Below are 56372 nucleotides of genomic sequence, written 5' to 3' on the forward strand. Positions count from 1 at the left end.
GCCGGCACCGGCACGCCCGCATTCACCGCCGCCACCACCACCTCGCGCAACGCAGCCTGGTAGTTCTTCGCGATGTCGCGGAAGTACGGATCGAGCAGCAGATTGGCGATCGCCTTGTCCTTCGTGTAGGCGTCCGTGATCTTCTGCAGGAAGCGGGCGCGGATGATACAGCCGGCGCGGAAAATCTTCGCGATCGTGCCGTAATCCAGATCCCACTTGTACTCTTCCGACGCAGCGCGCAGTTGCGCGAAGCCCTGCGCGTACGAGATCACCTTGCTGAAATACAGCGCACGGCGCACCGATTCGATGAAAGCGTCGCGCTCGGCGCCGAGCGGCTTGGCCTGCGGCCCTTCGAGCACCTTGCTTGCGGCCGCGCGCTGCGTTTTCAGCGACGACAGCACACGCGCGAACACCGCTTCCGTGATCAGCGGCAGCGGCGCGCCGAGGTCGAGCGCGTTCTGGCTGGTCCATTTGCCGGTGCCCTTCTGCGCCGCGCGATCGAGAATCACGTCGACCAGATCCTTGCCGGTTTCATCGTCTTTCTTGCCGAAAATCTTCGAGGTGATTTCGATCAGATAGCTGTCGAGTTCGCCCTGATTCCACTCGGTATAGACCTTGCCGAGTTCTTCGTTGGACAGCCCCACCACCTGCTTGAGCACTGCGTAGCTTTCGGCGATCAACTGCATGTCGCCGTATTCGATGCCGTTGTGCACCATCTTCACGAAGTGGCCGGCGCCGTCCGGTCCCATGTAGGCGACGCACGGTTCGCCGTCCGGCGCCTTGGCGGCGATCTCGGTGAGGATCGGCGCGACCAGGTCGTACGCGTCGCGCTGGCCGCCCGGCATGATCGACGGGCCTTTCAACGCGCCTTCCTCGCCGCCCGACACGCCCGTGCCGATAAAGTGCAGGCCGGACTTCGCGAGGTCCTGGTTGCGGCGGATCGTGTCGGTGAAATGCGTGTTGCCGCCGTCGATCAGGATGTCGCCCTTTTCCAGCAGCGGCTTCAACTGATTGATGGTGGCGTCGGTGCCTTCGCCGGCCTTGACCATCAGCAGAATACGGCGCGGTTTTTCCAGCGACTCCACGAATTCTTCCAGCGTGAAGGCCGGCACCAGTTTCTTGTCCGGATATTCGGCGATGAGTTCGTCGGTTTTCTCGCGGCTACGGTTGTACACCGACACCGCGTGGCCGCGGCTCTCGATGTTGAGCGCCAGATTGCGGCCCATGACCGCCAGCCCCACCACGCCGATTGCCTGTTTGCCCATGTGAATTCTCCAGAGTCCAATAAATGACGGGACGTCGCGCCGGATAGAAACGTGGGCGGGACGTCGAGGGTGAAAGAATAAAAGAAATGCCAACTCGCCGCTCGGTGGCGCGCAGCGTGCGTCCCAACCGGCCTGCTTCTCGACCTGCTACGCGGCCTGTTTCCTGAATACCAGGCTGAAGTTATTGGCCGGCATCGCGACCGGCTCCTCGCAGACCAGCCCGGCCGAAGCGCCCAGCGCGATCACCGTCTCCATGTCGCGCACGCCCCATGCCGGGTCGCGGCTGCGCAGTTGCTGATCGAACGCTTCGTTGCTCGGCGCGGTATGCAGGCCGCCGCGCCGGTATGGGCCGTACAGATACAGCACACCGCCATCGTGAAGACGCCGGGCCGCGCCCGCGAACAGCGCCTCGGTCGCGCTCCACGGCGAGATGTGAACCATGTTGATGCAGATGACCGCGTCGAGCACGTCCACGCCCCAATCCGTTCGATGCACGTCGAGCGCCAGCGGTGCGCGCAGATTCGGCAAGCCGCTGTGCGCGATCCATGCGGCGATCGACGCGCGCGCATCCGCGTCGGCGTCGCTCGGTTGCCAGTCGAGACCGGGCAGCGCGCCGGCGAAGCAGACCGCGTGCTGGCCGGTGCCGCTCGCGATTTCGAGCACGCGGCCGACGGCCGGCAAGGCCTCGCGCAACACGGCCAGGATCGGCTCGCGATTGCGTTCGGCGGAGGGCGAGCGTTGCCGCAGCGCGAAGTGAGGGTCGGTCATGATCGTTCAGTAAAGCGTGGTATGCACCCGCTCGGCGAGCTCGCGGTCGTAGCTCGCCGCATCGAAATGCGCGCCGTTGATGCGCTGATGCATCTGCCCTGCGCTTGGCAGGCGCGAACGCTCGACATGACGCGACGGATCCCACAGTTTCGAACGCACCAGCGCTTTCGAACAATGAAAATAGACCGCTTCGACGTCGATCAGCAGCACGGTGCGCGGCAGTTTACCTTCGACGGCGAAACTGTCCAGCCATTTGTCTTCGTTGGTGATGCGCCCGCGGCCATTCACCCGCAGACTTTCGCCGACACCCGGGATCACGAACAGCAACGCCAGTTGCGGTTGCACGATCACATTGCGCAGACTGTCGATGCGATTGTTGCCCGGGCGATCCGGCAGCGCGAGCGTATGCTCGTCGATCACGCGCACGAAACCGGGCGTATCGCCGCGCGGCGAACAGTCGAGCCCTTCGGGCCCGGCCGTGGCGAGCACGACGAACGGCGCGACTTCGATGAACGCGCGGTAGTCTTCGTTGATGTACGGAATCTCCTTGCGTACCGCGCGTTCCTGCGGCTGGCCATAGATGGCTTCGAGTTGTTCGATCGTCGTCAACATCGGCGTTCCCTTCGGTTTATCGAATTACGGCTCCAGCGCGAGCCGCCCGGCCAGCGCGGTCAGCGTGTCGGCGCACGGCGCCGCGAGTTTCAGCGACAGCAGCGGATCGGCGCGCGTGCGTCCGAGATTGATCGCGGCAATCGGCTTGCCCAGCTTCTGCGCCCACACGCAGAAGCGGTAGCCTGAATAGACCATCAGCGAGGAACCGGCTACCAGGACCGCGTCCGCGGCGTCGAGCGCATGCGAGGCCGCCTCCACGCGCTCGCGCGGCACGCTCTCGCCGAAGAACACCACGGCGGGTTTCAGCAGGCCGCCGCAGTTCGAACAGGCCGGCACGCGAAACGTATCGAGCGCGTGCCATTCGAGATGCGCATCGCCATCCGCCGCGGTTTCCGCGCTGACGTTCAGCAGCGCGGGATTGTCGGCTTCGAGCGTCTGCTGGATCGACGCGCGCGAATGCTGCATCCCGCAATCGAGACACGTCACGCCGTCGATGCCGCCGTGCAGCTCGATCACGTTGCGGCTACCCGCGCGCTGATGCAAACCGTCGACGTTCTGCGTGACCAGCGTCGGCACATGACCGGCCGCTTCGAGCCGTGCGAGCGCGACGTGCGCGGCATTCGGCTGCGCGTTCGCGACCACCGGCCAGCCGACCATGCTGCGCGCCCAGTAACGCTGACGCATCGCTTGCGTGCCGAGAAATTCCTGCACGGTGATGGGCGGCGAGCGCTTCCATTCGCCGTTGTCGTCGCGATAGCCGGGAATGCCCGAGTCGGTGCTGATGCCCGCGCCGGTCAACACGAAAAGGCGCGGATGACGCTGCACGAAACGATGCAGGTCGTCGAGCGTGTGCGGGTCGCTCTGGAGATCGGAAGACGCGGCTTGAGGGTCGGTCATGACGAAAGCGGTGGAGTCTGGGCCTGTGGGTGGAAGCCGGTGCGGGCAATCTATCCGGACTTGCGGCGCGGATGCGTGCCGGCGCGAGCCTTGCGGGACACGGGCGGCGACGCGTCGGCAAGCTGTCTCGCCTGTCGCGCCTTCCACTGCGCCAGCGCGGCTGCGTAGCGTTCGAGCGCTTCGTCGTAGAGATCGAATACGCAAGGGTTGCAGCCGCTGTGACAACAATCGTCGAGATCGGGTTGCACGGGTGGGACTGGCTGCGGGTCGTCGCTGGGTGGGGCGCTTGACACGGCGAATCGCTGTCCGTCGAGGAAAGTGCCCAGTATAGGTTGAAGTCCTGTGTGAAGGTGTGACAGCAGGCGGGCGACGCCGCAAGTCTCGCCCGCTACCGTCTTCGCCGCGCCAACGCGTCAGCCGCGTCCCACGAACGGCATCTTGCTCGCCATGATCGTCATGAACTGCACGTTCGCCGACAGCGGCAATCCGGCCATGTGCAGCAGCGCGTCGGCAACGTGCTGCACATCCATCAGCGGTTCGGCGGCGATCTCGCCGTTCGCCTGCGGCACGCCACGCGCCATCCGTTCGGCCATTTCCGTTGCCGCGTTGCCGATGTCGATCTGCCCGCACACGATGTCGTGCTTGCGGCCATCGAGCGACACGGCCTTGGTGAGCCCGGTGATCGCATGCTTGGTGGCCGTGTACGCGATGCTGTTGGGCCGCGGCGCGTGCGCCGAGATCGAACCGTTGTTGATGATGCGGCCACCGCGCGGCGTCTGCGTTTTCATCAGACCGAAGGCCGCGCGCGTGCACAGGAACACGCCGGTCAGATTGGTATCCACCACCGAGCGCCATTCGTCGACATCGAGTTCGTCGATCTCCACGGGCGAGCCGTTGCGACCCGCGTTGTTGAACAGCAGATCGAGCCGGCCGTATCGTGCGCGGATCGTGTCGAACAGGGCGGCGACGCTGGTGGCATCGGTGACGTCGCAGGCTACCGCAAGCGCGTCGCCATTGAAACGCTGGGCTTCGGCCGCGAGCGCATCGAGCGGCGCCTGACGGCGGCCCGCCAGTACGACGCTGTAGCCATGTTCCAGCAGCTTGAGCGCGCACGCACGGCCGATGCCGCTGCCCGCGCCGGTCACCAACGCGACTTTCCTGTCTTGTGTTGAAGTTACCGCTTTAGTTTCAGTTGCCGTCTTATTTACCGCTTCGTTTACCGTCACGACTCATCTCCTCGGTATATATCGCCATCCCATTGCCACGATTCGGACAATCAGTCCACACCACCGTCTTTCATCACGCTTTCACGCCCACGGATCCCGCCTATAACCTGTGTCGCTTCATGCATCGATGGTATCGTTCGCTGTTCCGCGCCGCACGCGCGACTCAAGCCCTTCCCTGGACGGAGGAAGGCAGACCGGAAGTACGCTTTATGACTGAACATCCCTCGCCGCCCAACGCCGCGGCTCACGCTGTGTCCACGCCGACGCGCTGGCCGCGCACCGGCTATCCCGCGATGCTCACGGCCACCGCCGTCTGGCACGTCGTCGTGCTGGCCGGCTGGCTGGCGAAGCCGGCCGCGTGGCCGTGGTGGCTGGCCGCGATCTTCGCGAATCACGCCGTCTTCACGATAGCCGGCCTGCTGCCGCGCACCTCGCTGCTCGGCCCGAACTGGACGCGCCTGCCCGACAGCGCGCGCAATGCCGACGCGATTGCGCTGACCATCGACGACGGTCCCGATCCGCGCGTCACGCCGTTCGTGCTCGATCTGCTCGACACGCTCGGCATCCGCGCGACGTTCTTCTGTATCGGTTCGAAAGCGCAGCGCTATCCGGACCTCGCACGCGAAATCGTGGCGCGTGGTCATGCGCTCGAAAATCACTCGCAGGTCCATGTGCATACGTTTTCGGTGTCGTTCCCGGGCACGCTCGCGCGCGAGATCGGCGCCGCGCAACGCACGCTCGAAACCTTGAGCGGCGAACGGCCGCTGTTTTTCCGCGCGCCGGCCGGCTTGCGCAACATTTTTCTCGAACCGGTGCTGCGCAAACTCGATCTGCGTCTGGCTGCATGGACACGGCGCGGCTACGACACGCGCGAGCGCGATCCGGACGCGGTGACGCGGCGCCTGCTCGACGGCCTCGCCGCGCGCGACATTCTGCTGCTGCACGACGGCAACGCCGCGCTCACGCGCGATGGCCTGCCGCTCATTCTCGCGGTGCTGCCGCGCCTCGCCGAAGCGGCGCGTGCGCAGCAGCTGCGTTTCGTGACGCTGCGCGACGCGCGCGATACGTGATGCCATGCGTGATGCCATGCGTGACGCGATGCGTGATGCAATACAAGCGGCGGCCGTGAAGCGCACGACGCGCACGACACGCACGCCGCCCGACGCTGAAAGCCTGAAGCCGCGTCCCCCCATCCTCATCCGCTACACGCGGAAATCCGCCGCCATATCCTCTTCGGTACGCGCATCGAGCTCGCCGTTACGGCAGGCCTTGAGAAACACGTCGTAATCGCGCTCGACCTGATCCGCGTAAGCCATCGCGTACCCGGTCAGCGCCTCCGCGAACTGATCGCCGCGCCCGATATACGCGCCGATCTCGATCGCCTGACCGCTCGCCTTCGCATGCGCGCGCGCCATGATCCAGCCGCACAGGCGCGCGTAACCTTCGAGCAGATCGGTATCGAACAATTCGATGTTCGCCGACAGCTTCATGTCGCGCAGCTGGCGGAAATAGAAATGACGTCCCGACGGCCCCGTCGCCCAGCCGAGAAAAATATCGCTGGCGGCCTGCAATAAGCGCTGGCCTGCCACCACGCGTTGCCCTTCATGCTTCTGCGCCGGCGCCTTGTGATACTGCGCGATCACCGACTTGCGCGCTTCCTTGATCTGGATGAACAGCGGCTTGCCCATGTGATCGACATTGAGCAACACGAGGCAACGCGTGCCGACGCTGCCCACGCCCACGACCTTGAACACGAGATCCTGCGCGGTGAAATGACCGAGCAGTTCGCGCCGGTCGTGCGACAACGTGCCCAGATAACCGGTCCACATGCGTTCGATCAGCGTGCGCCAGTTGCCGATGGTGAACCAGTCGTCTTCCTCGGCGAACAGCGTGTTCGCGCCGTGCACGTGAAACAGCGCCGGCGGCGCGTCGCGAATCGTCCACGTCTCGCCGTCGAACTCGGCCATTTTTTCGAGCAGACTTTCGTGCGTGCGGCCCGCCGCTTTCTCCATGCCACGACGCACCGCGCGGCGGCGCTCCGGCGTCAACGCGGTTTCCGCCATCAGGTCGAAGGTAATGCGGTCGTACCAGAGTTCGAGCGCGCCGCATTGCGCGTATTGCGCCATGCGATCGCGGTAGGTCGTCACGGCCGTCATCACCAGATTTTCCGCCGTACCGCGGCTCAAGCGCATATGACGCGCGGCCACCACGAAGCTCGCCGTCAAGCGCTTCAGATCCCATTCGAAAGGACCGGTCGCCACTTCGTCGAAGTCGTTCAGGTCGAACACGAGCTGCCGCTCGGGCGTGGCGAAGCCGCCGAAGTTCATCAGATGCCCGTCGCCGCAGATCGTCATGGTGAGGCCGGTGTCCTGCACCTTGCTGAGATCGTGCGCCTGCAGGATCGCGGTGCCGCGAAAGAAGGTGAACGGCGAGACGGCCATGCGCCCGTAGCGCAGCGGCACGAGATTCTCGACCCGCCCCTCGCTGCTTTGCCGAAGTAACGCCACCGGGTCGCGGTGCAGGTCGCCGACCGCTTTATGGCTCGATCGTTTCGAGTGTTCGCGGGCGGCACGGCCACGGGCCTCCCGTTCGGCGATGGTGCTGGCTTTCATGCTCTTCTCCGGTTGTGTGAGTCTTCACGATCATCGGTTACAGAGACTGCTGCTGCGGGCACGGCAAGGCGGAACGTCCGGCGGGCGAAGCGGCCAGGAAAGGCCGTCGTCACGAAGCGGTAGCCATGCTAGCAGACCGATCGGTAAAAAGGTGGCGCTACGCGTTTTGCATGCCGCTTTGCTTCCTGTTTTGCTTCCTGCTAAGCATGCCGCGACAGGACCGGTTGCGGCCGCAACCATCGTCCGCACGCGGGCATATTTACCGGAAACACATGAACAAACTAACTATCTGGTGAATTTTCGTTATTTGATGGAAACCCGCACTTCAGCAAGAGGGATTCGAGCCGTTTACCAGTACATGCAAAACTTTTCGTGACGTGCGAAAAACCCCTTTAAATAGGGCCTGTTCTGAGCGAGTGTGTTCGCTCCGCGGCACGCGAAACCATCGGAGAAAGTATGTTTGTTGCAATCGGCTGGGTGCTGGTCCTGGGTTCCGTGATCGGCAGTTTCGTCGGCGTGGGTGGGCATCTGCCGGCACTCGTACAGCCGTTCGAACTGCTGTGTATTTTCGGCGCGGCAATCGGTGCGTTCGTGGTGAGCAACCCGACCTCGACACTGAAGAAAACCATCAAGGCGCTGCCCTCCTGCTTCAAGGGCGGCGGCTACACGAAAGAGAAATATCTCGAACTGATCGCGTTGCTGTACGAGCTGCTGCAGAAGGCCCGCAAGGAAGGGATGATGTCGCTCGAAGCCGACGTCGCCGCCCCCGAGGAAAGCGTGATCTTCCAGAAGTACTCGCACGTGCTGGAGGATCATCATCTGCTCGACTTCATCGTCGACTATCTGCGCATGATGTCCGGCGGCAACGTCAACGTGCTCGAAGTGCAGGACCTGATGGATGAAGAGCTGGCCACGCATCACGCGGAAAGCTCGGTCGCGGCCAACGCGATCCAGAAGATGGCCGACGGCCTGCCTGCCTTCGGTATCGTCGCCGCGGTGATGGGTGTGGTCCACACGATGGGTTCGGTCGGCGCGCCGCCCGCCGTGCTCGGCGAGATGATCGCCGGCGCGCTGGTCGGCACCTTCCTCGGCATTCTGCTCGCGTACGGTTTCATCGGCCCGGTCGCCGATCTGCTGAACGCGAAGGGCCGCGCCGAAGCGAAGCCGTATCAATGCGTGAAGGCGGTGCTGCTCGCGTCGCTGTCCGGCTACGCGCCGCCGATCGCCGTCGAGTTCGGCCGCAAGGTGCTGTTCACCGCGGATCGTCCGAGCTTCCAGGAACTCGACGACGCCGTGCGCGCCACCAAGATGCCGAAGCCGGCATCGGCCACCTGACGCGGAGCGGCATCATGAGCGAAAGAAGATCGCGCGCGTCGCAACAGGTGGAGACGCCTGCGCCGGTCATCGTGCGCCGCTCGCGCAAGGGCGACGATCACGGCGCGCATCACGGAGGCGCCTGGAAGATCGCGTATGCCGACTTCGTCACGGCGATGATGGCGTTCTTCCTGCTGATGTGGCTGCTCGGCTCCACCTCCAAATACGACAAGCAGGGCATCGAAGATTACTTCAACACGCCGCTGTCGAGCCTGCTCGGCGGCAACGAAGGCAGCGCGGCGGCGCGGCCGAGCGTGGTGCAAGGCGGCGGCCGCGACATTTCCGACACGCGTCCGGGCGACGGCAAGAAAACCCAGACGCAGCCGACGCCGCCCGCCACTGTCGCGCCGACCGTGGCGCCCGCGGACGCGGCCCGTCTCGAACAACTGAAGGCGAAGCTCACCGCGCTGATCGAACAGAGCCCGACGTTGAAGGCCTTCAAGGATCAGATCCGTATTTCGATCACCAACGAAGGGCTGCGCATCGAGATCGTCGATTCGCAGAACCGGCCGATGTTCGCGTCCGGCAGTTCGAAGCTGCAGCCCTACGCCGTGACGATTCTCACGCAGATCGGCGCGGCGCTGAACGACGTCGACAATCGCATTTCGATTGCCGGTCATACCGATGCGGTGCCGTACACCGCCGGACCGGAAGGCTATTCGAACTGGGAGCTGTCGTCCGAACGCGCGAACGCCGCGCGCCGCGCGCTGGTGGCGGGCGGCATGCACGGCGAGAAGCTGCTGCAGGTGCGCGGTCTCGCGGACGTGCTGCCGCTGAACAGCCAGGTCGCTGATGAGCCGACCAACCGGCGCATCAGCATTCTGGTGCTGAACAAGGCGGCGGAACTGGCGTTCTTCCACGACGGCGGCCGCACCTCGATCGACGAAGCGACGCCGGCGAGTTCGGCGATTCCGGCGGTCGTGCAGCGTCTGCAACCGGTGACCGGCTCGCATAGCACGCCGTAATACCGGCAGGGGTCGCGTATGCCGCGACTTGAGGGCGAGCGATCGATAACGCACACTTCGCGGCCACGGTGGCGCGTATAAAATCGATCGCATGCGCCCTGCTCTTCATTCGCAACGGGAGCCCGATCTTCCGCTGCATACGCCCAGTGTTTCGTCGGTGACGTTAGCGGCGATCATTGCGTTCATCGCGTGGATCGCGATTGTCGCGCTCGCCGAAGCGACGTTGTACCGCACACTCGCGCGCGGTCTGAGCGTGCTCGACGGGCTGGCCCGGATGAGCAGCTATCTCACGAATCTGACGGTGCTCGCCTGCGCGGTCTGTTTTACCTGCGTGGCGCTGCGCACGCGCGGTTCGCCGCTCGCGCGCTTCTTCCGGCAGCCGACCGTGATCACCGCCGTGGTCGGCTACATGGTGTTCGTCGGCATTGCGTACAACGTGCTGCTGCGCGGCTGGTGGACGCCGACCGGCTTCCGGATGCTGCTCAACGAATCGCTGCACAGCATCCTGCCGATGCTCTGCGCGCTCTACTGGATCCTGTTCGTGCCGCGCTTCCAGTTGAAATGGCGGCATTGCCTGCTATGGCTGGTGTATCCGCTCGCCTATCTCGCGGTGACGTTTCTGCGCGGCAGTCTGTCCGCTTTCTACCCGTACTACTTTCTCAACGTCGACCGTCTCGGCGTCGCGCATGCGGCGCTCAATTCCGCGCTACTGTTCGGCGGCTTCCTGATGCTGATGGCGGTGTTCGCCGGCATCAATTCGCGGCGAAGGCGCTGAGATGGGCATCGAGGTTCGAGACATGCATTCAGGTGTGTCTCGAATCCGACGCCGCCTCGACGCCATGACGCCTCGACGCCATGACTCTCTGACGCGCGCAACTCCACGCACGCTCCACGTCCCCAATTCCCAGGCTCGCTTCTTGCGCCCCACCAGGTGGACGCGCGCCGCCCATCGCGGGACGGTTCGCGCGAAAGCCTGCGTGACGGCGTTGCCTCGGCAAACGCATCGCGCGTAAATATGACAACGGGAGCAAATACGTATGGACACCAATTCGGCAGCGACCGCGGCAGAAGGCGCGGTCAACGAAGTCGCGGGCAAGGTTCAGGGCGCGGTCGGTGACGTGCTGGGCGACACCGGCACGCAACTGGCCGGCAAGGCGCGCGAACTCACCGGCAAGGCGCAGCAGCTTTGCGCGAACACCACCAGCCTCGTGCGCGAGACCACGGCGGAAAGTCCGTTCACGGCGATGGCGGTCGTCGCGCTGGCCGGCTTCGTCGCCGGCGCATTGTGGGCGCATGGCGGGTCCGATCGCGATTCGCGTCGTTAAGAAATCGCATCGTCACAGAACGCGAGTCGCCAGGCGACCGACGTGACCCGGCCCTCGCCGAATTTATCCCTTCGGCGCAGGGCCATTCAAACTCGAATCGCACCACTCGACCGCCCACGACATCGCACACGCAATGGCATCGCCCTCGCTCGCGAACCCGTCGATGTCACCGGAGTCGTGCGACTGCGCATGTTCGCTTCTGCGCGGCGCACGCGTGATCTTCGCCCTTGCGTAAAAGAGGCCGTCCTCCGCGTGCCGCGCGCGGCAGTCGATATGGAAATGCCGGTAATCGAACTGCATGAACCCTCCTTTGACAAGCGCTTTTCCCCAGGCTTACACGCTGCCTCCGTCGACTCGCCCCGAATCAGCACAGTCCATACCCGCCGATTCAAAGCCGAATCCGCAAAACTGTACTGTGCGAACCGATAGGCATGCCGGACAGACTCGCCCCGGCGTTCGATGCCACGGACCCCGGCCGCCTCGCCAGCGCATCATCAAGTCAGCGCCAGGTTAACGCCGCCAAGATTCGCTTTGCCGTTCGCGTACTTTTTGAATAACGTTGTAGCCACAACGGCATCCAAATTGCTGTGTGAAATCCGTTGGAGCGCGACGCTTCGGATCTCGACGCTTCGCCAGCCTGCATTGACCTTTCAATGGAGTCAACAGAACGTCATGTCCACGCATACCGAACGTCCCGATTCGAGCGACGCGTCCACCTCCACGCCCGAACATCCCGAGCATCCGTCGCGGCGCCGCTTTCTGCAGTCGGCCGGCGCGGTGGCGGCGCTCGGCGCCACCCCGCATCTGCGCGCGCAGACCCAGACACCTGCCGCGCCGCCCGTGCAAACGCGGCAAGCGGTGCCGCCACGTCCGGTCACGCTGACCGTGAATGGCCGCGCCTACACGCTGCAACTCGAACCGCGCGTCACCCTGCTCGACGCGCTGCGCGAATACGCGGGCCTGATGGGCACGAAGAAAGGCTGCGATCGCGGGCAATGCGGCGCGTGCACCGTCCTTGTCGACGGACGCCGCATCAACGCCTGTCTGACGCTCGCGGTGATGCACGAGGGCGCACAGATCACGACGGTCGAGGGGCTCGCCAGCAACGACATGCTGAGCCCGATGCAACGCGCGTTCATCGAGCACGACGCGTTTCAGTGCGGCTACTGTACGCCCGGGCAGTTGTGCTCCGCGACTGCCCTGCTGAACGAATTCCGCAACGGCACGGCGAGCGCGGTCACCGCCGACGTGCGCAGCCGTCCCGCGCAACTCTCCGACGCCGAGATCCGCGAGCGCATGAGCGGCAACATCTGCCGCTGCGGTGCGTACGTGAACATCGTCGCCGCCGTGCACGCGGTACAGAACGGCACGGTGGGCCAGAGTGCCAATGCGGCGGCCGCAGCGGTCGCGGTTACGGTTGCGGTTTCAGCGGATACGGCTTCGATTGCGGCGGCCAGCGTCGCCCACCCGGCGCCAGAAGACCACTCACCCACCCACCGCCACGCCTGACGGAGCGACCAGCATGGATGCGATCTCATACGAACGCGCCGGCGACGTCGCCGGTGCAGTGCGCGCGGCGCAGCAGCCGGGCGCGGTATTCATCGGCGGCGGCACCAATCTGCTCGACCTGATGAAAGGCGGCGTCGCACGGCCGCTACGGCTGATCGATATCACGCACATCGGCGGGCTCGACAGCATTACCACGCAAGCCGACGGCGGCATCCGCATCGGCGCGCTGATGCGCAATAGCGATGCGGCCAATCACGCCCTGGTGCGCGAGCAATATCCGCTGCTGTCGCAAGCGTTGCTCGCGGGGGCGTCGGCGCAACTGCGCAATATGGCGACTGTGGGTGGCAATCTGTTGCAGCGGACCCGCTGCGGCTATTTCTACGACACCGCGTTCACCCAATGCAACAAGCGCATGCCCGGCAGCGGCTGCGCGGCGCTCGACGGCCTGAACCGCACCCATGCGATTCTCGGCGCGAGTCAGCAGTGCATCGCCGTGAATCCGTCGGATATGAGTGTGGCGCTGGCGGCGCTCGATGCCGTGGTGCGCGTGAGCGGGCCCGGCGGCGAACGCAGCATTCCGTTCGCGGAATTTCACCGCCTGCCCGGTGACCGGCCCGACGTCGATACGACCCTGCAGCCCGGTGAACTGATCACGGCGGTCGATCTGCCGCCGCCGCGCTTCAGCACCAACGCGCATTACCTGAAGGTGCGTGACCGCGCCAGCTACGCGTTCGCGCTGGTGTCGGTGGCGGCAGCGTTGCAGATGGACGGCGAGCGCATCGGCGCCGCGCGTATCGCGCTGGGCGGCGTCGCGCATAAACCGTGGCGCGCAAGCGTGGCCGAACAGATGCTCGCGGGGCAGACGCTCACGCAGGCCACGTTGCGCGACGCGGCGGCCGCGGCATTGAGCGACGCGCGTCCGCAACGCGACAATCGCTACAAGGTGCAGCTCGCGCAACGCGCGATCGTGCGTGCAGTGAATCAGGCCGCCGGGCGCGCGGGAGGTGTCGCATGAATCTGATCGGACAGCCGGTCGACCGTATCGACGGTCTGCTCAAAGTCACCGGCGAAGCACGCTATGCCGCCGAATTTCCCGAGGCCCGGCTCGCGCACGCCGTGCTCGTCACCAGCACGATCGCGCGCGGCACGATTGCCTCGATCGACGCGAGCCGCGCGCAGTCGCTGCCCGGCGTGCTGCTGGTGATGACCTACCAGAACGCGCCGCGCCTGCCGAACGGCGGCCGGCCCGCGCTCGCGCCGCCGGCGGGCCGGCGCCTGTCGCTGCTGCAGGACAACGAGGTGCACTACAGCAACGAACCGGTCGCGGTGGTGGTCGCCGACACGCTCGAACACGCGACCGATGCGGCGCGCCAGTTGCGCATCGCGTACCGGGCGAGCGCCGCGACGGTGGATTTCACGCAGGCGAAGCCGACAGCGCACGCACCGATCAGCCCGCAGGGCCGCCAGACCGACACGCAGCGCGGCAGTTTCGACGACGGCATGCAGAGCGGCCCCGTGCAGGTCGACGCGACCTACACCACGCCGATCGAACATCACAATCCGATGGAACCGCACGCGACGATGGCGCGTTGGGACGGTCCGCAACTCACGCTGTACGACTCGACGCAGGGCGTGAGCGGCGCGGCCACGGCGGTCGCCAAGACTTTCGGCCTCGCGCCCGGCGACGTGCGCGTGATTTCGCCGTTCATCGGCGGCGGGTTCGGTTGCAAGGGCTCGTCGTGGTCGCATGTGTCGCTGTGCGCGATGGCGGCGCGGCAAACCGGCCGGCCGGTGCGGCTTGCGCTCGAACGGCCGCAGATGTTCGGCCCGGTCGGCGCGCGGCCGCATACCGAACAGCGCTTCGTGCTGGCCGCGCGCCACGACGGCACGCTGACCGCGATGCGTCACGACAGCATGTCGAATACCTCCGTGATCGAAGACTGGACCGAGACCTGCTGCATGGTCACGCGCATGCTGTACGCGGTGCCGAATCAGGTCACGACGCACCGGATCGTGCCGCTCAATCTCGGCACGCCGACCTTCATGCGCGCGCCTGGCGAAACCACCGGCTCGTTCGGCCTCGAATCGGCAATGGACGAACTGGCGGTCGCGTTGCGCATGGACCCGCTCGCGCTGCGTCTGAAGAATTACGCGGAGCTCGATCCGCAGGAGAACAAGCCATGGTCCGGCAAGTCGTTGCGCGAGTGCTATCAGATCGGCGCGCAAAAATTCGGCTGGTCGCGGCGCACGCCGGCGCCGCGTTCGATGCGCGACGGCAATACGCTGATCGGCCTCGGCATGGCGAGCGCGACGTACCCGGCCAATCGCAGCGAGGCGGCGGCCATCGCGCGCATCCTGCCGGACGGCACGGCGATGGTCGCGTCGGGCACGCAGGATCTCGGCACCGGCACCTACACGGTGATGACCCAGGTCGCCGCCGATGCGCTCGGCTTCGCGCCCGAGAACATTCACTTCGCGCTCGGTGATTCGTCGCTGCCGAAGGCGCCGGGCTCGGGCGGCTCGCAATCGGCGGCCAGCGTGTCGCCCGCCGTGCGCGACGCGGCGAACCAGGCGCGCAGCCAGTTGATCGCGCTGGCGCTGGCGGACGAGGCATCGCCGGTGTTCGGCATCCCGCTGGAGGACATCACGGTGGTCAACGGCTGGGTGACGAGCCGCTCGCAACCCAGCAAGCGCGATCCGGCGGCGGCGATCATCGCGCGCTCGGGCGGCAAGCCGGTCGAGGCGACCTCGACGGTCAAGCCCGGCGACGAGAAGCAGAAGTACTCGTTCCACTCGTTCGGCGCGGTGTTCGTGGAGGTGCATGTGGATGCCGATCTCGGCACGATCCGCGTGCCGCGCGTGGTGGCCGTGTACGACGTGGGCCGCGTGCTGAACCTGAAGACCGCGCGCAGCCAGTTGATGGGCGGGATCGTGTGGGGCATCGGCGCGGCGCTGCAGGAAGAGACGCTGCTCGACACGCGTTACGGGCGCTTCACCAACGCCAATCTCGCCGAGTATCACGTCCCCGTGAACGCGGACATCGATTCGCTCGATATCACCTTTCTCGACCGGCCCGATCCGCATATCAATTCGCTCGGCGTGCGCGGGATCGGCGAGATCGGCATTACGGGCGTGCCGGCGGCGATCGCGAATGCGGTGTATCACGCCACGGGTATCCGGGTGCGCGATCTACCCATTACGCTGGATAAGGTGATGGGGCCCATGCAGGTGTGAGCGCCACGCGCGGCATGCGCGGGCGTTTCGCCGTCCCCGCCCGACCCAAGCCGTGCAATGTTAGACGGCAAGCGCCAATCGCATGGATTGGCGCTTGCCTGTGCATGCGTTGCATCGCACAATCGGACTCATCCTTTCCTCCACCGGTGCCCGCCCCATGGCCTACGCCTCGCTCGCTACCGGCATTCTGCTCGCCGCCGGCTTCGGTTCCCGCTTCGATCCCGAGGGGCTGCACAACAAACTGCTCGCGCGCATGCCTGACGGCACGCCGGTCGCGCATGAGGCCGCGCACCGGTTGCTGCGGGTGACATCGCATGTGCTGGCGGTGGTGCGGCCCGGCTCGGACGCGCTTGCGCGGCTGCTGAACGATGCCGGCTGCCACGTGGTGTTCGCGTCCGCCGCCGAACGCGGCATGGGCGCGAGCCTCGCGGCTGCCATCGACGCGAGCGGCGATGCCGAAGGCTGGATCGTCGCGCTGGCGGACATGCCGCGCATCGACACCGCGACCATCGAAGCGGTCGCGCGCTCGCTCGACGGCGGCGCGTCGCTGGTCGCGCCGTTTTATCAGGGGCAGCGCGGGCATCCCGTCGGGTTCGGCATCGCGCATCGCGACGCGCTGCTCGCGCTCGACGGCGATGCCGGCGCGCGTGCGCTGTTCATGTCGCACGAGGTGACGCGGCTTGATGTGGACGACGCGGGGATTTTGCGCGATGTGGATACGCCGGAGGATTTGGGGAAGCTTTGAGGGATGCAAAACGGTATCGACGGCATGCCGGTCAGCACCTGCGCTACGACACGTTTCATAACGCTCCCGATTCCGGTGCAACGCGCTTCTTGCGGACACGCTGCGGTAATTGCTGGTTCATCAGCGTGAGGCCGATGTCGTCTTGCGACGTATCGAGCAACGTGCCGATCTTGTCCAGTTCGCCGAACACCTGCAGCGCCATAGCAAAGACCCCGATCGGCACGCGCCCATCTCCGTGTTCCATGCGACGCAGCGTGGAAACAGACGTCTGCATACGTTCGGCCAACGACGCCTGAGTCAGGCGGCGCCGTCGGCGTGCTAGCGAAAGATCGGCGCCCAGCTTCTGGAGCACCCGAAGGACAGGTGCTGAAACAGAGTTTTTGGATGACTTAGCGCTCACAAGTGATTGCTTATCCGGTTTTAAGGTGCTCATGTGAGTGCTTATACATCTAGCGTGACGCAAGAATCAATTCTATACAGAAGAACATCCGATACGCCAGGCATGCCGCTTGCGCCGTCAACAACGGCCGCGCAAGCCGCGCCGATTCCGCCTAAGCTGATGAGACGCCGCGATGCCCGCGCCGCGCCGCCGCCCGGAACCTGATCGGCGCCCCCGCAACCACGCCACGTCCCATGAGCGAAACCAGCCCACGCCTGTTCATCGTCTCGCCCCACTTCGACGACGCCGTGTTCAGTTGCGGCGAACTTCTCGCCGCGCATCCCGACACGGCGATCTGCACGGTCTTCGCCGCTCCGCCCGAACAGGAAATGCAGACCGAATGGGATGAGCGATCGGGTTTCGCCGGCGCGTTTCAGGCCATGCATGCACGCACGCTCGAAGACAACCGCGCGCTCGAAGTACTCGACGCGATTCCGCTACGCATGCCGTTCCGCGACGGCCAGTACCGCGATTCGCCGTCGATCGGCAAACTGGCGGCGGCACTCGAAGAGACCATCTACCGCACCACCGCGAACACCTTGCTGATGCCGCTCGGTCTGCATCACGACGATCACGTGCGGGTCTTCGAGGCCTGCTGCGAAATCCTGCCGCGTCTGTCGCATCTGCAATGGTTCGGTTACGAGGAAGCGATCCACCGGCGCACGCCCGGCGTCGTGCAGGCGCGTCTCGCCGATCTCGTGCAGCGCGGCGTCGTCGCGACGCCGGCCCAGCCGAGCGCGGGCCATACGATCGACGCCCAGCGCCGCGCGCAACTCAAGCGGGAAGCGGTCGACGCGTATCAAAGCCAGTTGCAGGCCTTCGGCGCGGGCAATTACGACGATGTGTTCGCGGTCGAACGCTATTGGCAACTCAGCGTGGGACGTCGGGCAAAAAGATAGGGAGGCGCGGAGCGCGCGGGAAGCGCGGAGGCTGAAAAGCGCGGACCCGAAAAAGTTTCGAAGAGGTCCTGGAGAGAATGGCAGAAGACAATGACGAAGCGAAACCATCGGCGTGGGGTATAGATTGCGATACCACCCCTGCCGTTCAGCAACGAGGTCGACATCCATGAGCTACGACATGCATACCAACCCGATTCCCGATCCCAACGCGGACCCGAATCGCGATCCTGAAGCGGACCCGCTGGTGCCGCCATCGCCGGGTCATCACACCGAGGAGCCGCAGCGGCCAGAGGGACCGCCGGATAAAGACCCGGTGTGAGGTTCTACACCGCTGCGCTTACGCTCCGCAGCTCAGCGTACCCACATCAGGCTTGGCGCCGGCGCGGCGATCTCGAACCGCACCGGCACATCCATCATCTCAACGCATTAGCGCATCAGTTCGCTGAAGCTCTGCAACAGACGCTCGATATCGGGCGCGTGAATATTGCCCATCGTCGAGATCCGGAACAGTTCGGCCGACAGCCCGCCCTGCCCGGCATAGATGACGAAGCCGCGCGCCTTCAACGCGTCATGCAACTCGGGATACGCGATCCCCTGCGGCAAGCGATACGCACGCAACACCACCGACGACTGCTGCGGCGGCAACACGGTGTCCATCCCACGCTCGGCCAGCCCCGCGCGAGCCTGCTCGGCGAGCGCCGCATAACGCGCATGACGCGCGCGCCAACCGCCTTCGTCGGCGAGTTCGCGCAGCGCTTCGACGAGCGCGTAATACGCATGCACGGACGGCGTGAACGGCGTATTGCGCTGATCCTGCAAACGCGCGAGACGCCCGAGGTCGAGGTAGTACGTGCGGCTCGCCGCCTGCGCCAGCGCCGCGCGCCGCACCAGCACGAACGACGCGCCCGGCACGCCATGCAGGCATTTGTTGGCGGTCGCGGCGACCGCGTCGAGACTGCTGTCGGCGAAATCGATCGCTTCCGCGCCGAAGCTGCTGACGCCGTCCACCAGCAGACGCAGTCCGCGTTCGCGGCACAGCGCGCCGAGCGCGGCGAGATCGTTCAGGCGGCCGGTGGTCGTCTCGTGATGAATCACGGCGACGTGCGTGAACGCCTTGTCGGCATCGAGCCGTTCGGCGATCTTCGCGAGATCCGGCGCCTGCATCCAGTCGTGTTTCAGCGACTCGTGCGCAATGCCGTATTGCGTCGCGATCTGCGAAATACGCTCGCCGTACACGCCGTTTTCCACCACCAGCAGTTTGCCGTTCTGCGGCACCAGCGCGGCCGTCATGCTTTCGACGGCGGCCGTGCCGGAACCGGTCATCAGCACCGCCTGCCACTCGTTCGCGTCGAGCGCATACAGATCGACCAGACGCGTGCGCGCCTCTTCCTGCAAGTCGAAAAACTCGCTTTCGCGATGGCACAGATCCGTCTGCAACAAGCTGTTACGGACGCGTTCGGTGAGCGTCACCGGGCCGGGATTGAGCAGCAGCATGGGCGCTCCTTCGAGTACGTTGATACGTTGAGAGTGAAACCGGTCAGGCCGCGCCGATGTGGCGCATCAGTCGCGTCTTCACATCGGGCGGCGTGATGGTGGGACGCGGCAGACCGTCGGGCGTGCCGCGCCGGATCGCGAGACGCGCGAAACGCGGACCGTCGAGCGGCGCGGCGTCGAACAGTTCGTCGAGCACGCCGGCATCGTCGCTTTCCACTGCCGACGCGTAACCGCACGCCGCCGCCACCGTCGCGAACGACACCTGCGACGAGACCGTCGCCTGACCGCCGGTCGAATCGTGCGCGCCGTTATCGAGCAGCACGTGCGTGAGATTCGCGGGACCGTACGCGCCGAGCGTCGCGAATGCGCCCATGCGCATCAACGCGGCGCCGTCGCCATCGAGCGCGACGACGTGCAGGTCCGGACGCGACAACGCGAGACCCAGCGCGAACGGCGTCACGCAACCCATCGAACCGACCATGTACAACTGATTCGGACGATCGTCGATCGCGTAAAGCTCGCGTCCACAGAAACCGGTCGATGCGAGCACAACGGTCGAGTCGAGCGGTGTGCGGGCAATCACTTTGCGCAACGCGTCGTGACGCGACGGCAGTTCGTTCGCGGCGACGTTGCGGAACTGCGAGCGTGCCTGCACCGGCACGCGACGCGCGGCCGCGCCGCTGTCCTTCAACTCGTACGGCGCGACGCTGCCCTTCTGCATCACCAGCGCGTACGGGCGGCCGGTTTGATCCATATGCGCGATCGCGCGATCCAGCGCCGGGCCGATCGCGCCGGCCTCGGTCGGGAACGTCTCCCAGGGAATCTCCATCGTTTCCAGCATCTGCGGCGTGACCGGACCCATCAGCGCATGCTGCGGTTCGTCGGCGACGCCGGGCTGGCCGCGCCACGTGACGATCAGCAATTGCGGCAGACGGAACGTCCAGGTCAACGAGGTCAGCGGACTCACGGCATTGCCGAGCCCGGAGTTCTGCATCATCGTGATGCCGCGCCGGCCCTTCCGCGCGCCGAGCGTGACACCCGCGATCAACGCGACCGCGTCGCCTTCGTTGGCCGCCGACACGTAATGCAGCGACTCGTCCTGCAGCACGTAGTTGATGAACGGCGTCAGATACGAACACGGTACGCCCGCATACCAATCGAAGCCACGCTCGCGCGCCGCTTCGACGAACTGTGCCGCCTCGATCATTGCGCGGCTCCGCTCGCGGTATCCGCTGCCGCGAACGGCGCTTGCGCGTGCGCGAAATCGCCGGCGCGACGGAAGTCCTCGAGGTCGTTCACGCCACGCCAATGGCCATGCACGTATTGCACTTCGATCGATTCGCCCGCTTCGATCAGCGCGTTCAGCAGCGCGGGCATATCGAGCGACGCAAAATCCGGACGCGCCTGCAACTGGCTCAACACCGTCTGCAGACGCTCGCGTCCCGCTTCACGCACGTTCAGCAGACCGACCCAGCGGCCATGCGGCGTTTGCGACGCGATCGCCGACGAAACGTCCTGACCGCTCGACACGTGACGCAACGTCACCTTGTTGCCGAACAGCCCACGGTCGTCGCCCGCCGAGCACCACGCGAAATCGCGCACGCTGGCGTTCTCCGCATCGGTCAGCGACGAATCGACCACCACGCTGAAGTCCGCCTCGCTCTCCACCAGATCGCGCAGGATGTAGCTGCGGAACAGCAGGTCGCCGTACGAGATCACCGTGTCGCCATTCAGCTTGCCGGTCGCGCAGACCAGCGACGCAAGCTCGCCGGTTTGCGCGTGCTGTTCGTTGACGACCAGCTTGATGCCGGCCTTGTCGATCGCATCGGCGCGATAACCGCCGACCACCGTGATGTCGTTGACGTTCTGCTTCTTGAACGCGTCGACGAGCCAGCGCAACAGCGGCTTGCCGGCGATCGGCAGCATCACCTTCGGACGGTCTTCGGTGACGGCTTCGAGGCCCTTGCCGCGGCTCGCCGCGAGCACGATCGCCGAACCGGCCGCCGCGCTCGACAGATAGCGGTCTTCGGCTTCCGAGTATTCGTCGGCATCCTGCAGACGGAAGATTTCGTTGACGGCGGCAATGCTGTCTTCGACGTTGACGAGCGTTTCGCTCGAATGAATTTCCTTGGCGACCGCCTGCATCGCCGCGGTTGCCGCGCGGATCAGATGGTTCGCCCAGATCACCGTGCTGATGCCCGCTTCGCGGAACACTTCGGTCGGCGTGCTGTAGTACTTGGTCGGCACGATCACGAGCGGACCGCGGCCCGCCCATTCGCGCGCGAATTCGAGAATTTCGTCGGGGCGCGACAGCTTGCTGTGAATCAGGATCGCGTCCGCGCCGGCCTGGCGATACGCTTCCGCGCGGCGCAGCGCTTCGTCCATGCCCCAGCCCGCGATCAACGCTTCGACGCGCGCGACGATCGAGAAATTTTCGTCCGACTGCGAGTCCTTGCCGGCCTTGATCTTGCCGCAGAATTCATCGATATCGGCAAGCGGTTGCGCTTCGCCGTTGATGAAACTGTTGGTCTTCGGAAACTGCTTGTCTTCGATACAGACGCCCGCAATGCCGCGTTGTTCGAGCTTGCGCACGAGACGGCGCACGTTGTTGAAGTTGCCGTAACCGGTGTCGCCGTCGAGCAGGATCGGCAGGTCGCTGGCATCGGCCATGAATTCGAGGTTGTCGACCACCTGGGTCCAGCTTGCCTCGTTGTTGTCGCGCACGCCGAATTGCGCGGAGATCGAGAGGCCCGAACCCCAGATCGCCTTGAAACCGGCCTCGCGGACGATACGCGCGGACAGCCCGTTATGGGCTTCCATCAAGAATTCGAGTTCGTTGCTGACGAGCATCTGGCGCAGACGTGCGCTGCGGGTAGCGGGGACGAAAGCGGGTTCGCGGGCGTTCATATGAGTGGACTCCTGATTCCTGACTCTTGCTGACTCTTGATTCCTGGCAGCGGGGCTAGGCGGCGGACCGAATCCGCGCTCTTTTTTGCCCGGCTGGCGGCTGGAAAATGGCGACTATAGCGGAATTTTAATAAATTCGTCTTTTTGAAGGCGATTGCGCCGACTACTTGCCATTAAGTGGAAAATTGTGTCAATTTTTGTGATTGCGCCCCGTCAGACAAGGCTGTGCGGGGGATTGTCGTTTGTTGGCATTGTGTGTGATTTTGACGTTTTTAATTCGACGGATTTTCGTTGCGCGTAATTCGCCACCCGATTTAAGCAAAGTCCGTTCAGCCGATTTCAATCAAAAAATAAATCCGGTAATCCGCGTATAAGCAATACGTCGCTGACAGAGAAATGGCGCTTTGGTAAGACAAATGAAATCGCGTCACAGCGGGTTTCCCCTCCCTGCGGGCTCGAACCCGACAAGCCGTAAACACAGTCAGCGACAAGCGACTCGCTGAAGCCCATCAGCGAACCCCATCTGACCGACCACTTTGCAAGCCCCTGCTATGACCTTGAACAAAAAACTGGCCTCGATGGTCGCCGTCCTCTGGATCGGTTTGATCCTGATCGGCGGCTTCGGCGCATGGCAAAACCGTGCATCGATGATCTCCGATCGCCGCGATCAACTGACCTCGTTGATCGATCAGGCCAATCATGTCGTGACCCGTTATTACACGCTGGCGCAACAACATACGCTCAGCGAGGACGACGCGAAGAAGCAGGCGCTCGACACGCTCGCGGCGATGCGTTACGGCAAGGACGGCTATATCTCCGTCAACGATTCGCAGCCGGTGATGCTGATGCATCCGATCAAGAAGGAACTGAACGGCAAGAACATGGCGCAGTTCACCGATCCGGCCGGCAACCATCTGTTCGTCGATATCGTCAACGCGGGGAATCACGACGGCGGCGGTTTCGTCGACTATCTGTGGTCCAAGCCCGGCAGCGAGAAGCCAGTCCCGAAGACCAGCTACTCGTCGCATTTCGCGCCGTGGGACTGGTACATCGTCACCGGTATGTACATGGACGACGTGCAGAGTGCGTTCTACGCGAGCCTGCTGCGCTGGCTCGCGATCACCGTGACGCTCGGCGCACTGGCGACCGTCGTCATGATGCTGGTGTTGCGCAGCATTCGGCGCACGCTCGGCGGCGATCTCGAAGTGGCGGTCGAACACGCGCAGCAGATGGCGCACGGTAATCTCGCGACACGCGTGCCGGTCGACGCGAGCCACGCCGGCAGCCTGTTGCATGCGTTGCAGACGATGCAGGCCGCGCTCGTCGATACGGTTTCGCGCGTGCGGCTCGGCACGGAGAACATCAACATCGGCGCGACCGAAATTGCAGCAGGCAATACCGATCTGTCGCAACGTACCGAAGAACAGGCTGCGGCGCTGGTCGAAACCGCATCGAGCATGGACCAGATGACGGTCAACGTGAAGCAGAATGCCGACAGCGCACTGCAAGCCGCGCAACTCGCCGGCCAGGCCGCCGATGTCGCGACGCGCGGCAGCCAGGTGGTCGACGATGTGGTCCGCACGATGGGCGAGATCACCAGCAGCTCGCGGCAGATCGGCGACATCATCGGCGTGATCGACGGGATCGCGTTCCAGACCAACATTCTGGCGCTGAACGCTGCCGTGGAAGCGGCTCGCGCGGGCGAGCAGGGCCGCGGTTTCGCGGTCGTCGCCGCCGAGGTGCGCAGTCTTGCGCAGCGCTCGGCAACGGCGGCCAAGGAGATCAAGGCGTTGATCGAAACCTCCACCGGTACCGTGGAAGCGGGCGCATCGCTGGTGGCGAATGCCGGTTCGACGATGGGCGAGATCGTGCAATCGGTGCGGCGCGTGAATGAGATTCTCGAAGAGATCAGTAGTGCGTCGCGCGAGCAGAGTGCGGGAATCGAACAGGTCAATCGCGCGGTGGGCGAGATGGATCAGGTGACGCAGCAGAATGCGGCACTGGTCGAGCAGGCCGCAGCGGCGGCGCATTCGCTGAAGGATCAGGTGGGCGTGTTGCGTGAGGCGATCGCGAGTTTTGCGCTGCCGGCTTGAGGTGGTTTTTTAGCGTTTAGTGTTTAGTGTTTGGTAGGAATATGGCAGGCGGTCTTGCGAGAGACCGCCTTGCATTCAGGTTGGTTCATTCAGGTTGGTGTGAATCTGTTCTTCAAGACTTCAAGACGAAGGCGTTTCCGTTGCGATCTGCACCACATCGGCCTCGGTTGTCTTGACCGGTGTCGCGAGATCATGCCTGTCCGTCAGCGTAATCGGCACGGTCACCGAACAGTTGATCGAAAGCCGGGGCTTGTTGCCAAGCGACTGCCAGAAGTTACCCAGTCCATTCAAGCCTTCCTGGGGTGGAAGCATCCGGGTATAGGCATCCGGTAAATCCGCGAGCTGTCTGTTGTTGATCAGCGCGTCGACCACCTGACTCATTACCGTGATCGCCTGGTTATCCGGCGCCGCGCTCGGGCCGTCGGGACTGACCGTTTCGCCGGTGTCCCAATAGGTGATCAGATAGCTGCAGCAGACGTTGACATATCCCGGCATCAATTGGGATGTCTGCGGATCGAACATTCTGGACCCACCCATGCGCAGTTGAAGATCTTCGTGAATCTCATAGAGAAACACGCTGACCGTCGGCTCGGTTGGCAATGCGTCCTCGTCCGGCAGACTGAAACTGATGCTGACGCCTTCGTCGATGTATGCGCGCAACGCATCGTTCAGTGCGGTATTGACGTCGACAATCGTGTAAGGGGGCGAAAACGGTGTACTCATTGTCGTGACTCCCGTGAATGAGATTCCAGCACAAGCCGCCCTACTTTCGCCAGTTCGCGCTTTAAGGCCAACTCGATGTGCCTGAGATGGATGTGACCCGCACCGTCGGCTTCGGCGAGCCACGCCGCCAATAGGGCGATGTTGCGGATGTTGGCGCCGGTCAGTTCGGAGCGTTGCGCCAATTGAGTGAAATCGACGCTATCGTCGATCTGAAAACCCGCGGGCCAGATGGAGCGCCACATCCGTTCGCGCAACGATGCGTCCGGAAACGGGAAGCGGATCATGAAGGTGAAGCGGCGATTGAAGGCATCGTCCAGATGACTGCGGTTATTGGTCGCGAGGATCACCAGTCCCGGATAGCTTTCGAGCCGTTGCAACAGATAAGACACTTCAATATTGGCGTGACGATCCTGGGCGTCCTTGGTCTCGCTACGTTTGCCGAATAGCGCGTCGGCTTCGTCGAAGAACAGCACGCCGGCATCGCGCTCGGCCAGATCGAAGACACTCGCGAGATTCTTCTCCGTTTCGCCGATGTATTTATTGACCACGGCGGAAAGATCGATCTTGATCAGATCGACGCCGAGCTGTCCGGCGATGACCTCGGCCGCCATGGTTTTGCCTGTGCCCGAGTCGCCGTAGAACAGCGCGCTGATGCCTGTGCCGTAGCCGACCTTGGCCCCGAATCCACGTTCGAGAAGTGGTTCGCGATATTTGATGGCGCTGAGTACTTCGGTCAGTTGCTGCTGTACGGCGTCGGCGACCACCAGATCGTCGAAGGTTCTCGTTGGAGAACTGCGGCGGGCGAGTTTGCCGAAGTTCTGTTGTGCGCGCAGGCGGAGTGCCTTGCGAAGGTCGTCTTCGTCGAGGTCGGCGCGGAGATCTCGCTGCTCACGGTATAGGTCGGCTTCATGCAGGATCAGCGGAAGATCGTGCGCCGCGAAATTGAAGCGTCGACTCAGGGCCTCGCAATCGATGTTCGTTTCCGGTGGTAAGCAATCGCGCAGCAGGCGTTCTTTTTCCTGCGAATCGGTGCCAGGCATATCGAGCAACAACTGTGGAATATCCGCAAGCCTCGGCAGAGGCACGCTGGGCTCGATCAGGCAAACGATATCCAGCCCCGGCTGATTCATGAGCCGCGAGACTTCCTTCAGCAGGCCCGGATTGTCTTCTATCGCTTCGACGAAACCGCGCATGACGAGGCATGCGTTGCGTAGACGTATTTCGCGGAAGATGTGACGGAGAATTTTTAGGGTAGCGTCGCCGGGTTGGAGTACCGCGGCGCAATCCAGTTCGAAGGTTTCGCGGCCGGTTTGTCCGGCGGCGGTGCAGACTAATTGTGAGCGTCCGCTGGCCTGTGCGCCGCGCAGGATGATTAGAGGTTTGGCGCCGCGGACGCGGCCGTGGTCTTCACCCTGATCCTGATCGAAGTCCGGCCCGTCCCGGTCAAGCAGCTGCCGTAGCGTATGCGTGAATCCCGCATGTGTCGGCAAAGCAAAAGGTTCTGCGATAAGCCTGGTTATGCCTGCACGGTCAGGCCACGCGTACGATTGATCGAACAGGTAGTGGTAGACGCCGCGATCGGCAATGAAGGCACGTTGTCTCCAACCTCGCGCGGCGGACGACGACGTTTCCGGAAAGTCGATAAAGCCATTGCGCACCAGCGGCGCATTACCGAGAAAACTGCCTTCCTGATCGCGTTTTTCCGGCGATGTCGCGCAGAAGAGATTGAGTGCGAGTTCGATCGTGGGCAGTGAGCCGGGTTTTTCCTGATCCTGGATGGCGGAGAATAGCAGGTGATACCGGCTGTCGATGTGAACCATCAATCCGAGTAAGAGAACATTCCATTCGAATTCCGTTAGCCGGAACTCCGCGGCTAGCTGGCTCTCTGGCTTGCTGGATGGAAGTGGATACGCTTTTCCCTCCACGTTCCACCAATGTGGGACGCCGCGCGGGTCGGCGATCCGGTGCTCCGTTTCTTCGGGCGATAACAGGAAAGCGCCGAGTGTCGAACCCATCGCCTGCTTCCGCCGATGTAGATAACCCTGAAGCAATAAATCGACTCGCTCGATCTCTTGCAGCAGATGGGACGGCAATGCTTGCTCGGCAGGGTCGGGCGGGATGTCGTCGTGATGCGTTTGCCATTCCATCATTTGATTGCCCTCGGTTGACCGCTGCAGCGCGGGTCGACGCTACGGCGATGCTATAAGTCGCCCCATTGCACGGTGAGCGGCTTTTCCATCCATGGGAGTAGGACTGTGGTGATTGGCCATGGCCAGTTTTGTAGCAAGACGTCGCTTGCGTGGGGTTCGACTTCAAGCTCTAAAGTGCCGCCGGGTTCGGTTCCGGTGAGGATGCCGGGGCGGCGGATGAAGAGTGCGCGGATGTCTTCGATGGTGAGTTGGTGCCAAGGGCGGATTTTGGCGGGGAGGTCGGTTAGCCAGGCCTGGAGCAGTTGGTGTTGGCTTTTGTCGGCAGTCAGCCAGCGGATGTCGGCGTCTTGCGATACGCCGCATAGCACGTTGGACAAGGCGGTCGGGTACACGTATGGGACTTCGTCACTTGAAGCAATCCGACTCAACCATGCGGAAGCCTCTACTGCGCTCCGCTGCTGAACGAAATGGCCGTCTATCCACAGACCAAGTTTTCCGAACATATTGGCGAGCAAGGGCCAAATCAGAACGGTCCCCGCGTTGTCGACACTAAACGCGTCTTTCGTCAGGTCGACGAGTTCATCTGAAAAGCGGATGTCGTCACCGCGCTGCGACGTCTCAAGCTTTGGAATTCCGAACTCTCTTTCAAGGCGCAGGCACGCCGCCGCGGAAAATCGCGTCTTCAACCAGTTCCTGACTTCGGGCTGACGGTAAATGCCTTTTACTCTTTCTTTAAGCGGGGGCGACGCCGAATGAATTGCATCGCAGTCAAATAGTGCCAGCAGCCAGTGCTCGTGTTTGGTTGGCCTTATCGCCAGAACCAAAGTTCGCGCGTCATGCCGCGGGACAATCTCATGCAAGTTCAACAGAAAATATAGAAGTGCCGCGATGTAAATTGTCTGTTTGTCACAAGTTTCGCTATCCCAAGCTATGGACGTGCCTTCAACAAGACGACGAACCAAGTCGCTTCGGGTTCGTGGCTGCAACATTTTAAAAAAGTACTCCAAAGTCCGCTCCTCTACGCAACTTCGAGCCAAAATAGAGAGAGAAGCCGGCGCGTTTAGCTGTAATCTCGCGGAGACCCGCTGATCTAATTCTGTATTGCTCGGGGCAAAGTTCACCTGTGAGTGAACTTTCGCACTCAGGTCTTTAACGGGGAAATCGGCCTCGCCCGCACCAATTTCCCGAGTTTTAAAATTACAGTTTTTCGAATTCCATTCGATTGACGAAAAAGCAGAAAAAAAATTCTCACGCCACATCTCACCTGCCAACCGCCTCTCAAGCAGCGTCAACAAATCCAATTCAAAGCTCGCTTGATCAACCTCTCCCAAATCCAAAAAAATTCTATTGATTTTTTCAACCATGACCGACTCGCCAAATACATTCCCCATAACTTTTAACAATAAAAATCCAAATTCGCTCCGAAAAAAACACAAACTTCTTTCAATTAAATTGTGAGCGTACGCAAACGGGACAGAAATCGAAAATTGTACACGCGCCAACACTACCGGACAATTTTCCACGCATTTATCAATTGAATTTGACATCACCAGCCTCAAATTTACTTGCGCATTTTTTACACACACTAACCTTCAGCCCCGGCAGATGCTACAATTTCATAATATAAATTAATGAATAAAAAGGCATAGCCACGGACACGTCATGAGAATGAGGCTGAGCTGTCGCCGAATGAGTATGTCCATTGCCGTGTTGCTGATTCGTTGGCGTAACCGCAGTCCACTTGAACGTATCCCCAGACGAATCGTAATATACTGTCGGAATATGAAACATAACACTTTCCGACGAGCCAACGCCTACATCGCCGGCCAACCTCCCATTGTCCCATTTGCATATAATATCCAACTCCAAATCCGGCAACTGATCTCTTGTCAGTGCGGTACTATTTATCGCTATTGATTCCACTACGGAACCAGCACTCCCAATAAGCTCTCCGCCAACAGGCAATGTCGAGATACTGTATCTATCTGAATTGCTAGAATCTCCGACCACAAATCGCCCGACCAGATTTGGCGTATTATTATTCCCATCACAGATGGCCCAACCATCCGGAATCGCGTTTCCAGAATAAAATAAAATTATTGCTCCAGAACGAAATGCCGATGAGAAATCAAAAAATACACCATCGACGTCTACTGCCAATCCGCCGTTACTTTTTACTTTGACAGCGGCTTTCCCCGTAGCATCAAGAACAATACCTTGCCCGGGACTCCCATCCTGTGCCGGGCTTTGACCCACAGACTTACGCCCACAATCCGCAATATCGATTAGATTACTGAAATCCGTCTGCAACGGAATACTACCGGCTGCAAACTTCGCCTTTAGATCCTCCACTGCTGGGCCAACGGTCGCGCCAAGCGCGGCTTTCACCGCTTTGATACCTTTTTTGAAAATCATGCTCTCCTCCGCATCTTCGTAGCCCATCCGAACCGCTATTAGCTCGATGGAGACTCACTGCCGGAATTTTCGCCTGCGCGTCGCCATATCCCAATCATCTACGACACCACCAACTGCGGCACAAAGAAAAGACCGTTTTCAACAATGACATCCACATTCCATTCGGTGCCGTCCGCGCCAATGACTTCCGTACGCTGAACATCACTGGCAATTTTCATGGAGCCGATTCCGCTCAGCGCCAGCGGAGCGTGTCCAAGCGACAACATCCACAACAACTGGAAAGTCGAGTAACTTTGCACCGTCCGTTGATCCTGCCAAACACCATAACTGTCGGCGAAATTCCTGAAAGTCGCGTCGTCCATCCAATGGATGATCGCGCAAACATCAGCCGGAAGTTCCTGTTGCGCAGCCTGTTTTATCCACGCATCGGTGCCGTGCACGTCACCACTTTCCGGCAACATACTTTTATTGAAAATCAGACTTACGGCAAAGGAAAACCGGTCCACGCACGTCAGGTCGTACCAGTAATAGTTTGTCTCATCACCATCGGCAGGAAAGGAGCCTGTTTCGCCGTCAATTTTTTGCACCGTCAACGTTGAACCGATCGGGTCCATATCCGTTACGGTAACGTCAAACGTCGAGGAATCGTCCGCGACCGAAGCGCGTTTTCCCGCCGGCAGAATTGGGCAGATGCGCAATCTATCGTTCCCTTGAACAATAGCGGGGAACGGCCCCGACGAGAGAACGCTCAAACGCTTCGAATTGCTATCCAGTCCGCTCTGATCGTCCGCGTAACGCAGCGAATAATCGATATCCTGTAGCCAGTTCTGGCAGTTTTTCCAACACAGCGTACCGGTGCTCTGTGCATCCAGAACCATGTTTAGTTGAAGATACAACTGGGCGTTTTGCTGGAAACTCAGCGAAAATGTTCTACCTGCCGTATCGACAGAATCCACAATCAAAGCCTGGATTCGCAAGTCACCGCCGGCGGATTGATTTTTAATGACAAGGTCAATAAGTTGCCCTGTGCGTAATGCATCCAGGGACACACTCTGCTGGGAAAATATGAGACTGTTATCTGCGTCAACCGTCACGCTGTCCGGATAGAGTTCAACATCGTAATTTGAATCTGGAGAAACGGGCAGCAATACCCGATGTTCGACCAGATAGAACTCCAGCGCCGACATATCGCAGTCGGGATCGAACAAATTCGCACCCAACCCCAACCGCGCGGCAATACGCTTTTGCAAAGCCGACACCATGTCGATCCGGATGTTGTCGCGCGAATAGCCAAGCTCGGCGTGTTGCGCCAAATAGTCCTGCTGTACGGTGAGAAACTCATCGTCGCTAGTCGCGAGCATGCGTGCCGAACACTGACTACCGAAGTACCCCAGCAGATCATTGACGACCGAGACCTCCTGCTGATAATCACTCGTGCTGCCACGCATCTGCGCGATGAGTTGCGGCGAATAAGCCTGATGAACGTTATCGCCGATACTGCCTTCCTGGTAGGGCCACTGCTCGCCCCAAACCGTCGAACCCGCACGCACGAACGATAGCGATTGCGGCAACATAGCCAGTTGCGCACATTGATTCGCGACACCCTGCTCAAAGGGCAACATGAACTGATAGAGCTTCTGCTGAGCCGTATCCGGCTGCAAATGCTGCAGTCCGTAGCACGGTGGAATCTTGTCCGACGCCGGATAGTAGTGTCCGGGGTCACGCCAATTGCCGTAGGGCATGACTTGTGGCGCATTGACGATAATCGTTCCTCGCGAAAGCTTCGCTTCGACCTCTTCAGGCGAAGCGGTTACATACTCCCCACCTGCCGAAATCAGACGTACATACTGCTGACTGATCATGGTTCCGATTGGATCACTACCCCACAGTTGAGGGTAATAACCCGGCGCTTGTGCCTTCCACACCCAACTGTCGGCGGAGGCCGTGCGGATCGATTCAATGCTTTTCACGCCGTCAATCGCAAGCAAAACATTTGCAAGACCAACTAGATCGACACTGATGGAACGCGAATAGTCCACGGGTGCCGGCAAGGCTGTCATCCAGCCATGCAACAGATCCGGACCATCGTAGATCTCTTCCACGCTGAAGCCTTTCTTCACAAGCTCGTCGGTCGCATGGCGTGCAGCCATCGGCGACACGTAACGTTCCACCGCCTCATAAATCCTCGCGAGCAACGCAGCTACATCCTGAACGTCCGCATCGAGATCAATGATGATCTCGGGGTTAAGCGCTTGCGGCTGGATCCATCTGATCTGCGTGACCGCTTCACAAAGATTCCGATTGTCCGTCAGAAAGCTCGACAATCGACTTGAGGCCTCAGCATTATCTTTCTGGGTATTTCGGGTCGGCTCCAGATACAGTACATAGTTGCCCCGCAGATCGAACAGAACCGGTTCCGATCCGTCAACTGGACTCGGCTCGACGAAACTAAAAGTCCGCGAATCCGAGTCGTACCAGTACTCGTAATCGCTCGGCAGCAACGGCACCAGTTGCACGTTCCTGAAAAAGAAATCACTGCCATCCGCACCGCAAAGATCCAGCAGCGCGCGACGATAGTCATCTTCGGTAATCGGCCCGCAAGTCAGCGCCGTGTCCGGGCCAAAATCAGCCGGAAAGATTCCGCCATCAGCCAGCTGCTGATCAGGCGGTGGTGTCAACAAATCCGTCAACGGCAACGTGGATCGATAGGATAGGTCCGCGACACCGTAACAATAAGCTTCCAGCAGCGTGACGCCCGGATCGTGTTCGCCTGTATCGCTCCACGTCTGCGCCGCGTAAGCCTTGATCGCATCCAGACTCCGCTTGAGCAGTCTCTCGAACTCGATATTCGTTCGAATCAGCTTGAGTAGTCCGGTCGGCATGGTTTTCATGATCTTCCACTCCGGTCGGTCGACGGCAGCAAGGTCCCCGCTCCTGCACCGAGAATCAGTACTTCGCCATCCGATGCATGAACGCTTTGTCTGGCGCCGTCCAATGTCAGGCTGTCGACCTTCCTGACGTACGGTTGCCACTGAATGAACGCGACGATCGCGTAGTAATCGAGGCTATTGCCGAGTGTCACGCCAGCGCGCTGGTCCCAACTCCATGGCATGTACCTCGCTTCCAAAGCCTGCGTGAGCTGGCGCTGCGCATAGGCGGGGTTCACGCCCGTCTTGTAGGTCACGTCGTAGTCGAGCATCACCGTTCTATACGTCGGGTTCCTCAGAACGATATCGGCCCAAGGTGAGGCCAACTGACCGAGATAGTCGGCCATGTCCGTTAGATGTACCTCGCTCAGCGCCGGCCGCAACGGATCGCCGTTGTCCTTCATGCCACTGACCGGAATCACGACGGCAACCTGCTGTACAGGCGCAGGTAAGCTGAACGTCGTATCCACGGAAGGAATACCGATCCCAAACACCGATGGATATTTTTCCTTGAGCAACGCCTGTACATCCACCCACGTCAACGCACGATTCCGATGGTTCAGCCTGCTCGCGATTCTTTCGAAGAACGCACCGGGCAATTCTGGCGGTGCCCCGCCGAACGATGGCCACGGCTGACTCACCTGCTCGATTGCGGTCAGCGGCGTAACGGCGTTTTGTATCGTGCCGGCAGGCAGCGGTCGCGTGAAATGCTGTACATCCAGATTCTCCGCGTTGCTTAGCGTCGCGGTCATGCTGTTCGTCTCGATACCCGAGAGCGTCGGATAGACGTAGGGCGAACACACATCCGTCGAGGCGACCGGCTCGATCAAACCGCGCACCCAGTAGCGGCCAGCGGGCATCTGCCCAGCCTCGGCCGATGCATCGGCCGGCAGAATCGCCGTCCACAAACCACTGCCTAGAAGCCCTTGCGTACTGTCCACCAGGGTATCGTCGAGCGCGATCCACTGGTTGCCGGCGTTCAGGTATTGCCACGAGACGACCTGCGCAGCCGGACTCTGCAGTTGCCAATACAACGAAAGCGTATCCTCCGGCTGGTTATCCGAGAAACCCAGATAGAGGTGCAGCTTGTCGGGACTTGTCTGCGCCGGGTCGTCGTTTTGCATGACGCCGAATGGCGTCAACACGGATTGGGTAATGTCGGCCGCCGTCGCGCTGTAGGAGACCGTCATGCCATTGATCTGCGGCGTATAGGGCGGGTTGACGTCGGCCGTTCCCACGAGCTGATCGTATTCCTGGTGCAGAAAATCCATACCCGAGAGTTCCAGTCGAATCCATTGGGGCCAATCTCTCGGATCTGGACTATCGCGCTCGGCACCGGCGAGACCCGCAGGCAGCTCGATCGTCAATGTATTGCCTGCCGGCGCACTCTCCGCGCCGCTTTGGAAGAGCGACAGCGCATCCGTTCCGGACGGTTGGGCGCCAGTCGTCGTCGTACCTTCCAGCTTCATCGAACCGGTTGGCGACACACATAGCGGCTGCACCTTGAAGCTATCGTTATCTGCCGGTACACCGGGATAATTCGCGTACCACGCCGGGAAACTGACGTCCGGCAAATCGATCCATTGCGGAGTCAACGTCAGCGTCACCGGCACGCCGAGTCCGCACCATTGCGCCGCGATCAGATCGAATCCGGAACCAACTACCGGCGTTTGCCCGAATGGATAACTCAAACCATCCAGCCGGTCAGCGCCATCATCGGTGCCATACACCACATCGCTGCTACCCGTCGCGCTGACCGCTAGCGCCGTGATCTCCGGAACCGGCTGACCGTCCGAGCGTCCCAGCTTCAACAACGGTGTCGAACTCGACGGGCTATTCTCTCCCGTCGGCGGTGAAATAGCCGGTGCCATTGCAGGCACGGCGAAAGCCAGCGTGGACGGATCACCTGAGTCGGGTACGCTGCCCGACAACGCAATCCATTGGTCTCCCGCGCTGATCTGGACCACGGCAAGATCCCCGACCGCAATAGCCGAACCGAACGTCAGTGAAATCGTCCGCGTACCGGCCGGCATGGCCAGCAACGTCGAGCCCACTACTCTCCCGGTCGGCACCGTTTGCGGCTGTCTGCTGTCCGCGAATAAATGCATGCCATTTTTCGGCCACTCGATCGATTCGCTCGCGTCGAACAGCACATCCGAGATTTGCGTGCCGGCGGGCGCATCCGCTGCCGCCGGCTGACACCACCGCAAATCACTCCAGATCCCCCGATTGACCAGCAGCGAATCGTCGAGCGCATACCGAATCGGCGTTCCCTGCGTATCCTGTCCACCGTCGAACAAAGTACCGCGCGAAACCATCTGTTCGGCGACACCATCCTTCAGCGTAAAACCCAGCACGACGCTGTCGGGTTCGGCAGGCTTCTCCGACACGCCGAGCAAACCGCGGTAATAAAGCTCCCGATGCGCGGCCGGAAAGTAATTCAATATCGCCCGAGGCGTCCGCAAAAGATCGAGAAACCCGAGCATGAACGCTTGATGAGGCGGCAGCTCTCCATCGGCAACAGAAGGATCGTCAAACAACGCCGCCAGACTTGCCGGCGTGGCCCCGCCATTGAAATACACGTCGGCCCACGAGTGTTGATCGTCGAAAGGAATCAGCGCGGCATAGTCGTGAAACGATTGCAACAACTGCCCGGTCGAGCGATTGTCCAGCACGAATCGCGAAGCCGCCGTCACCCATCCGGATAGTGCGTCCTGTAAAGACGAGAGGTCGTTCATGGTCGATTCTCACAATCCTGCGTTTGGCGTTTCCTGTTTCGTCATTCGGCGCGACCGCCAACCATCGCATTGGCGCGCCCGGCTAAATGAACAATTCACAATCAACCCGCCGTCACGAACTGCTGCTGCAATTGAAACGTCCCCTTGCCCATACTGGGCGGCGTACTATCCGGCGAAAACGGCGCACCGGACATGACGGCGGGCACAGTCGGACTGAATCGCGCGATGAACTCCGTGCCTTCGACGATCAACGGCATGCCGTCACTGATACGCGGCGTTTTCTGATTCACATTGAGGCTGACGATCGTGATCACGCCCGACCCCATGCCATATCCGGGCATCATGTAGTCGGCCCGAACCCGCACGCGCCGTTCGTCGCCGAATACGCAAACCCGCTTTCCGCCGATCAGCGCGTGGCCGCTCGCCCGGATTACCGCCGGGCCCGTTACCGTGACCTGGCGCTGGCCGAACGCCGGAAGAAAGTTCAGCAGATCGCCGTCCACCACGACTAAAGCACCCATGAAATCCGGCCCCCCTGTGCATCGTCGATCGGAAAGATTCCCGCTAACTTTTCCGCTATCTGGCTGCCGCGCAATGTGTAGCGAACCTGAACTTCCAGCGAATAGGGGCTCTGCGCCGATTGTTCGACATCGATACCCGTGACGTCCGCCCGAGGTTCGTATCGCAGCACGCTGTCGAGAATGCGCGTTTCGATGTCGGACAGCAGTTCGCTATCGATATTCGCGAACATCACGTCATACAGCGCACAGCCATAGTTCTCGCGCATGATGCGCTCGCCCGGCTCGGTGCAGAACAGAATCCTCAGGCTCTGACCCACATCGATCGCGCTGTCCACCATCTCGACGCCATCCTCCACCGAGAAGGCGGGTGGAAACGCCCAACCACGTCCGTAAATCCTTGCCAGAATGGACTGATCCATATGGCCTCCTCGACACGTTCTTTTCCTGCTTCAACGCATTCATTTACCCATTCGTCAGGTCGATCCTCGGACCTTTGATCTTCACGTCCGCATCTCCCGACATCTCCAGGCTTTCCTGCGCGGCAAGACTCACGCCGCGCGCGCTGATGGACATCGGCTCGCTAGTGGTCATCGTCACGCCCTGCTTCAATGCGAATGAACTGCCATCCACGCTGGCAACCAGCGATTCCTCTTTCTTGTCGAACGACAGCATCAAATTACCGGATGTCCCCTTCACCACCAGCACCTTATTCAAGCTCTCCTTATCCGGCTGAAACGGTGCCTTATTGACCGGATTGAACATCGCGCCCACGATCACCGGATAACTCGGATTGTCGTCAAAGAACGCCACGACAACTTCATCGCCCACTTCGGGATAAAAGCAGAACCCCGCTGCGTTGGTCGCATAGGGGCTCGCAAACCTAGCCCACAGCACGGGCGCGCCGGCGCCAAGCGCGGCGAGCTTGATCCTGATCCTGCCTTGTGCCGTCGAGTCCATCTCGAACGGTGCAATCACACCGACATGCGGTCCGTTCGCCCTCGGCACCAGCGAAGCGTCCTGAACGATTTCATCCAGCCCCAGACGCAATTGCGTCCTCCATCCGCTCTCCTTGCCGATGCGGTGCCGAACGCACGTAACAATGCCTTTGCCGTCGAAACGAGAACCGTATCCGCTGGTCTGCACGGTCTGCCCCAATTCGTAATCGACGGAACCCGTGACCACGAAATCGCCTTGAACCGCGGCTGCCTGCAGATTCATCAGCAGCGCGTTGGCGAGGTTTTCCGATTCCTGGACGCTCAACGGTGCGCTGTATCCGAAAAGCCAGGTCGCCGGATTTAAAGCGCGAATCGCCGCAGGGTTCAACGCATCGCTGCCCAACGCAACCGATCGTGCTTTCGCCGACGTACATACTTGCCGGTCGACATCCCAGGTCGACACGGACAGCGCATCCGCCTGACTCTGATCGCTGAAATGCCACTCGCCTTCATCCACCGGCGAATCCTCATCGACGTCGTGCAGACTCTGATAGAGCTTGTGCGCGGCGGCTGGCGACAGAAACGGCTGCGAGATCTCCGCCCCTTCCGGCGACGGCATCAACCAGACGCCATTCACGTTGAGGCGACTGCGCAGGAAGTGCCAGTCGGAACACCTGAATTGCACCAGTTGTTCATGCGTGGTCGTGAGCCCGGTGCACTTCGTCAATGCGACATCCAGGGGTCGCAACAATTGCCTGACGATCGCCTCGTCGGTCATCTGCGCGAATACTCGCGAGCCATGGGTTGCCGCGAGACTCTGCAATCCGTGGCGCAACACGAGCGTCAACTCGGCCTGGCCACGCCGCACCTTGAGCTCCTGGCGCATCACCACGCCCGTGAAAATCCGCACGTCGTGTCCATCGACATCCACCGTCAACGTGGCGCTCGCGCCGGGCTCGCAGCGCGCCATCTCCGTGTCGCGCTCAGTCAACGTCTGCGTGGGATTACCCGGCACGGAAAGCACGACTCTCGCCGACGGAATACGATTGACCTGATGCTCGGTTTCCACCCAGATCGGCGACAGCAATAGCAAAGGCAATCCATCGACATTCACCGCGGTTTTCGGAGCGGGTTGCATCATGCCGCCCCATCGCGCCGTACAACGCGCAGCAACTGACCCGGCTCGATCGCGTCCAGACTATTCAGATCATTGGTTGAAGCGAGTGTCAGATAGTCCAGCCCACCTTCGATGCTCGCGCCTGCCTTAGCGGCAATCTGCGGCAGCGGCGTCAGGTCGGCAGCCCGGATCGCCGCCTCCGCCGGTGCCTTGAGTTGCTGCTCGGCCGCCTGCAGTAGCAGACTTTCGTCCGCGGTCAGACTGATGCTGGCTGTCGCTCTCGTCGGCGTCGCGTCACGATCGAACTGCGTGTAACGTACCGACAGCGAGTTCATCCGCCCCGAAAAATAACCCCTGCTGCTCCAGCGCATGCGCCCCCACTTCACGCGCAGAAAATGCGGTTCGCTACGTGCGGCATCCACCGCATAGCATAGCGAGCGCAATTGCGTGAGCTGCATTTCGACGGGCTTGCGATTGCCGGGCATTTCGGCATCGAACAACAGGTCGATCGACAAGCCGGTGGGGCGCGTCTGGTAGTACCGGTTGCTTTGCAGCGTCGTATTGATGAACTCGTCCGGTGTGTAGTCGGTCTGGTAATTCATCGACAGCGATTCCGGGTTGTACATCGCGACGATCGACCCCACCAGTTGCGTCATTTCCCGATCGACATAGGCGCTGATCGTCAGCCTGGATAGCGAACGCGTCAACATGCTCACCTCTCTCCCCAGCCTTGATCGCGCAGACGTTCCAATACGCGCTTGGTCACCAGCTCGACGAGACGGGCCTCCTGCATTCTATCGGCCACCGTGGTGCGGGACGCATCCTTGGTCGCACTGTCGTCGTCGACAATGCGCGCCTGAATCACCAGTTCCTTGATTTCGACAGTCATGCTCTGATCCCCAGCCAGCACAGATCCTGATAACGCAGTTCGAGGTGATTGATGAGAACGCTATTGCTGTTGGCGTCCAGATCGCCCACTCGCCACTGCACCGGCAACGCATTGCTGATCACCCAATTACATGCGGGCACGAAGAACTCGTCGAATACGACGATGATGACGTCCATGTAGCGAACCTTCGCGCCGCTCATGACCCGATTGAAGGTCCACGTCAGCGGACTGACCGGCATGACTCCGCGTTCCAGACTCAACGTGCCATGCTGAATCCGGTCGGCCAGATACAGATTGCGGGCGTTATCGCCGCCTTGCCGGTGAGGCGTCACCGTCAACTCCCTGCTCAATCCGGACACCCGCTGAAAACCGATATCCAGCGGATCGGGAATACCGTTGATCATGAATGTCACCAGAAAACGGTGCGAAACGGACGGGGCCAGCAGATCGATCGCGTTCATGTTCTGTCTACTCGGGTATCGATTGTCCAGACGACTTCATGCTGGTGTCGAATTGAACGCTGATGTCGATGAATTCCGCGGGGTACAAAACCGCAAGACCAACGTTCATGATCATCTTGCCGGCCTGCACGTCGTCGTCCGTCATCGTTTCGCCGACGCCTATCTCCACCTGAAATGCGTCTTCCTCGGTCTCTCCCGCGAGGCTGCCGCTCATCCACAGCTGCCTCAACCACGCGTACGACTGCCCCTTCAATCTCGCCCAGGTCAGCGCATTGTTCTGCTCGAATACATAGCGCCGGCCGAGTTGCGAAAGTTGCGCCTCGACGTAGGCGACGAAGCGGCGAACCTGCACGTACCGCCACGGCGATTCTGCGTCCGGCGTCAAGGTGCGGCAGCCCCAGATGCGTGTGCCGCGCCCGGCAAAGCTGCGGATCAGATTGATGGACACGCCGTTCGCATCGAATAGCGGTTCGGACTGAATCCAGCTCTGCGTCGGCTTCACGACACGTGCGAGCGCGATATTCGCGGGCGCGGTCCACGTCCCCTGCTCTTCGTCGGTAAGCTGCATCGCGGCGATGACCGCGCCTGACGCCGGCAGAACCACGGCGCTGTCGTCAGGCCAGTTGTAATCGGTGACGAGGCGAGGCCAGTAGGCGGCCGACCATTCCGGATTGGCCGGATCATTCTGCAGAAAACTCGTGGCGCAAGCGGACGCATAGTTCACGTCGTCGGGCGCATCGAGTACGCCGAACACACCGGTTCGCACTCCGCAAAGGGATAGCAGCGCCAGCCACGATTTCGGCCAATTGGCCGTGTCTTTGTCATCCAGTAGTCCCATGTCGGGAATGGCCGCGAGCGTAATGCTCAATTCAGCGGCAATCAATTGACCGATACGGGGATCGCCGAAAGCGGCGGCCATTTGCGCGCCGCTGGCATTGGCCAGATCCGCGTATGAGCCGACGGGAATGACCCAACCACCTTTCCCGCCGTTATCGAAGTGATGCTGCAACGCGTAGTAAAGCAATCCTTTCGAAGCAGGCGCGCCACCCAGCTTCTGTTCGTATTCCGCCATACTGCCGACCGGATAGAGTGCGTAAGCATCGCCCGACTCGACGTAGCCGATAAACACCGGCACCGCGCTGGCCACCGGAGAAAACCGGTTCGCCACTGCGCCTTCGGTGTAGGTCACGTCGGGTTGGCCGGGTTGCATCACGTCCCCCTGAAGTTCGTCTAGCCGCCGGTTACGCCATGTTCTGCGTGAATTCCAGAATGATGTATTCCGCGGGCCGTACCGCCGCCATGCCGACCTTGGCGATCATCTTGCCCTGCGCGATGTCGTCGGCGGTCATGGTGATGTTTTCTCCAATCTGCACGAAGTACGCTTCTTTTTCGGTCGTGCCCTTCAGCGCGCCATCGCGCCACAACTGCCAGAGATAGTTGTTGATCGCGCCGCGCACGCGCTCCCAGGTCGGCTGATTATTGGGTTGGAAAACCATCGTGTTCATCGCATTGCGGATATCACGCTCGGCGCTATTGAACAGCCGGCGCACCGACACGTAGCGCCACGACATATCGCTGTTCGCGGCGGTTCCCGCCAGCGTGCGTGCGCCCCAAACCACGATACCGCGCTCGGAGAAGCTACGAATCACATTCACGCCGGCGTCGTTCAGCGGACCTTGCTGACTGTCGGTGACCAGCGCGGTCAACCCGGTTACGCCGGAGATCGCTTCATTGGCCGGCGCCTTCCAAACGCCACGTCTGGCGTCGTTCTGGCAATAGACCGCCGCCATCGTTCCGCTGGACGGTAGCGTCAAAGTCGGGTTCGAGGCGATGTAGGCGTCGATCGCATCGCTCACTGCCTGGTACTCGGCCTGACTGGCGGTCTTCAGATCGCTTAGGCTGAGATCCTTGCCCTGATTCTCGTCGTCCTCGTAGCCTTTGACGACAATTGCAGAGTCGTCGGGGCGCGCGACTGAATAAGCGGTTTTCAGGCTGGGGTAATAAACGGCTGTCTGTTCCGCCAGTGTCGAAGGATTGCTCGCGGTGGAGCCGTCCTTGCTATCCGCGATCAAGAAGTAATCCACTTTGTTCTGCAACAAGGTATTGAGCGCGTTATAGACGCTCTTCCTCTGTGTATCGTCGTCACTCAGGCAGACCAGCAGCGTGATCACACCTTCTTTCTCGATCGCATCCGGTAACGCCGCCAGCTCCGCCGTATCGGCCGGATTGACGAGCGGCAACACATAACAGCTTCCACCGCCGTTTTCGAAATAGTGACGTAGGCCCCAAGCAGGGTTGTAGGTGTACGACACGACTGGATCGGTGTACTTCCACTCAGGGGGCGTGTTGTCATCTAACGCCGACGTAATAGCCGCCACGACAGAATACGCAAACGAAAACCGCGTGCTGAAGTCGAGCCAGCTATTGATACGAATGCATGTACTCGCGGGAAAGGCCGATCCATCAGCAGCAGTGAACTGCCCGACGAATACCGGCACAGCGGTGGCGCTCTGTGCGATCGACAATGCCACGCTCGCATCTTCTTCCACATAGACGCCTGGATAACTGACGGCGACGCTCATGACCTTCTCCTCGAATTGCGGCTGGTACGGTTGTCCTGATCGGCACATAAGACTGGAACGCGCGCGCGCTCGCTAGCTCGACGCCATGTTCTGCGTGAACTGCAACACGATGAATTCCGCCGGCCTCGCGGCCGCCATGCCGACCGACGCAATCATCTTCCCTTGCGCGATATCGTCCGCGGTCATCGTGGTGCCTTCGCCGATCTGCACGAAGTACGCGTCCTTCGCACGGGTGCCCATCAACGCGCCTTGTTGCCAGAGGCTGAACAGATAGTTATCGATCGCCGAGCGCACGCGCTCCCAGGTGGGCTGGCTGTTCGGCTCGAACACCATCGATTGCATCGCGTTGCCGATATCGCGCTCCGTCGAGTCGAACAAACGGCGCACCGGCACATAACGCCAGTTGTCGCTGTCTTCCAGCGTGCGCGCCCCACACCGTCGGGCCGGCGCCGAAGTCGCGGATCATGTTGATTGCCAGTCCCTGATTGAACTGGCCTTGCAGGTCGTCGGTGATTTTGAATTTCGGCCGCAAACCGCCCTGCAACGTCAGGTTCGCCGGCGCGCTCCATACGCCCCGCGTGCGATCGTTCTGGCAGTAAATCGCCGCCACCACCACGCTGGGAAAGATATCTCTGGAAGTCCAGTCGGCCGACAGATACGGGTAATACACCGCCATATGCGGATTACTGGAATAACTTTGGGCCGGATCGAACGTGCTGACGATCTCCGCGGCCGGGCCGTCGACAATTCCAAACAGATTCGCGCCCGCCTGACATAACCCGTCGATAGCCGCTCGCGCGGTCGAGTAGTTCCCGCATGCAACCACCAGCGTAATGTCGTCGTATTTGGGCACTTCAGCGGCGAGATCCTCGACGCTCATGAAATACGCGACGCCGCCGCCATTGGAAAAATAGGCCTTGATGCTGGCGTCGAACGCATCGTCCATGGACAAAGCCGAACCGCGAATAGTCTGATATTCGAAAAACGAGGCGATCCGGCGCACACCATAACTCCATGTCTCAGCTCCAAAAACCGGAACCGCGGTTTTAGCCGCACTGATGGAAAGCATCGCGCCATCGGCGATTTCTTCGACGTAAACGCCGGGGTAACTCGTGACGACTGTCATGATGTCAATTCCGTCAATGAGGGATAAACGAAACGCGCTTTCCAGCGGCATTACCGTGCCGACAATCTGCCGCCCGCGATTCAATGCGCCTGCACGGTGACCCGGTCGGCCATCAGCGTGACTTCCTGCACGGCGGCTTCGTTGCTCGTCGCATCGAGCGAAGGCGCCGTCAGGGAGGTCGGAAACGCGTTGGACACGTTCCAGGTGAGCAGCAGCCGGGTGCCGGAATCGTCGGTCAGGCTGATGGTGATGTCTTTCTTCTCGACCTGATTGAGCGAAATCGAATTGATCCAGTCGTAGAGCTCGGTCTTGCCGGGAAACACCCCTTCGCGCAACGTGATGTTCACCGCCTGCCGCTGGCCCGGCATCTTGAACCAGTTGCCCACGCCGTCGCGGTATTCGATCGTGTCGTATTTGATGTCCAGACCGGAAACATTGTTGAACGACATCTGTTCGCTGCCTAATGCGACCACAAAGCGGTAAGTGGGAATCGGATAGGTCGAGGCAATCTGACTTGCAGTGGTAGCCATGATTTACTCCGTTGAATTCGATTACAGATCAAATACGCGTCCAGCTCGAACCGGCGGTTCAGACATCGATTTGTTGAATTCATTAAACGCCATATTTTCTCCGGCATCGAAAAAAATATTTCTATTGCCTCGAATCAGGCAATTTAATATGACACCCGCCCGATCACCCAGTCATGACATTGTTTTAATGACATTTGTCATGCAATTTTTAATTGATGGATTTGGTGACATTAATCGCGAGCTGGGCAAAACGGATCGCCCAAAAAAAGAAGGCGCTCTACAGGCGGAGAGCGCCTCTTTAACACGCCGCGTCGGACTCGACGCTTCTATCGAACGAAGCAGGCGCGTCGATTTTTAAAACCATGCGGCTTTTCCTTGCGACCGCACGCCAAACGCTTGCCCCACGCCGAACCGCAATCAACTTAAGCCGAATTTGGCCTACCCGAATCCGGCTTAAGGCGTTTTCATCCTGACGACCCGCTTACGATAATGGCCGCTTTTCGCACGCGCATTTACCCGGGCCCATCGTCATGCTGCTCCACTTCCTCTACCTGATCGCGATCGTCGCCGAAGCCATGTCCGGCGCGCTGATGGGCATGCGCCGCGGCATGGACCGCTTCGGTCTGTGCCTCGTCGGCACCGTCACCGCGCTGGGCGGCGGCACCGTGCGCGACGTGCTGCTCGATCACTATCCCCTTGCATGGATCTCGCATCCAGATTACGTTCTTATTACAATCGGGGCGGCGTCGGTTGCCGCGGCCTGCGCGAAATGGCTGCGCAATCTGCAGTGGCTGTTCGTCACCGTCGACGCCATCGGCCTGATCGCCTTCACCGTGATCGGCTGCGACGTCGCCGCGACGATGGACGTGAGCCCCGCGATCGTGGTGCTGGCCGGCGCGATCACCGGCGTCTGCGGCGGCATGTTGCGCGATGTGCTGTGCAACCAGATGCCGCTGATCCTGCGCGAGGAGTTGTACGCCAGCATCGCGCTCGGCGCCGGTGCGTTGTACGTGGCGTTGCAGACCTGCGGCGTGGAGCCGGCACCAGCGTCCGTCGTGGTGCTCGTCGCCGGATTCGCGGTACGCATGCTGGCCGTGCGTTTCCGCTGGCAATTGAAAGTGTTCGCCGCCGCCGATTCGGGCGGTGCAAGTTAACCGGGCTGGACCTTTTCCGCACTCAATGACCCAGAAGAAAAAATCGCAGTCGCACGATCCCTACGCGAGCGTCGCGAAGAACCCGTTGCTCGCGGCGCGCCTGCCGCCATGGCGCTCCAGACTGATCGTGCTGCTGGTGTTTGCCGCGTTCGCGTCGCTGGCCGGCCGCGCGTTCTGGATTCAGGTGGTGAACCAGGACTTCTACGTCGACCAGGGGCAGAAGCGCTATCAACGCACGATCGAACTCGACGCGACGCGCGGCCGGATCGTCGATCGTAACGGCTCGATGCTGGCCGTCAGCCTCGCGACCTACGAGATCTGGGCCTCGCCGAAACTGCTCGACGAAGCCGCGCTCGCACCGCTGTCGAAGCTGCTCGATCTGCCGCTCGACGAATTGCGCCGCCGCGTGAACGGCGACAAGACCTTCGTGCTGCTCAAGCGCCAGGTGGATGCCGATACGGCCGCGCATCTGTCCAAGCTCGGCCTCGCGGGCATCACGCAGATCGCGGATTCGAAGCGCTTCTACCCCGAGGGCGAATCCGCCGCGCACGTGGTGGGGTTCACCGACATCGAGGACAACGGCCAGGAAGGCGTCGAACTCGCCGCCAACGAGCAACTGCTCGGCGTGCCCGGCCAGCGTGAAGTGATTCGCGACCGGCTGGGTCGGGTCGTCTCCGAAACTCGTCCGCTGGTGCCCGCGCGGAACGGCGCGACCATCCATCTGACGATCGACCGGCGCATTCAGCAACTCGCTTATGCGCAACTGAAGGAAGCGATCGCCAGACATCACGCGGAAGCCGGCAGCGTGGTCGTGCTCGATGCGCGCAACGGCGAAATTCTCGCGCTGGCCAACTATCCGAGCTTCGACCCGAACGATCGCGCGCGTCTGACCGGCCGGCAATTGCGCAATCGCGCGGTAGTCGACACGTTCGAGCCGGGTTCGACGATCAAGCCGGTCGTCGTCGCGTTGTCGATCGACGAAGGCAAGGTGCGGCCGCAAAGCATCATCGATACGGCGCCGGGCTGGTACAAGATCGGCCCGGCCGTGATTCACGACACGTCGAATCACGGCGCGATGACCGTCGCGGAAGCCGTGCAGAAGTCGAGCAATATCGCGCTGGCGAAACTCGCGCTGAACCTGCCGGCCGAAACGATCTGGAACAAGTATCAGGAATACGGCCTCGGCTTGCGGCCCGAACTCACCTTCCCCGGCGTGGCGTCGGGCAAGGTGCGCCCGTACAAACGCTGGCGTCCGATCGAGCAGGCCACCATGGCGTACGGCTACGGGCTGTCTACTTCGCTGCTGCAGCTCGCGCAGGTCTACACGGCGTATGCGGGCGACGGCACGATGCATCGCGTGAGTCTGCTGCGTGACGACACGGGAGCGGAATCGAACGGCGGCGCGGCGCCGGCGGATAAGGGGCACACGGTCACCACGCCCGCTACCGCGCGCGCGATCCGTTCGATGCTGGAAATGGCCACCGGCATCGGCGGCACGGGGCGGGCGGCGACCGTGGCGGGTTACCGGATCGGCGGCAAGACGGGTACCGCACGCAAGCAAATCGGCGCGACGTACGCGAAAAACCGCTACCGCGCGCTCTTCGTCGGCATGGCGCCGATGAGCGACCCGCGGCTGATCGTGGCCGTGATGATCGACGATCCCGCGGGCAAGGCGTTTTACGGCGGAACGGTCGCGGGTCCGGTATTCAGCGGCGTGACCGGCGGGGCACTGCAACTGCTCGGCGTGCCGCCGGATGCGCCCGGCACGTGAGCGAGTCAGCTTCGTTGCAGGCTCAACTATCCGCCTGCACCAGCGCTTCGATCCGGTTGCGGCCGTTGCGCTTGGCCTGATACATCGCGCGATCGGCTTCTTCCATCATCGCGCGGCCCGACGCGGCCGCTTCGGCCGGCGCGCCGCCGATCGTGCGCGCCGCCACGCCGATCGAGACAGTCAAGGCGATGCGCACGCCGTGATCGTCCTGCAGGTCCAGCCGCTCCACCGCGAGCCGCACGCGCTCGGCGACGGTCAGCGCGTCGGCCCGGTCGCCCTGCAGCAGCGCCGCGAATTCCTCGCCGCCATAACGCGCGACGGTATCGCCCAGCCGCACCTGCTGACGAACGCATGCGGCCACGGCGGCCAGAGCACGGTCGCCGGTCTGGTGACCATACGTATCGTTGATCCGCTTGAAACTGTCGATGTCGATGAACAGACACGCCACCGGCACGCCGTAACGTGCCGCGCGCATGATTTCCTCGCGCATCCGCTCGTCGAAATAGCGGCGATTCGCGAGACCGGTCAGCGAATCGGTCATGCCGAGCTGCTTCAGTCGCTCTCGATGCGCGACGTTGTCGAGACTCGCGGTCACGATGCTCGCGAAGCGTTCGAGAATATCCGTCGCCATGTTCTCGGCGAACCGGCCCGCATCGTCGCTACCGAGACACAGATAACCGCTGACGGTGTCGCCCGCGGCCAGCGGCAACACAATCGCGCTGGCCGGCGCGTGCGCGGCGCCAAAGAACGCGCGTCGCACGGCGTCATCCAGTCCTGCCGGTTGACCCAACCAGGGCCGGCCCGCCTCGCACAACCCTTGCGCGGCGAGACCGCTTTCACGTGCGGTCTTCAATCCGAACAGATCGAGTGCGCGCAGAGCGGCCGGATCGAGCAATTCGAGCAGCATCGGCGCGCGGTCGTCCAGCCATAGCGTCACGCTCGCCAGCGAAAACTCTCGCGGCAGATCGCTGAACAAGGTATCGAGAAAGGACGCGAAATCCTGCGCGCCGATCAAACGCAATTCGACATTCTGGAAACGGCGCAGCGTGCGCTCGTTGTGCTGAACCGTATCGACGAGCTGGCGAAGACGGTCCGAGAGCGGCGTTTGAGGGGGATTCGTCACGTTAACAATAAGGCGTGCCCGAAGGCCAAACGGGGACATGAGCCCCAACCGCTGTAATAACGGCTAATTTCGCGAGGTCTTGAGGGCGCCGTTACGATGTCCGATTCCAGACGCGCACACAAAAAAACCGGCGCGCTTTTTCGCGCTCTTAAGTCTGGCTTAATTCTTTGCTGTAACCATGCCTTCACAACATCCCCTGTTGAAGCCGCCAGAACACCGGCGGCGCTTTTTTTCTACGGGATGTCGACGACGCGCCGATAAGACGGGCTGTGTGCCCGCGAAGAAGGAGTGAAATCATGGTTGAAGACACCGTATTCGAGCATCTGCGCGCCATGCCCGGCAACGAATGGGTAAGCCAGATCCACTCGTGCAAGGTCTCCGATCCGCTGCAGCCACCCTGGGGACGTTCGTATCGTCTCGTCGAATGGACCATGAAGCACACGCCCGAATCGAGCCGGCGCGTGGTGCCCGCCGAGAGCACGCCGCTCGAAATCGCCCAGGCCGTCGTTTCGCACGTGCCGGGACGGCGTTTCTGCCAGCATGGCGACGAATAGACCGGCTGATTATCAGGCGCAAAAGAAGTACCGGAAAGGCGTGAAATCGCCTTGCAATGCTTAACAGTTCCCCGCCGACATTCTGCTTATGATGAGCGCTCCTGCCGCCACCTCAGTGGATCACGTCATGAGCTATCCGTACGACCTCTTCACCGCCGCGTGTCTTTTCATCATCGTGGTTTCGACGTCCATCATGCTGATGGTGAGCTAAGGCGAGCCGCATCGATCTGCTTCGCCGCGCACGTCTATCCTTGCGCAACGTCTCTTGCGCGGCAACGCCAGTACGAAAAAAAACGCGCTACGTGGTGACGTAAAAAGACGCGCTACTGTACATATGCACAGTGTTGTGGTCTGAACAATGCACCTGCACAACACGCCCGCACGCGTCGTCTCCCACCTCGTTTCGAACTTCATCTCACGCGCGGCGACACCGGACGGTGCGCCGCGCGATTGCGTTAGCGCGTCTGCGTGGCCACGCGCAGGCCGAGAGAAATGAACAGCACGCCAATCAGCTTGTTCTGCCAGCGGCTCAACCACGTCAGACGTTTGACGAGTCGGCCGAGCGGGCGGATCGTCAATACGATCAGCGTGGTGTAAAGCGCGCTCATGGCGACGAAAATCAGACCGAGCGTGGTGAACTGCAAAAACGTCGAGCCATGTTCGGGACGCACGAATTGCGGCAAAAACGCGAGAAAGAACAACGCGGTCTTGGGATTCAACACTTCGGCGGGAATGGCCTGAAAAAACGCCTTCGAAGCCGATACCGGCGCGACCGTCGGCAAATGCGTGCTGGTCTGCTTTTCGCGCAACGCCTTGATGCCCAGATAGACCAGGTAAGCGGCGCCGGCGAATTTCACCGCGTTGAACGCGAGCGCCGAGGTCATCAGGAGCGCCGACAGCCCGACCGCCGCACCGAGCGTATGCACGAAATCACCGGTCGCCACGCCGAGGCCGGTGAGAATGCCCGCCTTGCGGCCGCCGTGCACGGTACGCGTCAACACGAGCAACACCGCGGGACCGGGAATCAGAAACAGCCCGAGAACCACGGCAACGAAAGTACCTAGCGTGGACAGATCGATCATGTCGTCTCCTTGATGGCGCACGGGCTCAACGACCCGTTGCGTGTTCAACGAACGATTGTAGACGAAGCAGCGCAATCCGATCGACGCGCGCTTTTCGCGCGGCCTGTGCGGGACGGTGTCCTCGGTTGTACGCAATCGATGGGTGACAATGCACGCCCTCCTCGCCTAGACTTCCGACTCTCGCTCGCCATCCCACTCGATCGCACGATGAGACATGGCACTCATCCGTGCGAAACGCCGATACCCATCCCAGCATGAGTTACACCCTCGCATCGCCCTGTATCCGGGAACTCGAAATCCGCAAAAGCCGCTTCATCGGCTATGCGCTCCCGGTCGCCGATCGCGACGCCGCGATGGCCGAGTTGCGCCGTCTGCGCGACGAACACCCCACCGCCACGCACGTGTGCTGGGCGTTGCTGGCAGGCGGCCAATCCGGCATGTCCGATGACGGCGAACCCTCCGGCACCGCCGGCCGGCCGATTCTCGAAGTGCTGCGCCATCACGACCTGGACGGCGTGCTGGCCGCGGTCGTGCGCTATTACGGCGGCGTGAAGCTCGGCGCTGGCGGACTGGTGCGCGCCTATACCGACGCCATCGCCTCGGCCCTGCTCGACGCGCCGCGTGTCGAACGCATCGCGCAGGTCACGCTCACGGTCGAAGTGAGTTATGCCGATGAAGCCAAAGTGCGCCGCTGGCTCGACGCGCAAGGCTACACGCTCGCCGACACCGTTCACGCCATGCTGGTGAGAATGACGATCAGTCTGCCCGTCAATGCGCTCGACGCTGCGCGAACAGCGCTCGTGGATATGACTCAGGGCAAGGCCGGCTTCTTTTGAAAGAGCGCGCAGATCGCCTCGATTCGAGTCGTCGCGATCTCAATAGCAGTCGTACTCTAACGACTCGCTCACATTCGGCAAATTGACTCGCTATCATGAGCGCGCTACGTCACTAGCACCGCATCGTGCATCGGGCGCATGGATTTCCAGCTTCGCCCAATGCGCTGTTACCATGCTGTCCTGAACCGGACGACCTCACCGAAAAAGGGCAACGCTTCTGACTTCGACCACCGCTCTCTCCAGCGCGACATCCACGCTGCTTTCGTTGCGCCGCGCCACGGTACTCAAAGGCTGCGGCACCATCGCGCTGCCGTTGATGCTGTCCGCCTGCTCCTGGTCCTGGTTTGGCCTGAATTGCACGCCGCGCGCCAGTGCGGTTCATGCCACCGGCTCGCTGAGCGTGGCCCCGCCCCACGATTTCACTTACGTCCCGGCCGTCAACGGTCACGTGTCGCCCAACCGCATCGAGAACACGGCCATGACCGGCCTCGTGCTCAAGGGCGACGTCAACGAAGCGGTACGCAACGGCATCGCGCGCAGCCTGGCGATATCCGGCTTCCATCTCGACACCGGCACGCGCGTGCTGAGCGGCAGCATCGAAAAATTCACGGTGGACGACGAACGCTCGCCCACATACTGGACCTTGAAGATGCACTACGTCGTGACCGATACGACGACGCGCAAAGTGGTGTTCTCGACCACCAAGACCGTGCGGCAGAAGTCGCCGAAATTCACCAGCAACACGATTGCGATCGAAGACACCGTGAAGCTCAGCGTCGATGCGCTGATCGGCGATCCAGGTTTTGTCAGAAGCGTGAACTGAACGGCGTGCGCGGCGCCGGTTCATTGCAGAAACGCGCACCGGAACGCCCACGAAGCCGCCCGCTGTTTCACTGTTGCCCAACCGTCACCGGTCCGAACAGCAACGTGATCTGATTCCGCGTTTGAAACGGCGAAAGCAGATAGATTCCCATCTTCAGATACGCGCTGTTGTCGCCGGGGTACGCATTCGGAAAACCTTGCGTCCCGAACACGGCGACACCATCTTTCCAAAGCTGCGTCGATGCATGCACACCGCCCGCGTCCGGCATATAACGTAGCGCCCAATCCACCCACCTGCCCTGATCCTGTTGCGCGCAACAGATCGACTTGCTGGTCGTGACGCTCGGTCCTCCACGCATCGACACCACGTAGTTGCCGCCGTTCAGATCCAGTTCCATCGGCGGAGAACCGCTCAGCGCGGTCTGGTGAATCTGCGTGATCACCATCACGAGTTTGGGATCGAACACATAGTCCGGCGGAATATACGTGCGCCAGCGCAGCAGGTAGTCCTTGCCCTGAACGAACTTCAGGTGATTGCCGAAGACCATTTCGGCGCGCACCGCGCCATTGGCGACCTGCGAATAATTCTGGTCGCTGCGGACGTAGACCTGTACCGCGGGTTGGCTCGTATCGAGCGGATCGTCGACGATCGTCACGTTATCCGCAGACGGGCTTTGAATACCTTGCAGCGCGCTCAATCCGCTTTGCCAATTCTCGCTTTCGATCATCGTAAAGGTGCTGGCAAGCGCGGACGCCCAGGGATCGGACCAGCGCATCGGTACGACCTGCGCACACGCGGTCTTCGCGAACAGCAGCGTCATGCAGAAGCACAGCAGGAAAATCGGGCGTTTCATTCGACTCCTTTCCAACGTTAACACCGCGCTATCGACGGTGATTTACTTGCCGTATCCACGCAACGGACGGCGCAGCATCGACCTGACGCGCGCCTTGATCAGCATCAGCGCAAACCGGTTGTTCGTGACGAAGTAGCGTTTCCACATCCGGCGTGGCTCCTGCGCGACGCGATACGCCCATTCGAGCCCGCTGCGCTGCATCCAGGGCGGCGCGCGGCGCACCTTGCCGGCCACGACATCGAACGTACCGCCAACTCCCATCACGAAGTCGACGCCTAACTGATCCTTCCAGCGGTCGATGAACGTCTCCTTGCGCGGCGACGTGATCGCGACGAACAGCAGCCGCGCGCCGGAACAGCGGATCGTTTCCACGACGGCCGCTTCGTCGTTCCAGAAGTAACCGTGGTGATGACCCGCGATCCGCAGCGCGGGATGCCGTTCGGAGACCACGGCGGCGGTACGTGCCACCACGGCATCCGTCGCGCCGAGCAGGAATACCGGCAGCGAGCGCTGGGCCGCCATCTGCAACAGCCGTTCGAACAGATCGACACCCGCCACGCGTTCGGGCACCGCATGACCGAGCCATCGTGCGCCCCACACCACGCCCATGCCGTCGATATTGACGATGTCGCATGCTCGTACCGAAGCGGCCAGTTCCGCGTCCGTCTGCATATGCACGAGCTTCGCCACGTTGACCACGACGTGCTGCGTGAACTGCCGGCGTGCGATCCGCTCGCCGATCCAGTCGACGGTTTCGTTCATGGTCGCGACGTGCATCGGGCAGGAAAAGAGTTCAATGCGTTTCATCGCGCGTCCTGTTCGGGTTGTGTTCCGGCTGCGGCGACGTCGGCACGCAAGTGCGAGCGTGCGGCTTCGAACGTCGTTCGCCGGTTCCGGCGAGTGCCGTGCGATACACCCGATCGACCTGCATCGCTACCGCCTTCGAGAAATAGCCCAGCGATTCGAGACGCCGCCGTCCGTCGGAGCGCTGCGCGTCGTTCAACACCTGCGCTGTGGCACGCGCCAGCACCGCCGCGTCGCGGCCTTCGATCACCGCGCAATGCGATACGCCGTCGAGCAAACGCCTGACATCGCCGACATCGACGGCGATCACGGGCAAATTGACCGCCATCGCTTCCTTGACCGCTTGCGGCGAGCCTTCTCTCCGCGACGTCATGACGAGACAATCGGCCCGGGCAAGCAGATCGCGCACGCCAATGCGATCCAACCCGTCGATATGACGCTCCTCGACATCGAATCCGAACGATGCGGATAATCGTTCGACGACTTCCCTGAATAGCGGATAGTCTTTCTCGGGTCTATCCGGCGAAGAAGGAAACACCACGATCTTTGGACCAGGCGCGGATTCGACGCGATCCTTGGGCGGCACGAACAGCGCCTCGTTCACTGCACACGGAATGGTCGAGCAACGTTTCGACACGCCGCTCACCACATCGGTAATCGGCTCACTCACGCCGATGCAGGCGTGCGCGAATCGCGCGGCGGCGAGAGACAACCTCCGCATCCAGCCACGTCCCATGACATCCGAACCGTGAAACGTGATCACGACCTTCGCGCGTGAGAACAATCGGACCCACGGCGCGGAGCAGGCGCTGAGCCCGAAGTGATAGTGGACGACATCGTAGGCATGGCGGCGGATCAGACAGGTCACGCTAAAAAGCGACTTGAGATAGGCCAGCCGCCCACGCCAGCTCTCGATAACGAAAACGTCGATCGGGTCGCCGTGCAATGCGTGCAACGCGTCCACCTGCTCGGTGACGAACACGCCTTGCGCCGGAAGAGCGGGATTGCGCGCCGCGTACATGTTGGTGACGACGAGAACTTTCATCGGACGGCCCCGAGTCTTTTGTGCGAGACGGTCTCGCGAGAGATGGACAATTCACTGCGGGATAATTCACTGCGGGACGACAGCGCATACATCGCGAGCAATGCGGAGAAGACATACGACGGCGATACCAGCGCCATGGAGAAAGCGTTATCGAAACAGAAGGCCAACACGACAAACCACCATGTCGCACCAGGTCGCCGCCCTTGTCCGTAACGCAGCACGAAGCCGAGCCAGACGAGCGCACCCAGCAGACCGAGTTCGACGAACAGATGCGGATAGAACGTATCGGTCGTCTTCAGGACGGAACCGAGTCCGTACCAGTTGAAGTGATAGAGGGCATAGAGCGGCGAACCGTACTTCACCGACGCAGGACCGCCGAACGCGCCAAGCCCCTCTCCCAGCAGATTGCCCTTGCCCAGCGATTCGATCATGACCCGGTAGGATTCGGCTCGCGCCGAATTACCGGCGACGATATAGAACGAGATCTTGGCCGCCGCCACATTCAACAGCGAATCCACGTAGCCGCTTGTCACGACCCATAACCCGGCACAGGTCGCCGCCGCTGCAGCAAGCCAGACGCGCGGACTCATCTTCTTCGCCATCAACGGATAGCACGCCAACGTCGCGAACATCTTGAACGAGAAGCCGAGCAGCGCGAACAGCAGAAAAAACCAGGCGGCACGCCGGGACTGGCTGGTCGGCCTGTATTGACGACACAGCACGAACGCGCAGAAATTGATGAAACTGAATTCGGAAAAGAAACCCATCCAGCCCTGTGCTCGCAGAAACAGGCCCGAGTCGATCCGGATCGGCAGCAGCAACGGCAATCCGCTCAGGTAGGCAAGGTAGAAGTAGCACTGGAACAGATCGTTACTGAGCACGATCGCAAAGAACACCTTCAGCACCGCGTCGATGCGGTCCCGATAGGCGAACAACGCCAGCGTGATCACAACGGGAAACAGGAAGCGCACGAACTCTTCCATGCCCGCATCCGCGTTGAACGCTCGCATCAGGTCGATCCACAGCACGAACAGCAACGGCGCGGCCAGCACGATCAAGCGGTGAAATCTCGGCCTGATCCACAGCGCCAGCAACAACAATACGAACGCGACGATCTTGACGTGTTGCGAGCGCTCGTCTTCGAGCGTCAGCATGGTGTCGCTGATGCAGAAAACCGGATACGCGAGCGCGACGGCCCACGCACCGATCGAACCAAGCGTCGGGGGGCGTCGCGCTTGCGTGGTCGAGGTCATCGCCGAGGTCATCAAGGCGGGCACGTTCATCGCGGCGCCTCCGGTTCGCGCTGAAGCACGGATAAGTCCTTAGCGCGGGCTCGCTCACCCGTCGCGTCGAATTGAACGCATAGGTCCGCCGCCCTGTTGCGCACGAGCCGGTTTCGAACCGCCGTCACGAGGATCGCCGCCAGCAGGATCAGGACGAAACCCGGCTGTCCGCCGATCCCGATGCACGACCCGCCCAACACGGCGAACGCCGCGGTCGTCGTCATATTGATGCGGGCCGTGTCGGCGCCCTTCTCGAACGCCATCATCACGCTGCTGCCGACCATGCCCATCATCCCGACCGCGCACAGCAGCGCGAGCAGCATACCGGCGACGATCGCCATGCTTCGATCGTCGCCGGCCTCCGCATGCCAAAGGACCATGCCCACGACGAGCACCGCATTGACGGCCAGCACCATGCCATTCGACCAGCCGATGCTGCGACGCATGTCGCGCAGCGTCGTATCGAATGGCAGTGCCGCCGCCCGGCGCCTCGCCAGCTCCGGCAGTTGCGCGAGGGAAATCGCGCGCGGCAACAGCATGCCGGCCGCCGTCACCGACGCAAGCAGCGACACCATGCCGGCGAACGACGCGCCGCACATCAGCGTCGCGGCCGGTACGATCACCAGCGCCATGCCGCCCGACAGAAAATTCGTCAGACCGAACTGCAGGCCTTTCACGTCGAACGTTCGCGGCCACGCGCCGCGCGACGGCAACCCAACCGTGACGAACAACCCCGCCGCGCAAAGGCCGAGCGCAGCGGCCAGCGCGCACGACGGCGACAGTCCGCGCTGCCGGCACAACCCCAGCAGAAGCATGGAACTCGCGATCAACAGCAGATCGAAAACCACCGCCGTTCGATACCGCCGCTGCGCGACGAAGTAATGACGCGCGACCTGATACGCGGACCATCCCCACAAGAGCGACAGGAAGCCCACCCCATCCACGTCGACCACACCACTCAGCGCGAGCGCCAGAGTCCCAACGGTCACGGCGATCGTGGTGGCAAGCGCCATCGCGGCGAGCGGATAGAACGCATCGCGCGCGGCCCGTTCGTGCACCGCGCCGGGTACGCGCACGAGAATCAGCGTGGCCCAGCCGATCGCCGTGAAGAAGGCCGCCATCTGCGCAATCGACATGTTCGACGCGACCCGCCCCAACTCCGCCAGGGAGTAGATGCGCTGTACCGCGAGAAATGTGACCACGCGATACAGGCCGGGCGAACCGGTGCATAGCAGCGCCTCGAACCGTTTGAGCAGACCGTCACGCATGGCGCGCTCCTCGCGCGGCCACCGGTTGCTTACGTGACTCAAGTGACTCAAGCGACTCAAGCGACTCAAGCGACACGGGCATTCGCCAGCAAACCGCGCGTATCGATCACCACCTTCGCCTGCAGGCGCACCGGATCGACGCGCTTGAACGGCGTGTGATCGACGAGCACCAGAATCACGTCCGCTTCGCCGAGCGCATCGCCCAATTCGCAGAGCCGCGCCTTGCCCTCCAGCGCGGCGGGCAACTCGCGAATATTCGGTTCCACCACCAGTACCTGCCCCACGAAACGCTCGGCGA

General features: G+C 61.7%; 57 protein-coding genes (2 of these 57 cut by a window edge). 20 read left to right on the forward strand and 37 right to left on the reverse strand.

Going from position 1 to position 56372, the window contains the following annotated elements:
* From gndA to LFL96_RS23095, 6 genes are all read right to left on the reverse strand, one after another.
* A protein-coding gene (gene gndA / locus LFL96_RS23070; RefSeq protein ID WP_281003014.1) for an NADP-dependent phosphogluconate dehydrogenase crosses the window boundary here: on the reverse strand, window positions 1-1265 show its 5' portion. It extends 145 nt beyond the left edge of the window; only the first 1265 of its 1410 coding nucleotides appear in the window; the start codon lies at window positions 1263-1265; the stop codon falls past the left edge of the window.
* A 147-nt stretch (window positions 1266-1412) separates the two neighbouring features.
* On the reverse strand, window positions 1413-2033 hold the full coding sequence (locus LFL96_RS23075) for a DUF938 domain-containing protein (RefSeq protein ID WP_281003015.1): 621 nt from the start codon (window positions 2031-2033) through the stop codon (window positions 1413-1415).
* A 6-nt stretch (window positions 2034-2039) separates the two neighbouring features.
* Window positions 2040-2645, reverse strand: a complete 606-nt coding sequence (locus LFL96_RS23080; protein WP_281003016.1) for a pyridoxamine 5'-phosphate oxidase family protein — start codon at window positions 2643-2645, stop codon at window positions 2040-2042.
* Between the two features lie 24 nt (window positions 2646-2669).
* On the reverse strand, window positions 2670-3542 hold the full coding sequence (locus LFL96_RS23085; protein ID WP_281003017.1) for an NAD-dependent protein deacetylase: 873 nt from the start codon (window positions 3540-3542) through the stop codon (window positions 2670-2672).
* Between the two features lie 50 nt (window positions 3543-3592).
* A complete protein-coding gene (locus LFL96_RS23090) occupies window positions 3593-3835 on the reverse strand; it encodes an oxidoreductase-like domain-containing protein (protein WP_281003018.1) in 243 nt (80 codons plus the stop codon).
* Between the two features lie 120 nt (window positions 3836-3955).
* Complete coding sequence (locus LFL96_RS23095; RefSeq protein WP_281003019.1) at window positions 3956-4690, reverse strand: SDR family oxidoreductase; 735 nt, start codon at window positions 4688-4690, stop codon at window positions 3956-3958.
* A gap of 287 nt (window positions 4691-4977) precedes the next feature.
* Between LFL96_RS23095 and LFL96_RS23100 the strand changes: the two genes are divergently transcribed.
* A complete protein-coding gene (locus LFL96_RS23100; RefSeq protein ID WP_281003020.1) occupies window positions 4978-5838 on the forward strand; it encodes a polysaccharide deacetylase family protein in 861 nt (286 codons plus the stop codon).
* A gap of 132 nt (window positions 5839-5970) precedes the next feature.
* Here the strand turns inward: LFL96_RS23100 and LFL96_RS23105 are convergent, their stop codons facing one another.
* On the reverse strand, window positions 5971-7380 hold the full coding sequence (locus tag LFL96_RS23105; protein ID WP_281003021.1) for a DUF2252 domain-containing protein: 1410 nt from the start codon (window positions 7378-7380) through the stop codon (window positions 5971-5973).
* On the opposite strand from LFL96_RS23105, the gene LFL96_RS23110 reads away from it, so the two are divergent.
* The 5 genes from LFL96_RS23110 to LFL96_RS23130 all read left to right on the forward strand — a co-directional run bounded on the left by LFL96_RS23110 (window position 7379) and on the right by LFL96_RS23130 (window position 11044).
* Window positions 7379-7756 carry a hypothetical protein gene (locus tag LFL96_RS23110; protein ID WP_281003022.1) on the forward strand — a complete coding sequence of 126 codons (378 nt, stop codon included), beginning with the start codon at window positions 7379-7381 and terminating at the stop codon, window positions 7754-7756. The genes LFL96_RS23105 and LFL96_RS23110 overlap by 2 nt on opposite strands.
* 80 nt (window positions 7757-7836) lie before the next feature.
* Window positions 7837-8715, forward strand: a complete 879-nt coding sequence (gene motA, locus LFL96_RS23115) for a flagellar motor stator protein MotA (protein WP_281003023.1) — start codon at window positions 7837-7839, stop codon at window positions 8713-8715.
* Between the two features lie 14 nt (window positions 8716-8729).
* Complete coding sequence (gene motB / locus LFL96_RS23120; protein ID WP_281003024.1) at window positions 8730-9719, forward strand: flagellar motor protein MotB; 990 nt, start codon at window positions 8730-8732, stop codon at window positions 9717-9719.
* Window positions 9720-9810: 91 nt separating this feature from the next.
* Window positions 9811-10494 (forward strand): Pr6Pr family membrane protein, encoded by a 684-nt coding sequence (locus LFL96_RS23125; protein ID WP_281003025.1) that lies wholly within the window; start codon window positions 9811-9813, stop codon window positions 10492-10494.
* Window positions 10495-10756: 262 nt separating this feature from the next.
* On the forward strand, window positions 10757-11044 hold the full coding sequence (locus LFL96_RS23130; protein WP_281003026.1) for a CsbD family protein: 288 nt from the start codon (window positions 10757-10759) through the stop codon (window positions 11042-11044).
* Window positions 11045-11107: 63 nt separating this feature from the next.
* Here LFL96_RS23130 and LFL96_RS23135 read toward each other — a convergent pair whose 3' ends face one another.
* Window positions 11108-11344: a hypothetical protein gene (locus tag LFL96_RS23135; protein WP_281003027.1), complete on the reverse strand. Its 237-nt coding sequence runs from the start codon at window positions 11342-11344 to the stop codon at window positions 11108-11110.
* A gap of 372 nt (window positions 11345-11716) precedes the next feature.
* Between LFL96_RS23135 and LFL96_RS23140 the strand changes: the two genes are divergently transcribed.
* From LFL96_RS23140 to LFL96_RS23155, 4 genes are all read left to right on the forward strand, one after another.
* The gene (locus LFL96_RS23140) at window positions 11717-12553 is read left to right on the forward strand and encodes a 2Fe-2S iron-sulfur cluster-binding protein (RefSeq protein ID WP_281003028.1); all 837 of its coding nucleotides are present in this window, start codon (window positions 11717-11719) and stop codon (window positions 12551-12553) included.
* A gap of 13 nt (window positions 12554-12566) precedes the next feature.
* Window positions 12567-13568, forward strand: coding sequence for a xanthine dehydrogenase family protein subunit M (locus LFL96_RS23145; protein ID WP_281003029.1), 1002 nt, complete (start codon window positions 12567-12569; stop codon window positions 13566-13568).
* Window positions 13565-15787, forward strand: a complete 2223-nt coding sequence (locus LFL96_RS23150) for a xanthine dehydrogenase family protein molybdopterin-binding subunit (RefSeq protein WP_281003030.1) — start codon at window positions 13565-13567, stop codon at window positions 15785-15787. The genes LFL96_RS23145 and LFL96_RS23150 overlap by 4 nt, the downstream gene beginning before the upstream one ends.
* A 157-nt stretch (window positions 15788-15944) precedes the next feature.
* Window positions 15945-16532 carry a nucleotidyltransferase family protein gene (locus LFL96_RS23155; protein ID WP_281003031.1) on the forward strand — a complete coding sequence of 196 codons (588 nt, stop codon included), beginning with the start codon at window positions 15945-15947 and terminating at the stop codon, window positions 16530-16532.
* Window positions 16533-16587: 55 nt separating this feature from the next.
* Here the strand turns inward: LFL96_RS23155 and LFL96_RS23160 are convergent, their stop codons facing one another.
* Window positions 16588-16965, reverse strand: coding sequence for a helix-turn-helix transcriptional regulator (locus LFL96_RS23160; protein ID WP_281003032.1), 378 nt, complete (start codon window positions 16963-16965; stop codon window positions 16588-16590).
* Between the two features lie 200 nt (window positions 16966-17165).
* Between LFL96_RS23160 and LFL96_RS23165 the strand changes: the two genes are divergently transcribed.
* Both LFL96_RS23165 and LFL96_RS23170 read left to right on the forward strand, forming a co-directional pair.
* Window positions 17166-17870 carry a PIG-L family deacetylase gene (locus tag LFL96_RS23165; RefSeq protein WP_281003033.1) on the forward strand — a complete coding sequence of 235 codons (705 nt, stop codon included), beginning with the start codon at window positions 17166-17168 and terminating at the stop codon, window positions 17868-17870.
* Window positions 17871-18036: 166 nt separating this feature from the next.
* Window positions 18037-18189 (forward strand): hypothetical protein, encoded by a 153-nt coding sequence (locus LFL96_RS23170; protein ID WP_281003034.1) that lies wholly within the window; start codon window positions 18037-18039, stop codon window positions 18187-18189.
* Window positions 18190-18296: 107 nt separating this feature from the next.
* On the opposite strand, the gene LFL96_RS23175 is transcribed toward LFL96_RS23170, so the two are convergent.
* From LFL96_RS23175 to aepX, 3 genes are read right to left on the reverse strand one after another with little or no spacing between them, the layout of a single operon-like run.
* Window positions 18297-19364 carry a 2-aminoethylphosphonate aminotransferase gene (locus LFL96_RS23175; RefSeq protein ID WP_281003035.1) on the reverse strand — a complete coding sequence of 356 codons (1068 nt, stop codon included), beginning with the start codon at window positions 19362-19364 and terminating at the stop codon, window positions 18297-18299.
* Between the two features lie 43 nt (window positions 19365-19407).
* Window positions 19408-20571, reverse strand: a complete 1164-nt coding sequence (gene aepY / locus LFL96_RS23180; RefSeq protein WP_281003036.1) for a phosphonopyruvate decarboxylase — start codon at window positions 20569-20571, stop codon at window positions 19408-19410.
* Window positions 20568-22271, reverse strand: a complete 1704-nt coding sequence (aepX, locus tag LFL96_RS23185; RefSeq protein ID WP_281003037.1) for a phosphoenolpyruvate mutase — start codon at window positions 22269-22271, stop codon at window positions 20568-20570. Before aepX ends, aepY begins: the two co-directional genes overlap by 4 nt.
* 551 nt (window positions 22272-22822) lie before the next feature.
* On the opposite strand from aepX, the gene LFL96_RS23190 reads away from it, so the two are divergent.
* On the forward strand, window positions 22823-24364 hold the full coding sequence (locus LFL96_RS23190; RefSeq protein WP_281003038.1) for a methyl-accepting chemotaxis protein: 1542 nt from the start codon (window positions 22823-22825) through the stop codon (window positions 24362-24364).
* A 120-nt stretch (window positions 24365-24484) separates the two neighbouring features.
* Here LFL96_RS23190 and LFL96_RS23195 read toward each other — a convergent pair whose 3' ends face one another.
* The 17 genes from LFL96_RS23195 to LFL96_RS23275 form a co-directional block, all read right to left on the reverse strand.
* Complete coding sequence (locus tag LFL96_RS23195) at window positions 24485-25087, reverse strand: DUF4255 domain-containing protein (RefSeq protein ID WP_281003039.1); 603 nt, start codon at window positions 25085-25087, stop codon at window positions 24485-24487.
* A complete protein-coding gene (locus LFL96_RS23200; protein WP_281003040.1) occupies window positions 25084-27237 on the reverse strand; it encodes an AAA family ATPase in 2154 nt (717 codons plus the stop codon). Before LFL96_RS23200 ends, LFL96_RS23195 begins: the two co-directional genes overlap by 4 nt.
* Before the next feature lie 50 nt (window positions 27238-27287).
* On the reverse strand, window positions 27288-28784 hold the full coding sequence (locus LFL96_RS23205) for a contractile injection system tape measure protein (RefSeq protein WP_281003041.1): 1497 nt from the start codon (window positions 28782-28784) through the stop codon (window positions 27288-27290).
* A 61-nt stretch (window positions 28785-28845) separates the two neighbouring features.
* A complete protein-coding gene (locus LFL96_RS23210; RefSeq protein ID WP_281003042.1) occupies window positions 28846-29652 on the reverse strand; it encodes a hypothetical protein in 807 nt (268 codons plus the stop codon).
* Between the two features lie 98 nt (window positions 29653-29750).
* A complete protein-coding gene (locus tag LFL96_RS23215) occupies window positions 29751-32543 on the reverse strand; it encodes a hypothetical protein (protein ID WP_281003043.1) in 2793 nt (930 codons plus the stop codon).
* Complete coding sequence (locus tag LFL96_RS23220) at window positions 32540-35317, reverse strand: hypothetical protein (RefSeq protein ID WP_281003044.1); 2778 nt, start codon at window positions 35315-35317, stop codon at window positions 32540-32542. The genes LFL96_RS23215 and LFL96_RS23220 overlap by 4 nt, the downstream gene beginning before the upstream one ends.
* Before the next feature lie 101 nt (window positions 35318-35418).
* Window positions 35419-35838, reverse strand: coding sequence for a hypothetical protein (locus LFL96_RS23225; protein ID WP_281003045.1), 420 nt, complete (start codon window positions 35836-35838; stop codon window positions 35419-35421).
* The gene (locus LFL96_RS23230) at window positions 35826-36257 is read right to left on the reverse strand and encodes a GPW/gp25 family protein (RefSeq protein WP_281003046.1); all 432 of its coding nucleotides are present in this window, start codon (window positions 36255-36257) and stop codon (window positions 35826-35828) included. Before LFL96_RS23230 ends, LFL96_RS23225 begins: the two co-directional genes overlap by 13 nt.
* A gap of 43 nt (window positions 36258-36300) precedes the next feature.
* Entirely contained in the window at window positions 36301-37914 is a 1614-nt protein-coding gene (locus LFL96_RS23235; protein WP_281003047.1) for a phage baseplate assembly protein V, read from the reverse strand.
* A complete protein-coding gene (locus LFL96_RS23240) occupies window positions 37911-38600 on the reverse strand; it encodes a hypothetical protein (protein ID WP_281003048.1) in 690 nt (229 codons plus the stop codon). Before LFL96_RS23240 ends, LFL96_RS23235 begins: the two co-directional genes overlap by 4 nt.
* A gap of 2 nt (window positions 38601-38602) precedes the next feature.
* Window positions 38603-38779: a DUF5908 family protein gene (locus LFL96_RS23245; protein ID WP_281003049.1), complete on the reverse strand. Its 177-nt coding sequence runs from the start codon at window positions 38777-38779 to the stop codon at window positions 38603-38605.
* Window positions 38776-39240 (reverse strand): phage tail protein, encoded by a 465-nt coding sequence (locus LFL96_RS23250; RefSeq protein ID WP_281003050.1) that lies wholly within the window; start codon window positions 39238-39240, stop codon window positions 38776-38778. Before LFL96_RS23250 ends, LFL96_RS23245 begins: the two co-directional genes overlap by 4 nt.
* 7 nt (window positions 39241-39247) lie before the next feature.
* The gene (locus tag LFL96_RS23255; RefSeq protein ID WP_281003051.1) at window positions 39248-40450 is read right to left on the reverse strand and encodes a phage tail sheath C-terminal domain-containing protein; all 1203 of its coding nucleotides are present in this window, start codon (window positions 40448-40450) and stop codon (window positions 39248-39250) included.
* A gap of 31 nt (window positions 40451-40481) precedes the next feature.
* Window positions 40482-41822, reverse strand: a complete 1341-nt coding sequence (locus tag LFL96_RS23260) for a phage tail sheath C-terminal domain-containing protein (RefSeq protein ID WP_281003052.1) — start codon at window positions 41820-41822, stop codon at window positions 40482-40484.
* Window positions 41823-41894: 72 nt separating this feature from the next.
* The gene (locus tag LFL96_RS23265) at window positions 41895-42215 is read right to left on the reverse strand and encodes a phage tail sheath C-terminal domain-containing protein (protein WP_348638439.1); all 321 of its coding nucleotides are present in this window, start codon (window positions 42213-42215) and stop codon (window positions 41895-41897) included.
* Window positions 42097-42948: a hypothetical protein gene (locus LFL96_RS23270; protein WP_281003054.1), complete on the reverse strand. Its 852-nt coding sequence runs from the start codon at window positions 42946-42948 to the stop codon at window positions 42097-42099. The genes LFL96_RS23265 and LFL96_RS23270 overlap by 119 nt, the downstream gene beginning before the upstream one ends.
* Before the next feature lie 80 nt (window positions 42949-43028).
* Window positions 43029-43478: a phage tail protein gene (locus LFL96_RS23275; RefSeq protein ID WP_281003055.1), complete on the reverse strand. Its 450-nt coding sequence runs from the start codon at window positions 43476-43478 to the stop codon at window positions 43029-43031.
* On the opposite strand from LFL96_RS23275, the gene LFL96_RS23280 reads away from it, so the two are divergent.
* The 3 genes from LFL96_RS23280 (at window position 43477) to LFL96_RS23290 (ending at window position 46403) form a co-directional block, all read left to right on the forward strand.
* The gene (locus LFL96_RS23280; protein WP_281003056.1) at window positions 43477-43836 is read left to right on the forward strand and encodes a hypothetical protein; all 360 of its coding nucleotides are present in this window, start codon (window positions 43477-43479) and stop codon (window positions 43834-43836) included. The two genes, LFL96_RS23275 and LFL96_RS23280, sit on opposite strands and share 2 nt — an antisense overlap.
* 172 nt (window positions 43837-44008) lie before the next feature.
* Entirely contained in the window at window positions 44009-44632 is a 624-nt protein-coding gene (locus LFL96_RS23285) for a trimeric intracellular cation channel family protein (RefSeq protein ID WP_281003057.1), read from the forward strand.
* A gap of 25 nt (window positions 44633-44657) precedes the next feature.
* Window positions 44658-46403, forward strand: a complete 1746-nt coding sequence (locus LFL96_RS23290) for a penicillin-binding protein 2 (protein WP_281003058.1) — start codon at window positions 44658-44660, stop codon at window positions 46401-46403.
* A 22-nt stretch (window positions 46404-46425) separates the two neighbouring features.
* Here LFL96_RS23290 and LFL96_RS23295 read toward each other — a convergent pair whose 3' ends face one another.
* Complete coding sequence (locus LFL96_RS23295; RefSeq protein WP_281003059.1) at window positions 46426-47526, reverse strand: DUF484 family protein; 1101 nt, start codon at window positions 47524-47526, stop codon at window positions 46426-46428.
* Between the two features lie 296 nt (window positions 47527-47822).
* Between LFL96_RS23295 and LFL96_RS23300 the strand changes: the two genes are divergently transcribed.
* On the forward strand, window positions 47823-48080 hold the full coding sequence (locus LFL96_RS23300) for a DUF2866 domain-containing protein (RefSeq protein ID WP_281003060.1): 258 nt from the start codon (window positions 47823-47825) through the stop codon (window positions 48078-48080).
* 88 nt (window positions 48081-48168) lie between these two features.
* Window positions 48169-48291 (forward strand): hypothetical protein, encoded by a 123-nt coding sequence (locus LFL96_RS23305; RefSeq protein ID WP_281003061.1) that lies wholly within the window; start codon window positions 48169-48171, stop codon window positions 48289-48291.
* 244 nt (window positions 48292-48535) lie between these two features.
* Here LFL96_RS23305 and LFL96_RS23310 read toward each other — a convergent pair whose 3' ends face one another.
* Window positions 48536-49162, reverse strand: coding sequence for a LysE family translocator (locus tag LFL96_RS23310; protein ID WP_281003062.1), 627 nt, complete (start codon window positions 49160-49162; stop codon window positions 48536-48538).
* Window positions 49163-49416: 254 nt separating this feature from the next.
* Between LFL96_RS23310 and LFL96_RS23315 the strand changes: the two genes are divergently transcribed.
* Complete coding sequence (locus LFL96_RS23315) at window positions 49417-49998, forward strand: YigZ family protein (protein ID WP_281003063.1); 582 nt, start codon at window positions 49417-49419, stop codon at window positions 49996-49998.
* A 316-nt stretch (window positions 49999-50314) separates the two neighbouring features.
* Window positions 50315-50821: a hypothetical protein gene (locus tag LFL96_RS23320; RefSeq protein ID WP_281003843.1), complete on the forward strand. Its 507-nt coding sequence runs from the start codon at window positions 50315-50317 to the stop codon at window positions 50819-50821.
* Window positions 50822-50888: 67 nt separating this feature from the next.
* Here the strand turns inward: LFL96_RS23320 and LFL96_RS23325 are convergent, their stop codons facing one another.
* The 6 genes from LFL96_RS23325 to wecC all read right to left on the reverse strand — a co-directional run.
* Window positions 50889-51674 carry a heparin lyase I family protein gene (locus LFL96_RS23325; protein WP_281003064.1) on the reverse strand — a complete coding sequence of 262 codons (786 nt, stop codon included), beginning with the start codon at window positions 51672-51674 and terminating at the stop codon, window positions 50889-50891.
* Between the two features lie 42 nt (window positions 51675-51716).
* Window positions 51717-52481 carry a WecB/TagA/CpsF family glycosyltransferase gene (locus LFL96_RS23330; protein ID WP_281003065.1) on the reverse strand — a complete coding sequence of 255 codons (765 nt, stop codon included), beginning with the start codon at window positions 52479-52481 and terminating at the stop codon, window positions 51717-51719.
* On the reverse strand, window positions 52468-53523 hold the full coding sequence (locus LFL96_RS23335; protein ID WP_281003066.1) for a glycosyltransferase family 4 protein: 1056 nt from the start codon (window positions 53521-53523) through the stop codon (window positions 52468-52470). Before LFL96_RS23335 ends, LFL96_RS23330 begins: the two co-directional genes overlap by 14 nt.
* Window positions 53520-54806, reverse strand: a complete 1287-nt coding sequence (locus LFL96_RS23340; RefSeq protein ID WP_281003067.1) for a hypothetical protein — start codon at window positions 54804-54806, stop codon at window positions 53520-53522. The genes LFL96_RS23335 and LFL96_RS23340 overlap by 4 nt, the downstream gene beginning before the upstream one ends.
* Window positions 54803-56074, reverse strand: coding sequence for a hypothetical protein (locus LFL96_RS23345; RefSeq protein WP_281003068.1), 1272 nt, complete (start codon window positions 56072-56074; stop codon window positions 54803-54805). The genes LFL96_RS23340 and LFL96_RS23345 overlap by 4 nt, the downstream gene beginning before the upstream one ends.
* Before the next feature lie 65 nt (window positions 56075-56139).
* Window positions 56140-56372, reverse strand: partial view of a UDP-N-acetyl-D-mannosamine dehydrogenase gene (gene wecC / locus LFL96_RS23350; RefSeq protein ID WP_281003069.1) — the final stretch only. It continues 1021 nt past the right edge of the window; only the last 233 of its 1254 coding nucleotides appear in the window; its start codon lies off the right edge, out of view; the stop codon is at window positions 56140-56142.

The sequence above is a fragment of the Paraburkholderia sp. D15 genome, from assembly GCF_029910215.1.
In the GTDB taxonomy this organism is placed as follows: domain Bacteria; phylum Pseudomonadota; class Gammaproteobacteria; order Burkholderiales; family Burkholderiaceae; genus Paraburkholderia.

Excerpts from the sequence above, each read along its gene's own strand:
- LFL96_RS23075 (WP_281003015.1), bottom strand. The coding sequence starts at position 2,033 with ATGACCGACCCTCACTTCGCGCTGCGGCAACGCTCGCCCTCCGCCGAA.
- LFL96_RS23080 (WP_281003016.1), bottom strand. The coding sequence starts at position 2,645 with ATGTTGACGACGATCGAACAACTCGAAGCCATCTATGGCCAGCCGCAG.
- LFL96_RS23085 (WP_281003017.1), bottom strand. The coding sequence starts at position 3,542 with ATGACCGACCCTCAAGCCGCGTCTTCCGATCTCCAGAGCGACCCGCAC.
- LFL96_RS23100 (WP_281003020.1), top strand. The coding sequence starts at position 4,978 with ATGACTGAACATCCCTCGCCGCCCAACGCCGCGGCTCACGCTGTGTCC.
- LFL96_RS23110 (WP_281003022.1), top strand. The coding sequence starts at position 7,379 with ATGCTCTTCTCCGGTTGTGTGAGTCTTCACGATCATCGGTTACAGAGA.
- LFL96_RS23105 (WP_281003021.1), bottom strand. The coding sequence starts at position 7,380 with ATGAAAGCCAGCACCATCGCCGAACGGGAGGCCCGTGGCCGTGCCGCC.
- motA (WP_281003023.1), top strand. The coding sequence starts at position 7,837 with ATGTTTGTTGCAATCGGCTGGGTGCTGGTCCTGGGTTCCGTGATCGGC.
- motB (WP_281003024.1), top strand. The coding sequence starts at position 8,730 with ATGAGCGAAAGAAGATCGCGCGCGTCGCAACAGGTGGAGACGCCTGCG.
- LFL96_RS23125 (WP_281003025.1), top strand. The coding sequence starts at position 9,811 with ATGCGCCCTGCTCTTCATTCGCAACGGGAGCCCGATCTTCCGCTGCAT.
- LFL96_RS23130 (WP_281003026.1), top strand. The coding sequence starts at position 10,757 with ATGGACACCAATTCGGCAGCGACCGCGGCAGAAGGCGCGGTCAACGAA.
- LFL96_RS23135 (WP_281003027.1), bottom strand. The coding sequence starts at position 11,344 with ATGCAGTTCGATTACCGGCATTTCCATATCGACTGCCGCGCGCGGCAC.
- LFL96_RS23140 (WP_281003028.1), top strand. The coding sequence starts at position 11,717 with ATGTCCACGCATACCGAACGTCCCGATTCGAGCGACGCGTCCACCTCC.
- LFL96_RS23145 (WP_281003029.1), top strand. The coding sequence starts at position 12,567 with ATGGATGCGATCTCATACGAACGCGCCGGCGACGTCGCCGGTGCAGTG.
- LFL96_RS23150 (WP_281003030.1), top strand. The coding sequence starts at position 13,565 with ATGAATCTGATCGGACAGCCGGTCGACCGTATCGACGGTCTGCTCAAA.
- LFL96_RS23155 (WP_281003031.1), top strand. The coding sequence starts at position 15,945 with ATGGCCTACGCCTCGCTCGCTACCGGCATTCTGCTCGCCGCCGGCTTC.
- LFL96_RS23160 (WP_281003032.1), bottom strand. The coding sequence starts at position 16,965 with ATGAGCACCTTAAAACCGGATAAGCAATCACTTGTGAGCGCTAAGTCA.
- LFL96_RS23165 (WP_281003033.1), top strand. The coding sequence starts at position 17,166 with ATGAGCGAAACCAGCCCACGCCTGTTCATCGTCTCGCCCCACTTCGAC.
- LFL96_RS23170 (WP_281003034.1), top strand. The coding sequence starts at position 18,037 with ATGAGCTACGACATGCATACCAACCCGATTCCCGATCCCAACGCGGAC.
- LFL96_RS23175 (WP_281003035.1), bottom strand. The coding sequence starts at position 19,364 with ATGCTGCTGCTCAATCCCGGCCCGGTGACGCTCACCGAACGCGTCCGT.
- aepY (WP_281003036.1), bottom strand. The coding sequence starts at position 20,571 with ATGATCGAGGCGGCACAGTTCGTCGAAGCGGCGCGCGAGCGTGGCTTC.
- aepX (WP_281003037.1), bottom strand. The coding sequence starts at position 22,271 with ATGAACGCCCGCGAACCCGCTTTCGTCCCCGCTACCCGCAGCGCACGT.
- LFL96_RS23190 (WP_281003038.1), top strand. The coding sequence starts at position 22,823 with ATGACCTTGAACAAAAAACTGGCCTCGATGGTCGCCGTCCTCTGGATC.
- LFL96_RS23195 (WP_281003039.1), bottom strand. The coding sequence starts at position 25,087 with ATGAGTACACCGTTTTCGCCCCCTTACACGATTGTCGACGTCAATACC.
- LFL96_RS23200 (WP_281003040.1), bottom strand. The coding sequence starts at position 27,237 with ATGATGGAATGGCAAACGCATCACGACGACATCCCGCCCGACCCTGCC.
- LFL96_RS23205 (WP_281003041.1), bottom strand. The coding sequence starts at position 28,784 with ATGTCAAATTCAATTGATAAATGCGTGGAAAATTGTCCGGTAGTGTTG.
- LFL96_RS23210 (WP_281003042.1), bottom strand. The coding sequence starts at position 29,652 with ATGATTTTCAAAAAAGGTATCAAAGCGGTGAAAGCCGCGCTTGGCGCG.
- LFL96_RS23215 (WP_281003043.1), bottom strand. The coding sequence starts at position 32,543 with ATGAAAACCATGCCGACCGGACTACTCAAGCTGATTCGAACGAATATC.
- LFL96_RS23220 (WP_281003044.1), bottom strand. The coding sequence starts at position 35,317 with ATGAACGACCTCTCGTCTTTACAGGACGCACTATCCGGATGGGTGACG.
- LFL96_RS23225 (WP_281003045.1), bottom strand. The coding sequence starts at position 35,838 with ATGGGTGCTTTAGTCGTGGTGGACGGCGATCTGCTGAACTTTCTTCCG.
- LFL96_RS23230 (WP_281003046.1), bottom strand. The coding sequence starts at position 36,257 with ATGGATCAGTCCATTCTGGCAAGGATTTACGGACGTGGTTGGGCGTTT.
- LFL96_RS23235 (WP_281003047.1), bottom strand. The coding sequence starts at position 37,914 with ATGATGCAACCCGCTCCGAAAACCGCGGTGAATGTCGATGGATTGCCT.
- LFL96_RS23240 (WP_281003048.1), bottom strand. The coding sequence starts at position 38,600 with ATGTTGACGCGTTCGCTATCCAGGCTGACGATCAGCGCCTATGTCGAT.
- LFL96_RS23245 (WP_281003049.1), bottom strand. The coding sequence starts at position 38,779 with ATGACTGTCGAAATCAAGGAACTGGTGATTCAGGCGCGCATTGTCGAC.
- LFL96_RS23250 (WP_281003050.1), bottom strand. The coding sequence starts at position 39,240 with ATGAACGCGATCGATCTGCTGGCCCCGTCCGTTTCGCACCGTTTTCTG.
- LFL96_RS23255 (WP_281003051.1), bottom strand. The coding sequence starts at position 40,450 with ATGCAACCCGGCCAACCCGACGTGACCTACACCGAAGGCGCAGTGGCG.
- LFL96_RS23260 (WP_281003052.1), bottom strand. The coding sequence starts at position 41,822 with ATGAGCGTCGCCGTCAGTTATCCAGGCGTCTATGTGGAAGAAGATGCG.
- LFL96_RS23270 (WP_281003054.1), bottom strand. The coding sequence starts at position 42,948 with ATGACAGTCGTCACGAGTTACCCCGGCGTTTACGTCGAAGAAATCGCC.
- LFL96_RS23280 (WP_281003056.1), top strand. The coding sequence starts at position 43,477 with ATGATTTACTCCGTTGAATTCGATTACAGATCAAATACGCGTCCAGCT.
- LFL96_RS23275 (WP_281003055.1), bottom strand. The coding sequence starts at position 43,478 with ATGGCTACCACTGCAAGTCAGATTGCCTCGACCTATCCGATTCCCACT.
- LFL96_RS23285 (WP_281003057.1), top strand. The coding sequence starts at position 44,009 with ATGCTGCTCCACTTCCTCTACCTGATCGCGATCGTCGCCGAAGCCATG.
- LFL96_RS23290 (WP_281003058.1), top strand. The coding sequence starts at position 44,658 with ATGACCCAGAAGAAAAAATCGCAGTCGCACGATCCCTACGCGAGCGTC.
- LFL96_RS23300 (WP_281003060.1), top strand. The coding sequence starts at position 47,823 with ATGGTTGAAGACACCGTATTCGAGCATCTGCGCGCCATGCCCGGCAAC.
- LFL96_RS23305 (WP_281003061.1), top strand. The coding sequence starts at position 48,169 with ATGATGAGCGCTCCTGCCGCCACCTCAGTGGATCACGTCATGAGCTAT.
- LFL96_RS23310 (WP_281003062.1), bottom strand. The coding sequence starts at position 49,162 with ATGATCGATCTGTCCACGCTAGGTACTTTCGTTGCCGTGGTTCTCGGG.
- LFL96_RS23315 (WP_281003063.1), top strand. The coding sequence starts at position 49,417 with ATGAGTTACACCCTCGCATCGCCCTGTATCCGGGAACTCGAAATCCGC.
- LFL96_RS23320 (WP_281003843.1), top strand. The coding sequence starts at position 50,315 with ATGCTGTCCGCCTGCTCCTGGTCCTGGTTTGGCCTGAATTGCACGCCG.
- LFL96_RS23325 (WP_281003064.1), bottom strand. The coding sequence starts at position 51,674 with ATGAAACGCCCGATTTTCCTGCTGTGCTTCTGCATGACGCTGCTGTTC.
- LFL96_RS23330 (WP_281003065.1), bottom strand. The coding sequence starts at position 52,481 with ATGAAACGCATTGAACTCTTTTCCTGCCCGATGCACGTCGCGACCATG.
- LFL96_RS23335 (WP_281003066.1), bottom strand. The coding sequence starts at position 53,523 with ATGAAAGTTCTCGTCGTCACCAACATGTACGCGGCGCGCAATCCCGCT.
- LFL96_RS23340 (WP_281003067.1), bottom strand. The coding sequence starts at position 54,806 with ATGAACGTGCCCGCCTTGATGACCTCGGCGATGACCTCGACCACGCAA.
- LFL96_RS23345 (WP_281003068.1), bottom strand. The coding sequence starts at position 56,074 with ATGCGTGACGGTCTGCTCAAACGGTTCGAGGCGCTGCTATGCACCGGT.